We start from the raw sequence: 45,798 nt of genomic DNA on the forward strand, positions 1-45,798 counted from the left end.
TTCTCGAACGTGGCGTTGAGCTCGACTGTGTCCCCCTCGTCGAGGAGCACCGGGGCGACCGAGAAGCTCCTGAACTTCACCGGCCTCTCCTCCTGCCCGAGGCTCACCTTCGGCTCCGGGGGTTTGTAGGGACGGACGAGCGCCCAGTCCCAGACGGAGACGCAGTCCAGCGACCCGATATTCAGGGCCGGATATCCCGACCTGCCGCTCATGGCCTGGGTCTGCCACGCTCCGTCATTGAACCTCCCGACCACGTTTGTGCCATCGAAGTATATCTCCTCGACATACCAGGTTTCCTTCGCCCAATTCCTCCCGCGTGTGTACCAGGCGACCAGATCGTTCAGAAAGCTCATCTCATCGCGGTTGGTGAAATCATGCAGGACATAGTTGTAGCCCCTCCCGTCCGAGGTCTGGGTCCTGATTCCTAGACCAACCCTCTCATCGTCATGCGAGCCGGCGATGACCTTGAACCTCGCCCTCAAAATAAAGTTGTCCTCGGAGGGGGCACCGATGGCTATCAGCTTGGCGACCGTGTTGTAGACCGGTGAGACGGTCAGGAAGCCCCCCGAGAGGGTTGCGGAGCCCACGTTGACCTTTTGCCACTTTGATGTGTCTAGACTATCACTGTCGAAACTGTCGAAGAACCTGAACACCCCCTCCCCATTCGAGGCCGCGGGGGCGGAGGGGTTCCCGTAGTACATCCAGACCACTTTCGAGGTCTGGGCGGGGAGATTCGGGACCTTCAGCCAGATGTCTCCGTCGGGCTCGAGCCAGTAGCTAAGCTCCGTCGACCCGTCGGAGTCGACGAACCTGAGGTCCGCGCAGTCGCCCCTCAGCTTTCCGGCGGATATCAGGCTCTGGAGGCTCAGGTTCATGCGGACGGGGTAATTGCTCAGGGCCGCTGGGTTCTGGCTGTTGTCGAGCGTCAGGGGCGCCCTGAAGGCCCATGAATAGTTCCACCACGGGGGCAACACGGCTGCAGGCGCTGTGGCCGGTGGGGCTGTTGAGCCCGACCCACTTTTTCCGGAGGCAGAAGCGCTGGCCGTCTCATATGAGCTCTTAGACCAGTGGAAGGAAGCAGCCGGGTGGGCGCCCGATGCGGTCTGGAGGGCCGAACCACAGGGGCCGATCAATACGGAGCAGACCACTGCCAAAATAAACATCATTTTTAATCTTCCCGGTCTTGGTGCTACTCTTCCACAAGGCATGCCGAATCATCCCCAGAGTGAGTGGTAGAGGATATTCTTTCTTAATTAAATAGATTTCTTTCATTCATTCCCGGATTGTCTCCTTCCTCTTGAGCCTCCGGTGCGGCTTTTCCAGACAGCAGCAATTCCGATCGCGTCCGCAAGCCAAAGCGGTATGAAGGCCCGCCAGCGGAAGAAGAGACGCCGGTGGTGACCAGCTAAAATTTATATTCACGCCATTCCCTGGAGCACCGGGAAAGACCCCATGGGAGCCTCTGGTTGCGCGGGAAGTACTCGCAGACCATTAACGCCCATTGCTAGGTCTATTATCGTTGCTTTTGGAGCGCTCGTCACTCTCCTCGCCTCACTATTGCCGTCGCTCTCCAACCCCCCGGTGATTCCCACGGCCGTCGCTGCTGCCGCGCGCGGATCGGGTGGGGCAACCACTATCGTAATCAACGAGTTCCTTCCCGCGCCCCGGGAGCTGTACGACTGCGAGTGGGTCGAGCTCTACAATCCGGGGAGCGAGCCCTTGGACATCGGGGGCTGGGTCTTCGATGACATCGGAGCCGGAGGCTCGAGGCCGTTCACGATAGCCTTGGGCACCGTCGTGGCCCCCCGGGGCCATCTGCTCCTCAACAGCACCCTGACGGGCGTCCACCTGAACAACGAAGGCGACACTGTCCGCTTGCTAGACCCGACAGGAGCTATTGTCGACAGCTTCACCTACGCCACCGCCGAATACGACATCTCATTCGCAAGGGTCCCAGACGGGGGGGAGTGGAGGGCGGGGGTCCGGCCGACGCCCGGGTCCCCCAATGGAAATCCCCCATCAGCGGAGGGTGCGGGTCGATTGCTGATAACACAGGTCTATTACCACGCTTACTCCGGGAGAAGGGACGAGTACGTGGCCGTCACCAACCCCTCCCCGCACCTATCGGTAGACGTCAGTGGCTGGAGGCTCACGGATGGGGACTCCTACGCTCGCTTCCCCGACGGAACGGCGATTTCCCCCGGCGCAATGCTGTTCGTGACCGGCAGTGCGTCTGATTTCCTCCACGATACCGCCCTCCTCCCAGATTTTGAAACACTGAACACCACGCCCTCGGTTCCTGAGGCGACGAAATCGGGGAGCTGGCCGAGTCTGAGCAACAACGGTGGACGCATCGAGCTCTGGGATGCGATGGGTGGGCTCATCGACGTCTTTGTCTGGGGAAAGGAGTACCACGGCGCGGGCTGGACGGGAAAGCCTTCTCCGCTCACCGGCGCGGGGATGGTGGCCAGGAGGGCGCTGGACCCCGCGGGCCGCTGGCTCGACACCAACACATCGTTGGACTGGCCCGAATCGAGGGTGACCGTTGTCGGGCGCTCGGAGCTGTCCTGGGATATTTTCGAGGCGGAGGAAGTCGTCACCTTCGTCTCCCCCGACTGCTCTTTTGATGTGGTCTCTCGAGAAATCGCCGGGGCCCGCTCGAGGGTCCTTCTCGCCCTCTACCAGCTCGAGAGCCTGCGGCTGACGGAATCGCTGATTGACGCCCGGGCAAGGGGCGTCGGGGTGACCGTCCTTCTGGAGGGACAGCCCGTTGCCAGCCTCACGGCGCAGGAAAAGGCGCTGGCGGCGATGCTGCACGGAGCCGGGGCCACCCTTTTCTTCATGGCAGGGGACGCTCCCAGTGGTTCCGGCCGGAGATACGCATGCATGCACGCCAAGTACTGTGTCATAGATAACGAGACCAGCATCGTCACGTCTGAGAACTGGGTTCCCTCCGGAATTCCAGAAGACACGAGCTATGGGAACAGGGGCTGGGGAGCGGTCGTCAGGTCCCGTGGGCTAGCGAGCTACCTCACCAGCCTCTTTTTCCTCGACGCCCAGCCCATCATGAGGGACATCGTCCCCTACACGCCCAGCGACGCGAGGTTCGCCCCCGCGCCCGGCCTCCCTCCCAACTCGACAGTCCCGTCAGGCGGCTACAAAGCCACATTCGGGCCCGCGCGCTTCTCCGGCGTCCGGGTCTCGCCCGTGGTCTCCCCAGACACCTCGACGCTTCCCAACGCGTCTATACTCGCCCTCCTCGAGACCGCCGCCGACACCATACTCATCGAGCAGCTCTCGTGCTCGCCCAACTGGAGCCGCAATGGTGAGGACCGGCCCAATAAATACCTGGAGGCGGTCGTTGCGGCCGCCAGACGCGGCGTGAGGGTCAGGGTGCTGCTCGACGCGAGCTTTCCGCAGTCCTCCGGGGTGAACGAGGATGTTGCGAACGAGCTGAACTACCTCGCGCTGAGGGAGAATCTGGACCTCGAGGCCAGAGTCGCGCGCGTTCCGGGGATCCAATCTCTTCACAACAAGGGGCTCGTTGTGGACGGTGGGAGGGCGCTGGTATCCAGCCTGAACTGGGTCGGGAGCGCGGCGCTGGACAACAGGGAGCTCGGGCTGATAATCGAGGGGGAGGGCCCCGCCTCCTATTTCGAGGAGGTGTTCTGGCTCGACTGGAACCTGACCGGCGGGACCGGCGGGCGGGGGGGCCGAGGGGAGACCGCCCCAGTCTGGGGTCTGCCGTGCCCCGTGATTCTGATTGCAGGGGTGGCGGTGGCGGTCCTAGCGAGCGTCACCGTCGGTCTCCGGCGAAAGCACCGAAGGCGATAGGCGGCTCGAGGAGAGAGCTGTCGGCGTGCTGCGTCCTCACGCGCCCGAGGAAAGGGATTCCGGAGGTTGATGGTAGATTCCGCTGCGCCGGCGGTCTCTCTTCAGACGCCCATTGCGAGCCTGAGAGTGTCCCTGAGGCCGGGTGCGAGCCCAAGGATGAGAACAGCGGCGCGAATCAGGCCTCCGAGCGGCCTTTCTCTCTCCAGCTCCCGGCCGAACTCGACCTCGAAGATGTATAGGATGAGCAGGAGCGCCAGTGCCTTGAGCGGGAACATCATGAGAGCTGTGCCCGTAGCCTCGATGAGGAATTCGGGAAGGACGTGTTTCTCGCCGTAGCCGAAAAAGTCGAGGGCACGATAAGTGGCCGCGGCGTCGAGCATATGGCCCAGAATAATAATGAAGCTTGTCCCGGAGGCCATCGGGGCAATGCGCCTGAACCGCAGGGACAGTGTGTGGAGGCAGAGCCAGAGGCCAACGGCGGCGGTAAGGGCGAGCACGGGCACAACAATGAGCTCCCACGGTCTCGTCGCGGAGGGCCCGTCCCGGGGCCCCCACGAGCCGGGCAAGAGGAGCCAGAGGAGGGTGAGGGCCGTGGGAGCGGTCGCGCACTGGATGCCGAAATCGGTCAGCGCGCTGGGGAGGCCGGGGGGGCCCTCCCTACGCCGTATAGCACGTGCGCTCAGCAATGCGGTGACCAAAGCAACCGCGGCGGTGGCTAGTATGGGAGGGGTCGAGAGAGGGTCTCCGGCGAAGCCGGCCGTGAAAAACAGTGTGTGGACGGCGGCGAGGAGCCAGAGGGTGAGGACCCTTCGCTCCCCCGCGGCTGCGAGCCAATGGTGCGCCAGTGAGAGGCCCACAACCTCCAGCCCGATGAGAACGTATATCTGTGGCGCGATGAAAAAATAGGCCGTGGGCCTGGAGAAGTAGAACGAATCCTCAAGGGCGCGGGCGAGGGTCCCGTAGAGCACGAAAGGAGTCAGGGAGGCGATATACCCAAGGTCGATATCCACCCCTTGCTTTTTGAATGCCCGGAATATCAGGAAAAGGGCAGCGGCGAGGAGGACGGCGTAGGTCAACGTGCTAACGATATTATAGTCTTCGGTTATTCCGTCGATGGGGTGGCCCAGCGCGTCCGCTTCTGTGGGGCCCCAGAGGTAGGGCCACACGAAGTGCTCCCAAAAAAGGGAGGGCAGGAGGAGGCACCCGAGCCCGACCGAAACCAAGAAGAGCGCCACACCAGAGCCAACCACGAGCTCCGGAGAGAGGCTGGCTCGGACATTTTTTCTCTCGCGCCTGGATGTGACCGCCCGTTGCGACAATTTAACCGCAAGGCTAATAACCGGGGCTGGTTATTAAGGCTACTTACATGCCCGACTTCAAGAAAGCCAAGGCCATGGTCTTTCCGCGCAAGGTGGTCGCGGGCCACAACGTATTGGACCAGATCTCGGACATGGCCAGGGACTTCGGTCTCAAGGGGACCGCGCTCGTGGTCACCGGCCCCCAGACGTTCAGAATCGCGGGCAAGCCCATCGCGGACTATCTAAAGGACAGCGGATACGACGCCCATGTGCTCGAGACGGGGCCCGCCACGATGGAGAACGTGGAGAATGTCACAAAAGCGGCGGAGGAGGTGAAGGCCTCATTCATTGTGGGCGTGGGAGGGGGTAGCAAGATAGACCTGGCAAAGGCCTCCGCGCATAGGCTATACCTGCCCTTCATCAGCGTCCCGACCTCAGCCTCGCACGACGGCCTCGCATCTCCGAAGGCGTCAATCAAGGACCAGGGCTCGCCTACCTCAGTGGACGCCGTCATGCCAGTCGGAATTCTGGCGGATACGAACGTGATAGCCAAGGCACCCTATCGCTACCTAGCGTCGGGCTGCGCCGACATCATCGCCAACACCACCGCCCTGCTCGACTGGCAGCTCGCGGCGAGGCTCAGGGGCGAGGAGTTCTCGAGCACCGCCTACGCGATATCCAAAATGGGCGCGGAGACGATACTGGACTCGGTGGACATAATAAAAAAGAACCTCGTGGAGAGCGTCTGGATTGCGATCAAGCCGATGATATCCTCCGGCCTCTCCATGAGCATCGCTGGCTCGTCACGGCCGACGAGCGGCTCGGAGCACCTGTTCTCCCACGCGATAGATAGAATCGCGCCAGGGAGGGCGCTGCATGGGGAGCAGTGCGGCGTTGGCACCATCATGATGATGTACCTTCACGGGGGGGACTGGAAGCGGATCCGGAGCGCGCTGGCGGAGCTCGGGGCGCCGGTGACGGCGGCCCAGCTCAACCTCACTAGGGAGGAGCTGATTCAGGCGCTGACGACCGCCCACTCCATCCGCCCCGAGAGGTACACGATTCTGGGCGACAGGGGCCTCTTGCCAGAGGCCGCTGAGAAGGTGGCAACGCTGACGGGGGTGCTCTGACGCCGGAGAGGGAGGGATGGCATGGTCGCTGTCACGCTGATAGGAGAGAGGTTGGCGAGAGAGGGGAGCGTGTTCGTGTTCGTGGGGCCGCTGCCGGAGTGCAGAGAGTGCCGGCTGAAGACCGTGTGTTTCAACCTTGAGGAGGGGCGGAGTTACATCATCAAATCCGTCCGCAGCGTCAGGCATGATTGCAGGGTCCATGATGGAGGCGTGAGGGTGGTGGAGGTCGAGAGGGAGCCGATTCGCGCCGCCGTGCCGCCCCACCAGGCCCTCGAGGGCACAAGTCTGGTCTGGGAGGAGAGAGGCTGCGACAACCTGGGCTGTGGCTACCGAAGGCTTTGCTTCCCTAGGGCCGCGAGGGTGGGGGAAAGGTACAGGGTAGTCAGGGTCACGGGCTTCATCGAGTGCCCCGACGGCCGTCAGCTCAAGGAGGCCGCCCTGGAGACCTGAGCTGTTTTTAATTGGGGCTTATAAGGTTTCGGCAATGGGCGTCCGAGTTTTCCTGAAGACGAGAGTATTCAGGGCAGAGGAAGGAGCCAGACAAAGGCCAGAATCACGATCAGAATCGGTACCCCAATCAGTAGCCCATTCTTCGCCAAGAAGCCCTTCGGCACAAGGCCGGTGGCGTAGACCATAGCGGTTGAGGTGGTTCCGACGGGGGTTATGAATGCGAGGGAAGCGGTGAGACCGACGCCCATGACAAAGGGCACGGGGCTCATCGCGAGCGCGCGGGCGGTCTCGAAGGCGATCGGCGCCATTATTGCGGCCGTGGCGCTGTTGGAGATGAAGTTGGTCAGCAGGAGGGTCAGGAGCATCAGGAGCGCCAGAATCAGAATCTCGGGCAGAAAAGCCCTCGCCGCGGCCACCGCGGACGCGATTATCGATGCGCTGCCCGTGGCGAGCATCGCCTCGCCCAGGAGAATTCCGCCCCCGAGCAGGAATATCAGCTCCCACTGGACGGAGGTCACGTCCCTCAGGTTGAGGAGGCCCATCCCGAAGAGTACGAGCACCGAGAGAACGGAGACGATGGCGGAGCTCGATATCGATGGTGGGAGGCCCAGAAGGACCTCGGCCTCGCTCCCGAAGAACCAGAGGGCCACCGTGGCGCCGAAGACGCCGACGACCCTCTTCTGCTCCGGGCTCATGGGACCGCTGACGTCCTTCTGCCCGGCGACGGAGCTGATGTCGAGTGTCACCTTTGGCGATGGGTATCTGTACTTGAGGGTCACGAAGGTGATGGCGAGAGAGGCGAGGACGATGGGGGTGCCGTAGTAGGCCCAGTGGCTGAAGCCGAAGCCGACCGAGTGCTCGAGCTGGGCCGCCGCGATCATGTTCGGCGGGCTGCCGGTCAGCATCGCCATCCCTCCGAGAGAGGTGCATATGATGAGACTGAGCAGGAGCTTTCTCTTGAAGTTCTGGTAAACTTCGGGGATGGACGAGAGAATCGTCAGGAAGACCGGCAGCAGAACCGCCACGGCCACGGTGTTCGACATCCACATGCTGATGAAGCCCACGACCCCGACCGTCAGGAGGACGAGTGCATCAATTCTCCCGCCCGACCTGACGACCATCCAGTGAGCGATTCTCTTGTCGAGGCCGAACTTACTGACAGCGCGCCCCAGGACAAGACCGCCGAGGAGAAGGAAAATCACGGGGTGGGCGAAGGAGGAGAAGGCCCTCGGGGGCGTGAAAATACCAGTGAGCGAGACCGCCACAGGAATCATCAGGCCCGTGATGGCGATGGGGAAGACCTCGAGAATCCAGCATCCGGCGGCGAAGGCGAAGACCGCGAGCGTTCTGGCGACGAGTTCCGGCTGGCCGGACACCAATGTAATGAGGTATGCGGCGATTGCAGCGTCGAGGCAGATGAGGATGTTCCTTTTCGAGTAGAGGAATTCGTGCAGCCTCGCCGGAACTTCGACTGTCACCCACTCGAGCGGCCTGAGAAGGCGAGGGAGTTGCTCGTGGGACTGGCTCCCTCCGGGCCCCTTTTTCTGGTTCTCAATACTATCAGAGGAGCGGACCCGATCGGGATCGCCCATCGCTCGTGTGGCATGGCCACGCGGCCCAGCTCGACTGTCACCATCACCCATGGGCGGGGCATCGCTCTCGGGCTCATGAAGCTTTTCGGGGCCGACCGGATAGAAGGGCTGGCAGCTCGATTTGTTATATTTTTGGACCAGAGCGCACGCCTGCATGCTGGGGCTGAACGAGGGAATTCTCACCACAGTTCTGACACGTGAGAATTCCCCGAATCGGTCGATTCTGGATTGGGCTGCCGCATTTCGTACAGATGCGGCATCCCTGAAAGAATTCGGAATCATGAACGGTGGAGGTAGAGGAGGGTGGTTCTGCACGTCTGATAAGTCTATCTCATCTCCAGAGGCCCCCGAGCCTAGCAAACGCTCCATCAATCTCCTCTTAAACAGATGCCTGAATGTCCATGACCAGAGAGCGAGAGCGATTCTGTGGAGGTGTGTCCCCTCGGAGGGCGCGGGTCCAGAGAAGGAGACGAATCTCCGGAGCCCATCAATGTAGAGGCAGGGACGGAAGCAACTGAAGCTCTGGCAAGATATGACCCCCTCAAACGCCTCCTACGGACCGGACCGTGGAGCGAGCCTAGTGGCTTGGGCCTTCTGAGAAAGCTCTGAAGGGCTGTCTAGACTCAGTTCTTCCTCCCGCACTTCGGGGTTATCGGTGAATTTTCGAAGAGACGGCCGTCGCAATACCTGGAGGATCTCCGCGGAGTCCATGGTACCATCCAGACAGCTCAACCTATTGGGCCGGCGGACTCCGAGGGGTAATGCTCTAGCCATAGGGTGTCTTTCTTGCTCATGATAATTCTCCAAAATGTAGATAACAACCACTGCCGAAAGAACATAATCCAGGATTTTAATGAATCTGCTTGCTGTTTAGCATAATCAATATTTACCTAAAACCATTAAATAGGAAGGGGGGACCCTCGCGAGGCTTCGTTGGGTTGTGAATTTAAGTCTATTGGGAGCCGTCGCTCGCGCCCTCTTAAACACTCCCAGTCCCAAAAAAAAATTGGGTAGCGGGCCTGGGGGGATTTGAACCCACGACACTTCGGTTAAGAGCCGAACGCTCTACCTAGCTGAGCTACAGGCCCTCTCCGTCTCCCCGGAACCGGGGAGGCATTAGGGGCTGTCGAGACGCCCTCCCCTTCTGCCTCCCCGATATCGGCGGGGCTAGGCCGCAAAATAGCGCTTCCCGTTCATAAACATTGCCCTCTGCGGTCGGGACTGGATGGGACTGGATGGTGAGGATAAAATACACCTATTTTATTACACCCGCAGAGTGGTCACGTGAGGCTGGTCAGCAAAATCCGCTGGCTCTTCGTCGGCGGAAAGGTCAGGACCCTTAACCGGAGGGGGACGAAGCACTTCCACGCGGGCGAGTTGGAGGAGGCGGAGGAGGACCTTCGCGAGGCGGTCCGGATTTTCCCGGAGCACGAGGTCTCGCACTGCAACCTCGGTATGGTCCTCCATTCTCGGAGAAAGGCGCTCGAGGCCGAAAGGGAGTTCAAGGAGGCTATTCGGCTGAAGCCGGACTATGCCGATGCCCATAGGGAGCTCGGCTTCCTCTACCACAAATGGGGCAGGCTCAAGGAGGCGAAGAGGGAGTACGACGAGGCGATACGCCTCAACCCAAACAACGCCTCCGTCCATATAAACCTGGCCACCCTCCTCAGGGATTTGGGTGATTTTACTGGAGCGGACAGGGAGTACCGCGCCGCCCTGAGCTGCCCAGACCTGGACCCCTCTACACGAGAGCACCTCAGGGAGCTACTGGGCGAGTAACGCTGACCATGTCTGCGGGGCCGAGGCGCCTGAACCCCGGAAGCCCAGAGTAGCAATGAATAGGAATTATACTAAAGCTTATCCTTATATAGAGTCACCACTATACACAAAGGGCTCACAAAGAGCGGCTGCGCACAACGCTTTATCACGGGGGAAAGAGGATGGCGGTCTGTCCGAAGTGCGGGACTTATGTCAGAGCCGGTTTAGACACCTGCCAGAAGTGCGGGACGAAGATAGGAGGCAGGGGAAAGGCCGGTGGACTGGACTCCGGGGGCCTGATCGGGGACAGCGTTATTACGAGAAGGCGACCGGTCGCACCCAGCGGGCTAATCGGCGTCGGGCCCACCACCTATGGTGACCAGGTGAGCTTCGTGGGCGGCGCGGACGCCCTCCAGCAGGTCAAGAACATCAATGTGAGGGAGCTGACCGAGGACCAGTTCGCCTCGATCACGAATCAGCTCAACACCATGCTGACCCAGATGAACATCCCCACGACGCTGGACAAGGACACAAAGCTAAAGCTCACGAAGCACGACAGGGCGATGGTTGACCTAATCGGCCAGAAGCTGCATGAAGCGAAGGCGCACTATGGAAAATACGTGGGAAACCCGGAGGTCTACCTCCGCATGGGAAATGCACTCTACCTAACCCGCCGGGGGAGGGAGCAGGCCTCGGCCGCCGGCGAGGCCTTGCCCTACGAGCCAAAGGAGTATACATACGAGCAGGCACTCTTCTACTACGACGGCGCTGTGGCCCTTAGGCCCGACTACGAGGAGGCATGGAACAACAAGGGCAACTTGCTCGACTCCATGGGGAAGTTCGAGGAAGCGATTCAGTGCTTCGACAAGGCTATAGAGATTCGGCCGTACGGGGAGGAGGCCTGGAACAACAAGGGCAATGCCCTTGACGAGTTGGGGAGGTATGAGGAGGCCATCGCCTGCTATGACAAGGTCATCGAGCTCAAGCCCGACTACGAGGAGGCCTGGAACAACAAGGGGTTTGCGCTTGGCTGCTTGGGGAGGTACGAGGAGGCCATAGCCTGCTATGACAGGGCTATCGAGATAAACTTTGAGTACGAGGTTGCTTGGAACAATAAGGGATACGCCTTGGGCTGCCTGAAGCGCATAGACGAGGCGATAGAGTGCTACGACAAAGCCATTGAGATCAAGCCGGACTATGCCGAGGCTTGGAACAACAAGGGCAACGCGCTATATACGCTCGGTAAAGTGGAGGAGGCAATAAAGTGCTTTGACAGGGCGCTGGAAATCAACCCGCGGTACGAGAAGGCGTGGTACAACAAGGGCAGTGCGCTCGGGGCCCTAGGCCGGGCCGAGGAGGCGATTCGCTGCTACGACAAGGCTATCGAGGCAGCACCCGACTATGAGAAGGCCTGGAATAACAAGGGCAACGCCCTCTACAATCTGGGCCGGATGGAGGAGGCTCTAAAGTGCTACGACGAGGCCATCAGGCTTAGCCCGAACTTCGAGCAGGCTTGGAACAACAAGGGCAACGCTCTCTATACCCTCGGTAAAGTTGAGGAGGCCATCAAGTGCTACGACAAGGCAATAGAGCTCTCGCCCACCTATGAGAAGGCCTGGTTCAACAAAGGCAACGCCGTCCACAACTTGGGCAGGGTGGACGAGGCCATCGCCTGCTACGACAAAGTCATCGAGCTCAAGCCGAACTTCTACAAGGCTTGGAACAACAAGGGCTACGCTCTATCGAGCCAGGGGAGGCACGCCGAGGCCCTGAGGTGCTTCGACCAGACGATTCGAATCAATCCGAGCTTCGAGCAGGCCTGGAACAACAAGGGCAACGCCCTCTACAACCTGGGCAAACTGGCCGAGTCGATCACTTGCTTCGACAGGGCGATAGAGCTCAAGCCGGACTACGATGAGGCCTGGAACAACAAGGGCATGGCCCTCCACGACCTGGGGCGCTACGAGGAGTCGATTCAGTGCTTCAACAAGGCGCTGGAGGTGAGGGCGACCTTCGACAGTGCCTGGTTCAATAAAGGCTCCAGCCTGATGCAGCTCGGCAGGAGCGAAGAGGCGATAAAGTGCTTCGACAAGGTAATAGAGCTCGACCCGAAGCACGAGAACGCCTGGTACTCCAAGGGAAACGCCTTGAGGAAGCTCGGGAAGCACGAGGCATCCCTCAGGTGCTACGACCGTGTCCTCGAGCTGAACGCGGGCCACGAGAACGCCTGGTTCGGGAAGGGGATGGCTCTACTGGACCTCAACAGGGCGGAGAAGGCGCTGGAGTGCTTCAGCAGGGTCATCGAGCTCAGCCCTGCCTCCGAGGCCGCCTGGTTCAGCAAGGGCCTCGCTCTAGCGAAGCTAGGCCGGCTGAAACAGGCAGAGAAGTGCTACGACAAGGTCATAGAGCTCAAGCCCGAGCACGACCAGGCCTGGTTTGAGAAGGGCAGAATTCTCGACACACTCGGAAAAACCGAGGAAGCCATCGCCGCATACGACAAGGCGCTCAGCTTCAACAAGAAGCTCGGGGAGGCCTGGAAGCAAAAGGGAGACGCCCTCCAGGCCCTAGGGAGGACGAGGGAGGCGATGGCCTGCTACGACGAGGCCCTTGCGGTTTCGGGAGAGGACCCCGAGCTCTGGAACAGCCGGGGGCTGGCCGCAGACAGCGCGGGTGAGCTCGCCGAGGCAGTCCGCTGCTTCGACAGGGCCATTCAGAAGAACGTGGCCTACGAGCCCGCTTGGTTCAACAAGGGCCTCACGCTCTTCAAGCTGACTAAGTACGAGGAGGCCATAAAGTCCTTCGAACGCGCGATCGAGATAAAGCCCGACAACGATAGAGCATGGAACAAGAAGGGTGAGGCGCTCGCCGAGCTTGGCCGGCTCGAGGAGGCCGTTGCGGCGTTCGACAAGGCGATAGAGCTCAGGGGCGACTCCGACACCGCGTGGTACAATAAGGGTTTGGCGTACGAGAGACTTGGGAGGTACGAAGACGCGGTTAGGGCTTTCGACCGTGCGATTGCGATCAAAACGACGCACGACCTCGCCTGGAACAGCAAGGGCGAGACGCTGGTGAAGATGGGCAGGCTCGAGGAGGCGGTGATATGCTTCGACAAGGCGATAGAAATCTCACATGGGTTCGACGCCGCCTGGTTCAACCGGGGCGTAGCGCTGAAGATGATGAAGAACTACACCGACGCCCTTGCATCGTTCGATAAGGCCATAGAGATTCGGCGCGACCACGAGCCCGCATGGTTCGAGAAGGGCGCCACATTGGTCCTCATGGGACGTCTTCAGGATGCGATCAAATGCTACGACCGGGCGCTGGAGATAAGCCCCAGGTCCTTCAGGGCCTGGCTGAGCAAGGGAGAGGCATTGATGGGCGTCGGGGACCTCGGCGGTGCCGTGGGCTGCTTCGATAGAGCAATCGAGCTCGACGCCGGCCAGTTTGGCGTTTGGATGCTCAAGGGCGATGCACTTGTGGCGCTGAAGCAGACCGAACCCGCCCTGACGTGTTACGAGAGGGCGATCGCACTCAACGGCTCGAGCGAGGAGGCCTGGCTTAAGAGATCTGGCGTGCTCTTCCAGGCCGGTCGCCTCGACAAGGCGTTCGAGAGCTACATGAGGGCGATAGACATCAACCCCAAAAACGCCCAGACCTGGACCACCGTCGGCTCCGTTCTCGTGAAGATGGGCAAGCCCGACAAGGCCATAGAGTGCTACGACAAGGCCTTGTCCATAGACCCCAAGCTCTCCCCCGCTTGGCTGAACAAGGGGGCGGCCCTGAATCTGCTCGGCAGGCACGAGGAGGCTCTGCCCGCCTTCGCGCGCGCTACCGAGCTCGAGCCGAAGAGCGAGACCGCCTGGAACGAGCTGGGCCTTACCAACATGAGGCTCTCGAGGTTCAAGGACGCGGTCAGGTGCTTCGAAAAAGCGCTGGGTATAAAGAGCGACTTCGCCGAGGCGTGGTTCAACAAGGGGCGGGCCGAGGAGGCGCTCGGGAGGCACGAGGAGGCCCTGGCCTCATTCGATAGAGCAACCGGTGTCAAGGAAGACTACGACGAGGCTTGGTTCGAGAGGGGCAGGTGCCTTGTCCAGCTGAAAAGGCTCGAGGACGCCGTGGCGAGCTTCCAGAGGGCGACCAGGGTCAACCCCCAGCACCACCTCGCTTGGAGCGAAATGGGCTCGGCCCTGATGTCACTCGGGAGAATGGGAGAGGCTCTGAACGCCTTCGACACCGCAATAAGAGTCAAGAAAGACCTGCCCGAGCCATGGATGAGAAAGGGCCTCACACTACTTTCGATGGGGCGCAACGAGGAGGCCGTTTCGTCTTTCGACCAGGCCATCGCGCTGAAGAGCGACAACCCCGACGCGTGGAACGGGAGGGGTCTCGCCCTCGCGCGCCTGAAGCGCTATCCCGAGGCGCTCGTGGCCTATGGGAGGGCGATAGAGCTCCGGCCCGGCGACGCCGAGGTCTGGAACAACATGGGCGAGGCGCTCAAGGAGCTCGGGAAGACCGCCGAGGCGCTCGCTTGCTTTGAGAAGGCGATAGAGCTCAGGGGCGAGTTCGAGAAGGCCTGGCTGAACAGGGGCGCCTCCCTCGCCCTTCTGGGCAGGGACGAGGAGGCGGCGGGGGCCTTCGAGAAGGCGATCGCCCTGAACGCCAGAAGCGAGCTTGCCTGGACTGGGAGGGGCGCCGCCCTGCACAGGCTCGGGAGGCATCAGGACGCCCTCACGTGCTTTGACAGGGCGCTGGAGCTGAAGCCCGACCACTTGGAGGCGCTAAACGGCAAAGCCTCGGCGCTGGCGGCGCTCGGCAGGTTCGAAGAGGCGGGCGCGTGCTACGATAGGATGCTCGCGCTCAAGCCCAGTGTCGAGACCTTCAACAGACGCGGCCTGATGCTCTACAACCTGAAGCAGTACACCGAGGCGATCAAGTTCTACACCAAAGCCCTCGACATCACGACCAGCCACCCGGAGACCTGGCTCAACATGGGTAACGCGCTGAAGAGAATCGAGAAGCTGGCGGAGGCGGTGCAGTGCTACGACAGGGCGATCGAGTTCAGGACCGACTACGCCGAGGCGTGGTTCGAGAAGGGCGACACGCTCGAGTCGATGGAGAAGCCCGAGGAGGCTCTGAAGTGCTACAACAGGGCCATCGAGATTAACCCGGACAACGCGGAGGCGTGGTACAGAAAGGGCCTGGTTCTAGATAACCTCGAGCGGTTCGAGGACGCGGTTGCGGCCCTCGACAAGGCGATCGAGAAGAGAAAGGATTACGCGGATGCTTGGCAGAGGAAGGGGCTGGTGCTGCGCAAGCTCGGGAGGTTCGACGAGGCCGACGTGTGCCTCAACAAGGCAATTGAGCTCAACCCAGAGATGGGCGATGTGTGGTCCGAGAGGGGCTTCACGCTCTTCAAGCTCGGAAGGGTCGAAGAGGCCCTCCAGTGCTTCGAGAAAGTGGTCCAGATGAACCCTAGGGACGCCGATGGGTGGAGCAACCGCGGCCTGATACTGTACCAGCTCGGGCGCTTCGAGGAAGCTGCAAAGTCCCACGAGAAGGCGGTCCAGCTGAGACCGGACTTCGTGGTTGCGTATAATAACTGGGGCAAGGCCCTGTATAGTCTGGGAAGACTTGAGGAGGCGTTAGAAAAGTTCAACAGAGCCATCGAGCTCAACCCCGACTTCTTAGGAGCGTGGCAGAACAAGGAGGTGGCGCTGCTCGAGCTGGGCCGCTTCGAGGAGGCCCTGCCGGTTTTCGAAAAAGAGCTCGAGCTCAACCCCGACGACCCCCAGACGCACTTCAACAAGGGAGACGTGCTGAAGCAGCTGAGGAGGCTTCCGGAAGCGCTCAAGGCGTATGACGAGGCCATAAAGCTGGACCCGGGCTTCTGGGAAGCGTGGGCCCAGAAGGGCTACGTGCTCTATATCATGAACAACATCCAGGGAGCCATCCAGGCCTATGACAAGGTGATCGAGCTTAACCCACAGAACGAGGAGGCCTGGAACAACAAGGGGTCCGCCCTCTACGCCCTCAAGAAATACGAGGAGGCGGCGAAGTGCTACGACAGGGCACTTGAGCTCAAGCCCGACTTCGCCAGCGCCTGGAACAACAAGGCCTCTGCCCTCTACTCCCTGAAGAGGTACGAGGAGGCCGTAAAGTGCGCCGAGAGGGCGCTCGAGCACGACCCCGCTTTCCAGGACGCCTGGAACAACAAGGGTACGGCCCTAGCGTCCCTTAAGAGGTACGAGGAGGCGATTCGGAGCTATGACGAGGCTCTGAAGATAAATGATGAGAACGAGATAATCTGGATAAACAAGGGTAACGCCCTGAGGGAGCTGAAGAGATTCAAGGACGCGATCGCCTGCTACGACAGAGCGCTGGAGGTCAACCCGAACTCGACTAGGGCTCACAGCCAGAAGGGCAGTGCGCTGGGTGCTCTCGGACAGAACAAGCAGGCATTGGAGGAGTTCGACAGGGCTTTGAAAATCGACCCGAGCGACCACCAGACCTGGAACAACAAGGGCTTTGTCCTCAGCTCGCTCGGCAGGGTCCAGGAGGCCCTCGAGTGCTACGACAAGGCCATCAAGAACAAGGAGGACTACGAGGACGCCTGGAACAACAAGGGCAACGCTCTCTATACCCTCGGCAAGGCTGCGGAGGCGCTCGGGTGCTACGATAGGGCGATCGAGATAAAGCCGGACTACCCAGAGGCCTGGAACAGCAAAGGGACCGCCCTGAAGAAGCTCGGCAGGGACGAAGAGGCGATAAGGTGCTACGACCGCGCGATTGAGATCAAGCCCGAGTACGAGGCCGCCTGGAACAATAAAGGCACGGTCCTCCTTGGTCTCGAGAGGGCCGAGGAGGCCCTGAGGTGCTTCGAGGAGGTGATTCGCCTCAACCCTGATAACGACGAGGCCTGGACGAACAAGGGCAACGCCCTGAGGGCGCTGGGCAGGGTCGATGAGGCGCTGAAGAGCTTCGAGACGGCCCTGAAAATCAACGCCGACAATATAGAGGCAAGGAATGGCAAGAGCCTGATAGAGAAGATGAAGAAGTGAGGGTCCCCGCCGGGGTGTGGCGGATTGCTTTCCCAGAAGGTGCTCAGGGCCATCGGCCTCGAGCTGGAGGGCGAGGACGCTATTTTTCGAGAGAAGCTCGACCCCATAGATAGAATAGTCGACGACGCCGTCTCCCTCTCGAACTCGAGGGGGGGAGTGATTCTCATCGGCGTCCGGCGCTCGGCCTCGGGCAGGGGCGAGGTCGTGGGTGTGGACTCGGCCCCGGGTCCAAAAGGTGAGGAGGCCCGGAAGTACGACATCTCGCGCCTGAGCACTCTTGGAGAGCACGTCAGGCCCCGCATCCATCCCCGGGTCCGGGCCGAGTCGGACGAGTCGGGAAGGTGGATATATGTCGTCGAGGTGGACGAGGGCATGGAGAAGCCCTACTGCAACCGGAGCGGCATCTACCTCCGGTTAGAGGGGGGGCAGGAGGTTCCCATGTTCCCCGAAGAGCTCCACAGGCTCTTCATCGGCGACGCCCTTGAGGTTCACCCCGGTCTGGACGCGGACTGGGTGCGCAGGGGCGATGGGCTCTTCGCCAGCGGAGACGCTCCGGGGGCACTGAGGTGCTACGACAGCGCCACGCGCCTCAATCCCCGGAGCGCCGACGCGTGGACAAAAAAGGGCGTGGCACTCTCCGCCCTCGGGAGGCCGGAGGCGGCGCTGGTCTGCTACGACCGCGCGCTCGAGATCGCTCCCGACGGCGCGGCAGCGCTGGTCGGGAGGGCGCGGGTGCTGCGCTCAATGGGCAGAATTCAGGAGGCGCTGGGGAGCGTCGATAGGGCGCTCTCAATCAACCCCTCGAGCGAGGAGGCTTGGGTGGAGAGGGGCGAGGTCCTGAGGGGCGGGGGGAGGCTGGAGGAGGCGCTCGAGGCCTACGACAGGGCGCTCCGGGCAAAGGACACTCTCGCCACGGCCTGGAAGGGGAAGGGAGCGGCTCTCCAGCAGATGGGCAGGCACGCCGAGGCGGCAGTGGCCCTCGATAAGGCGCTGGGCGCGGCTCCATCCGACCCCGATGGCTGGGTCCTCAAGGGCAGGAGCATGGAGGCCCTGGGCTTCGCCGACAAGGCGCTGGAGTGCTTCAACCGCGCCATCCAGCTGAAAGAGAGCCATGAGGAGGCCTGGCTCTGCAGGGGGAGGGCATACGAGGCGCTGGCCAAGTTCGATCAGGCGATTCTCTCTTACCAGAAAGCGCTCGAGCTCAACCCTGGGAACGAATCCACCTGGACCGCAATCGGCGGGATGCTTCTGAAAATCGGGAAGCTCAAGGAGGCGGTTCAGTGCTTCGAGAGGGCCGCAGAGCTTAACCCCTCGTCGGACTCCGCCCACATCGGGGCGGGGAAGGCTCTGGAGATGCTGGGAAAGAGCGAGGAGGCGCTCGCCGCTCTCACGAGGGCGGTGGAGGCCCGACCCACAAATGAGAGGGCTTGGAACGAGAGGGGAGCTCTCCTGATGCGTATGGGTAGGTTCGAAGAGGCGGCGGAGAGCTTCGAAAAGGCCGCAGCGGTGAGGAAGGACTACCACGAGGCCTGGTACAACAGAGGGCGCGCCCTGCAGGCGCTCGGCAGAAGTGAGGAGGCCATCCGGTGCTACGACCGGGCGCTGGAGCTGAAGGAGGACGCCGAGGCCTGGAGCGCGAAAGGGCGGTTGCTGATGAGCCTAGGGAAGTACAGAGACTCCGTCGCCAGCCTCACACGGGCGGCGGACCTGGACTCGAGCAACAAGGAAACCTGGTTCGCGATGGGCGAGGCATACATGAAGCTCGAGGAGTACATCGAGGCCGTCAGGTGCTACGACAAGGTCATCGGCATAGAGCTCAGCAGTCCGGAGGCCTGGTTCAGGAAGGGCGAGGCCCTCCAGAGGCTCGAGAGGCTCGAGGAGGCGGTCAGGTGCTACGGGCGCGCGATTGAGCTTGACGCGAAGCACGCGGGAGCCTGGCTCAGCATGGGCTCGGCCTTGGAGGCACTGGGGAGGCTCAAAGAGGCAGTGGCGTGTCTCGACAAAGCGACCGAGCTCAGGCCGGACTACGCGGAGGCCTGGAGCCTCAAGGGCGGCCTGTTAAAGAAGATGGGGAGGCTCGAGGAGGCGGACGCGGCCTATGCAAGGGCCGCCTCCCTCGCCCCCGACCAGAGCAGCGTCTGGTCCCAGAGGGGACTGACGCTCTACAAAATGGGGAGGCCGGAGGAGGCCCTGGAGTGCTTCGACAAAGTTCTCGAGAGGAATCCGGGTGACTTCGAGGCATGGAGCAACAAGGGAATCATCCTCGGCGTGCTCGGAAGGTACGAGGAGGCCATGAGGGCGCACGAGCGCGCGATTCAGCTCAAGCCCGACTTCGAGCTTCTCTGGCTGAACAAGGGGAACGCATGCTATGAGCTCGGACGCTCGGAGGAGGCGCTGAGGGCCTACGAGAGGGCCGTGGAGCTCAACCCCAACTACCTCCTCGCCTGGAGGCACATGGGCCTCCTGCTGTCGGAGCTCGGCCGCCACGCCGAGGCGCTCAAGTGCTACGACGCGGAGCTCAGGCTCGACCCAAACGACCCGATGCCCCGGTACAACAAGGCGATATCCCTGAGGGCACTTGGCCGGCCGGAGGACGCCCTCGTCGAGCTCGACCGCGCCCTCGCGCTAGATTCAAGCCTTGCGGACGCGTGGGCGGAGAAAGGGGCGATTCTCTACTCACTCGGAAAAAGGGAGGAGGCGGTGGTATGCTACGACAGGGTCATCGGCCTGGACCCGAACAACGCCCAGGCCTGGAACAACAAGGGCTCGGCCCTCTACTCGATGAAGAGGTACGAGGAGGCCATCGCCTGCTACGACACCGCCATCAAACTCAAGCCCGACTTCGCGCACGCCTGGAACAACAGGGGCTCGGCGCTCTACAACCTGAAGAGATACGACGAGGCGGTCCGAAGCTTCGAAGAGGCCCTGAGGATCAGCCCCACATTTGACGAAGCCTGGAACAACAAGGGCAACGCACTGGTCCAGCTGAAGAGATACGATGACGCAATAAGCGCCTACGACGAGGCGCTTCGCAACAACCCCAACTCCGAGGTCACCTGGAACAACAGGGGCAACGCCCTGCGCGAGCAGGGAAAGCTGAAGGAGGCGCTCCAGTGCTACGACAGGGCCATTCAGATAAAGCCAGACTACGACAGCGCTTGGACAAACAAAGGCAATGCTCTCGGGCAGCAGGGAGACTACAAAGGAGCGGTGAAGTGCTACGAGCGCGCTCTAGAGTCAAACCCCCGGTACGCCCTCGCCTGGAACAATAAGGGCTACGCGCTGGCACAGCTCGGTATGCTGAACGAAGCCTTGGAGTGCTACGACAGGGCGATTCAAAACCGGGCGGACTATGAAGAGGCCTGGAACAACAAGGGAAACGCCCTCTACAGCCTCGGCAGGCTCGACGACGCCGTGAGGTGCTACGACCGAGCCATCGAGATAAGGCCTGCATACGCCGAGGCCTGGAACAACAAGGGCACCGCACTTCGGAAGAAGGGACGCGAGGAGGAGGCCCTGCGCTGCTATGACAGGGCCATCGAGATTCAGCCCGACTACAAAGAGGCCTGGATGAACAGGGGCAACACCCTGTTCAACCAGAAGCGCTTCGACGAGGCGCTCAGGTGCTACGACAGGGTCCTCGAGATATCCCCGGAGAGCGACGAGGCCTGGTCCAACAGGGGCAACGCGCTCAGGCTCCTCGGGAGAGCGGAGGAGGCGAGAGATTGCTACGAGCGCGCCCTGAAAATCAACCCAGCGAACGCGGACGCGAAGAACGGGAAGCTCGCGCTGGAAAAGCAGTAGCCCTTGCAGCCCCGACCCCGCGAGCCCCACTGCTTTGCCAGCCCCGCCCAAGAGCCGGGGGGCGGGGGGGTTCGGCCCCTGCCATTTGCCCCCTCACCGGCCAAGGGGCCGGGCCCGGCGGAGCGGCGCGCGCAATTGCTCTCTTCCGGCGCACAACCACTCGACCAGCTCCTCCCCCAGTCCCTCGAAGACCGCCTCTGCTCCCGCCTCCACCAGCTGTTCTCTATTTCCCGACCCGGTGAGAACCCCCGCGCACCTCGCCCCCGCCCTCATACCAGCCTCCATATCGAAGGGGTGGTCGCCGACGACGGCGCACTCTGCCGGCATCACACCCATCCTCTCCGCCAGAAACAGCACCGGCGCTGGGTCGGGCTTGTAGCGCGCGACGTCCTCGCGCGAGGCGAGAGCGTCGAACTGCGCGCCGAGCCGGGCGGCAGAGGCCTCGACGTACTTCCTGCAGGCGCGGGAGAGGATCGCTATCTTCAGGCCCCTGCGCGAGAGCGCTGCTAGTGTCTCCCTCGCACCCGGCAGCACCCTGCTCCTCGGGAGGGAGGCCAACTCGGCCCTCTCCATTAGCTCCCTCGCCGCCGCGCGGGCTCGCAGGATTTCCTTGGGCGGGACCCCCATCTCAAGAGCCCTTGCCAGAGCCCCATCAACGGCCTCGAGGATAGGACCGTGCAGCAACCGGCTGGAGGGAGGCAGGAGAGGGGACAGGAGAGCCTCGAGGCCGGCTCTGATGGTCTCGAAGTCGAGCTCCAGCGTTTGGAGCGTTCCGTCGAGGTCGAAGATGACTGCCCTCATCCCGCCGTCCAATGATGTCGCAGTATTTAAAGTCCTGGAGACTCGCGGGCTGGAGGAGCAGCGCAAATTTAAAACGGGCCACGGCGTTGGAGGTGCTGTGTTCAACGCGCGCCCGATTGCAGTCCGAGGTCTGGGAGACGCGGAGCGCCTGGTTCGAGCCATCGGATGCGACGAGGGCGGCGTGCCGATAATGGGCCCGAAGGCCCTCCACCACGTAATCAGACTGGAGGGTGTGGACAGCCGAGCGGCGCTGATAATTAAACAGGAGATGCTGGCGGCGGGTGGCGAGGCCGCGGTCTGCAGGGGCGTCATCGGCCTCTCGTCCAGAAAGACGGACGTGGTCGTGATGGGCACGCGCAGGCAGCTCACCATAGCGCTCGAAAAGCTGCGAAACCAGCCGTTCGGGGCATCTCGTGTGGCGGAGGAAGTGGACGGTGTTCTCAGGGCCTTAGACAGGGGCCGCAACTTCACCCTCGTCGCGGGCGGCAAGAGGCTGAAGCTGGGCGAGAAGACGCACGTAATGGGTGTCCTGAATGTCACCCCAGACTCCTTCTCCGACGGGGGCCTCTACCTCGACGCCAAGAAGGCTGTGGAGAGGGGTGTTCAGATGGTCGAGGAGGGGGCGGACATTATCGACGTCGGGGGTGAGTCCACGAGGCCGGGCGCCGCCCCGGTCCCGGCGTCGGAGGAGAGGCGGAGGGTGGTCCCGGTTATCAAAGCGCTGGCGGAGAGGGTCTCGGTGCCAATCTCCATCGACACCAAGAAGCCCGCGGTCGCGGCGGAGGCCCTAGATGCGGGCGCGAGCATAATCAACGACGTTTCCGGCCTCAGGCGTGGGGAGATGGTTAGCCTCGCGGCGAGGAGAGGGGCGCCCGTGGTGATAATGCACATGAGGGGAACGCCATCGACGATGCAGAGGAACCCCATCTACAGGGACGTGGTGGGGGAGATATGCCTCTTCTTGAGGCGGAGAATCGAGCGAGCGGTTATGAAGGGCGTGGACCCCGAGGCCATCATTATAGACCCCGGCATCGGCTTCGGGAAAACGGCGGAGCACAATCTCGAGATACTGGCCCGCCTGGGGGAGTTCCGGGGCCTCGGCAGACCGATTCTCGTTGGGGCATCGAGGAAGTCGTTCATAGGGAAGATTCTGGACCTCCCAGTCGAGGAGAGGCTCGAGGGCAGCCTCTCCGCGGCCGTGGTGGCGATTCTGAACGGCGCGGCGATAATAAGAGCCCACGATGTTGCGGCGAGCGTCAGGGCTGCGCGGGTTGCGGACGCAATCCTCCGGTCAGCCGGAGGGTGAGGGGGATGGCATGAGGGAAGGGAAGGACGCGGACGTCCAGAGCCGCAGGGTGCCCGGGAGCTACATGCTCAGCCGGGTCGGTGTCACAGGCATAAAAAAGCCCGTCAGGGTGCGGAGGCCGGGCCGGGTCGTGACGCTCCACCCGGTGATGTCCATATTCGTGGACCTCCCCGCTGGCCAGAGGGGCTCCCACATGTCCCGGAACCTAGAGGTGGTGGCGGAGGTCGTCGACGCCAGCGTTTCGAGGCCCTGTCCGGGTCTCGAGGACCTTGCGGCGGTGATGGTCCGGGACTTGCTCAGGAGGCACGATTACGCCACCTTCGCGGAGGTGGAGATGAAGGCGGACTACTTCCTCGAGCGCAGGAACCCCTCAGGGAAAAAGACCGTCGAGAGCTACGGGCTGATCGCCCGGGCCGTGGCCCACAGGGGACCGCGGCCCCTCGTGAGGAAGAGCATCGGCGTCAGGGTGACCGGAATGACCGCCTGCCCCTGCGCCCAGGAGACTGTGAGAAGGCTCTTCGAGCGGGGCGGCAGGGGACGCTGGAGAGCGCTAAAGGCCCCCCCGCTCCTAACCCACAACCAGAGGAATGTCACAACCCTCGTGATTGAAGTCCCCGAGAGTTTCTCGGTAGAGGCCGACGACCTTATCGACATCGTCGAGAGCTCCCAGAGCTCGCCGACCTACGAGATTCTGAAGCGCCCGGACGAGGGGAGGGTCGTGCTCAGCTCCCACCTCAACCCCAAGTTCGTCGAGGATGTGGTCAGGGAGATTCTGAGGAAGGTGGTCAACAAGTACAGGGAGCTCCCCGACGAGACCGCGGTCACCGTCCACACCGAGAGCCAGGAGAGCATCCACAAGCATGACGCCGTGGCAGAGCGCGTGACCACGCTCGGAGAGCTCAGGCGCTCGATGGCCGCGGAGGCCGGGCAGAGGAGGAGGGCGGGGAGAGGGGGGGTGCGAGCGCGGGGCAAGGAGGAGCGAGCGGGGGCTGGATAAGGGTAGCGCTCGAGGGAGCGGAGAGATTTGGAGGTGGCTGCGGGGCGCCATTTTGGGTTGGGTGAGCGGGGGTGTGGAGAGGAACGGTGCCGCCGGGCCGCTCCTGACGGTTATGCGCGGCGCCGGTGGTGAGCGGCTCCAGGCCCCGGGGATCATATTCTCGGGCGCCGCTTGGCGCTGTGCTCTTTCGCCATCTCCTCAGCCAGGGATTCGGCCATCTCGCGGGCGAGCTGCCTCGCCTCCTCCGCCTCACCGTCCGTGACGACTTCGGTAACGGTCAGCGAGAAGTCGGCGGCGCGGGCGGAGTGGGTGATGGCCCCGATGGATATCACGTCGGCACTCCTGGCGTAATCCCTGATGTTCCGGGCGTTGATTCCGCCGGAGACCTCGACCTCCACGTCCTTTCTCAGCCGCTTCAAGGCCCGATAGGCCCTCGCGGCGTCGCCCGGGGTGAAGTTGTCGAGCATCACGACGTCCGCGCCCGCCCTGACGGCCTCGAGCGCCATCTCCTGCGATGAGACTTCGACCTCGACCCTCCCCAGATAGCCCGAGTCCCTGACTTTTTTCACCGCTTTGGAGACCGAGGGCACGAGCTTCAGGTGGTTGTCCTTTATGAGGACCATGTCGTCGAGCCTGAACCTGTGAGTCAGGCCACCGCCTATCGCCACGGCCTTCTTCTCATAGTACCTGAAGCCCGGAGTGGTCTTCCGGGTGCAGGCGATTCTCACCTCTGGGTTCAGGCGCCGGCAGATTCTCACGAACTTCCTCGTCTCGGTCGCGATGCCGCTCATCTGCATTATAAAGTTCAGGGCGACCCGCTCGGTCGCCAGAATCGCCTTTGCGCTACCCTGAAGGGCCATCACCTGAGTGCCTGCGGATATCTCCTCCCCATCCAGAATCTTCCTAAGCACCTGGACCCCAGCCCCCCTGAAAAGCTCCTCGGCCTCGTCCAGGCCCGCGACCACGCACCCCTGATTGGCGGTGATCACGGCCTTCACCTCCGGGTCCCTGTCGCCGAGTAGGAGGTCCGTGGTGATGTCGCCCTTCCCCAAGTCCTCGCTCAGGTATTGGTGGAGCTCCGAGCCTCCAGCCATCAGGCGCTCCATTGGCTCCTGCGTTAATAAGACTTTGGCAGGGGCGCTCGTGGGAGGCCCGCCGTGCGAAAACCTATTTATTGGCGAGACCCGTAGAGGCGCGCGTGGCCCCCGAGAGCGACGCGCCGGCGATTCTGGTCGAGAGGCTGACCAAACGCTTCGGTTCGGTGACGGCCCTGACCGACGTCTCTTTCGAGGTCAGGCGGGGTGAGGTCTTCGGCCTCCTAGGCTCGAACGGCGCCGGCAAGACAACGACGCTGAAGATGGTTTGCGGGCTCCTGAGGCCGGACGAGGGGAGGGTGCTCGTCAGGGGAGTGGACGTAGCCCGCAGCCCGGTGGAGGCGAAAGCCCTTCTCGGCTATCTGCCCGAGGCTCCGGCGCTCTACGACCAGCTCACCGGCAGGGAGTTTCTGGAAATGGTGGGCACGCTCCGGGGGATGAGGCCTCCCCTGCTCCACGAGAGAATTCATGAGCTGCTCGAGGCGATGGAGCTCGAGGCCTTCCAATGGAACAACATAGGGACCTACTCACGGGGCATGAGGCAGAAGCTCGCCTTCTGCGCCGCGCTGATTCACGACCCCGCGATTCTCGTGCTCGACGAGCCCCTCTCGGGCCTCGACCCCCGCTTCGGGAAGCTCTTCAAGATGTGGATAAGGGAGAGGTCCGGGAATGGGGGTGCGGTCCTGATGTCCACGCACATAACCACGAACGCGGAGGAGCTCTGCGACAGGGTGGCTGTTCTGGACAGGGGCAGGGTGCTCGCGAGCGGGACGGTGTCCGAGGTCATGGAGGCCGCAGGGGCAAAGACTCTGGAGGACGCCTTCGTTGCCCTCGTGGGGGGAGGGAGATGGGCGCGGCTGCCGTCTTCTCAGCGGACTCGCTGACCGCGTGGAGGGCCACACTCAACAGAATTCGGCGGCACCCCCTGATGACCGGCTGGTTCCTCGTCCTGGTCCTCACGGGAACGTGGCTGGGGCTAAGGACGGCGGAGCTGCTCGCCCGCGGGAGCTTCGACACCGGAGACCTCCACCTCCGGCCCCACACGCTTTTGATGGTTTATTTCCTCATAATGATGGGCAAGTCCGTGGTCGACACGAACGCGCGCTGCACTCAGAATAGAGAGATGATAATGCTCCTCGCCCAACCCGTCCCGGTCCGGACTCTGCTCTGGGGCAAGCTCGCCTACATCACCCTCTCCAATCTCTCTGTCTTGGCGGCCTCTGCGGGAATCGCCACCGCCGTCCACGCCGTTTTCACTCCCGGGCTCTACGTCCCGCTCTGGCTCGTGGCGGAGCTCATCCCCCTCACGCTCCTCGCCTCCTCGATGGGCTTCTGCCTCTCGATAATCACCTCGCAGCCCCGCCTCCTCTCCCGTCTCGCCGGCGCCGCGCTCCTAGGCCAGCTCGCGGCCGCCCTCTACATCGCCCTCGAGAGCCTGAGCCCCTCCCCGGTCGCCCTGCTCGGCGCAGCGCTGGTGTTCTACGCAATCTCCCTCGGCGCGGCTGCCCTAGCGGGCAGGTTCTTCCTCGCCGCCTGGAACCACGAGGTCAGCGGGGCCGAGGGCTATGCCCAGAGGGCGACGAGGGCGGGCTCAGGAAGGCTGCTGCGTGCGCTCACCCGGCGCCTTCACCCCGAGACGAGGGAGCTGCTGAAGAAGGAGATTCTCATCAATATCTCAAGGAAGGAGGTCGGCGGAACGCTCTTCACAATTCTTGGGGTGGCCATCGTGCTGGTCTACATGCGGGGCAGGGCGACCTCGGCCTCCTCCGTTCCCGCGCCCTTCGTCCCCCTCGTCCCCCCACTCCTCGTGTGCATCGGCCTGTATGTTTCCGCGGTCCTGCTCTACGCGCTGCTCGGCCTCGGCAGCCTCGGGAAGGAGGGCCGGAACTTCTGGATTCTCAAGCACCTCCCCGTCGACAGCGGAAGGGTCTTCAGGGCCAAGGCCGGCGCCCTGCTCCTCTTCACGCCCGTTCTCGTCCTCTCCATCTCCCTCCCCCTCCCGCTCCTCTCGGGGATGGGCCCCCTATGGGCCCTCTTCTTCGTGATAGCTGCCGTGGCGCTCGCGCTCGCCTACACCGCCGTGGGTATCTGGTCCGGCACGGTCTTTCCCAACTTTGACGAGGGGACGAGGGGCACGCCCGATGTGATGACGATGTACCTGGTCATGATGGCGTGCCTTCTCCTCGGCGGGGTCATGGTTGGCCTGCCCGGTCTCGTGATGAGTCGGAGCGCGGCCCTAGGAATTCTGTGCATGCTCCTCTCGGCCGACTGGGGCGCCCTCTTTCTGGTCCACGCGATAGAGCGCAGCGCCCGAAACTATGACGCTATGGAGGCCGGCGTCTAGGCCCCCCATCTCTCTGACCCGCGTGTGGTCACAGCGCCTGAAAGGCCGTGAGCAGCGCGACGGTAGCTGATAGGGGTCAGCGTCGCCGGCCGGAGGACTTGCTCGATGCGGAGGGCGGATGGGAACCGGAGCGCGAGATTATTAATCCCTTAACGCCATAATCCGTGCGATGGCGGGGGACGAGGAGGTCAGCTACAACCGGCTCATTCACGTTTACCAGCAGGAGAAGAGGGGCGGGCCGCCCGCCCAGCTACCGGCCGATTTCTACGATAGCGTTCGGGAGTTCATCGGGGCGCTCAGGCGCGCCTGCGAGGCTGAGCGTTCTTCCGACCCGACCTCCATGAGGGCCCTCCAGCTCACCGACCAGCTCCAGAAGGCGCGCGCCCTGCAGATGGACATCGTCAACCTGAGGCTCAGGAAGATTCTGCTCCTCGCGCATCAGGCGCTGACTGGCGGCTCCGTCGATGTGAGGGCCCTGACGCCCGAAGAGAGATCCCTTTTCGATTCCCTCGTCGCCATCCTGAAGCAGGGCCGGATGAGTGTTCTGGGTGAGACCGCCGCCCCTCCCGGCGCGGCCGGGCCCCCCTCCCCCGCCCCGACCCCACCCGCCGATGCCACGGGCCGACGGAGCTCACCGACGGAGGGTCCCGCGCGCCAGGCGGTCGAGCCACTACCGTCGAGGGACGAGGCCCCGGCGGCGAGCCCTGCGCCAGCTACGAAAACTGCCCCCTCTGGCCCGCCGGAGGGCCGCTCCGCGGAGCCCGAGACCCGGCCGGCGAGGGCCGGCGGACTCGTCGTGCTCAGGGTCGTCGAGGAGGTCCCGGACTTTGCGTTTGGGGAGGGCGGTGGCTGGAGGCTGAGGCCGAAGGACATCGTAGCCCTTCCAAGTGAGATTGCCTCAGTGCTCGAGAGGCATGGGAAGGCGCGTGCGGTCAAGTGATTCCTCACCCCCGGCCGGCCTCAATGCCCAGCGAATTCCGCCCGTCTCAAGCGGTCATCATGACTCCCTCGAGCCCCACAGTCCCAGTGACTATCGAGGCCAGCCCCGCTGGGACCTGCCTCACGTCCGTCCCCACGCCAGTCACTCTAGTGAGCAGCGCCGGTAGGTTTCCGGAGAGCATGACTGGTTTCAGGGCCGGTCCAAGCTCCCCTCTCTTTATTCTGAAAAGCACCGGGGCCGTGACTGAGAAGTCTCCAGAGTGGGCGCTTGCGGTGTGGGCGCCGAGCAGCTCGTGGACCATGACCCCATCCCCGATCTGGGAGATTAGGGCCTCGGGGTGTCTCGCCCTTCCCTCAACTATCACATTTCTAGCGGCCGTCACCGGCGGCACCCGGTAGGATGGCCTGAGGCCGTTTCCGGTGGATTCTCCGCCGACCTCGGCCGCCGAGCGCAGGTCGAAGACGAAGCCCCTGAGCACCCCCCTGTCTATCAGTGCCCTCCTGCGGGATGGGACGCCTTCATCGTCCGCCCCCGAGCTCGCGAGACCCCCGGCGAGCAATCCATCGTCGATGATTGAGAGGGATTGCGCGGCCACGCGCTCCCCCACCCTCCCGGAATAGAAGCTCTCACCCCGCCTGACACTCTCCCCGTGCAGGGAAGGGATGGTGATGTGGCTCAGTAGAGAGGCCGCCGCCTCGGGCATCAGGAGAACTGTGGTTTTCCTCGTCTCTGCCCTGACGGGGTTGCGGCCTCGGAGCGCGAGCTCCGCCGCGAGCCTCCCGATTCTCCCGAAGTCAATATCCAGAGACCTCGAGCTCATGTACTCGAACCCGGTGCTCTCCACCGCTCCCCTGAGCGAGACCTGAAGTCCTCCCGAGACAAGAGTCCCCCTTTCCACTACAGCCACGCCCCGGGAGTTGACCACAGCGGAGAGCGACCAGAGGACGTCCACCCCTCCCCCCGTGACCCTGATGTCCCTGTGGACCCGGCGGGCCTCGCCCATCATCTCCGCGCAGAGCCTCACGACATCCTCTCCTGTCAGGACCGGAACGCGATCGTCCCAGATTCCCGGGGGTCTGGGCAGGGGGGCTGGGTCGGGGAAACGGATGGCGATGCGCCTCTCGATTCTCGCGATGTCCAGCGCCCTCTCAGCGGTCCGGCGCAGGAAGCGCTCCCGGGTGCAGTAGGCGAAGCCGGGCCTCCGGCCCTTCACGACCCTGAGCGCGATGCCCGACCCGCGGCTGGAGAACGGGTAGCGGACGAAGCCGCCCTCAATGTCGACGGAGATGCCTGCAGCGCGCGTGAGGAAGGCCTCCGCCTCCTCAGCGCCCGCCGCCACGGCAACCCTCACCGCCCTCTCGCCGATTGAAACGAGCTCCTCCGCGCTCTCCAATGCCCGCTCGACGGCGCTCCGGCCGGAATTCGAATTCCGGGCCAGCGCAACCCTGGTTCGAAAGCGCCCACTTCGCAGTGCCCGAAACCCCCTGCCCGCCCCCACCTCATCCACCCCCGACCGCCACGTTCCGAATTCTGATGTGCGGGCCGCCGTCGCCAACGGGGACGGTCTGGCCCTTGCCACAGTAGCCCGGCTCCTCTATCTTGAGGTCGCTCCCGAGGGCGTCAACGCTCTTCAGAGTCTCGAGAATGTTGCCGGAGAGGGCCAGACTCCGGAGCGGGCTGGTGATTTCCCCGTTTTCAATCAGAGAGGCCTCTCGGCAGCTGAACTGGAAGCTTCCCCGCGCGGTGTCGACCTGCCCCCCTCTCGTTCCCCTCGCGTATATGCCGTACCCGATGCCCTCGAATAGCTCCTCCCTCTGCCAGTCCCCGGGAAGTATGTAGGTGTTGCTCATCCTGACCAAAGGTCTGGCGGAGTAGGACTCCGCCCTCGCGCCCCCGTTGGGCTCGAGCCCAAGCCTCCAGGCGCACTCCCTGTCCAATATGTAGCCCCTCAGCACTCCATGGTCTATCAGTAGCTTCCGCCGAGCTCTGAGGCCCTCGTCGTCGAAGGGGAAGGAGCCGAAGGCGCCGGGAAGCTCCGGGTCGTCCACGATGCTCACGAGATCCGACGCCACCCTCCTCCCCATTTTCCCTTTCAGGCAGGAGTCGCCCGAGACCACCAGGTCCCCCTCGACCGCGTGCCCGAGGGCCTCATGAGCGAAAACCCCGGCCAGAACCGGGTCGGCCACTACCGTGAACCGGCCGCTCGGGGCCTTCCTGCCGGACAGGGTCCCCAGCGCTCGCCGGGCAGCCTCCTCCGCCATCGCCCCGAGGCTGTCGGCGTCGTGCAGCTCGAAGCCCGCCGCACCGCCGACTCGGGCCCTGTTGTCCAGAAGCCCCCTCTCCGTTCTAACCACCACTGTGACGTCGGCGAGCGTCCTAGTGACCTCGCTCACGACCTCCGCGCCCTCGGAGGAGAGGAAGGTGGTCCGGCGCGTGGCGTCGGCGTAGAATGCGGTGACCGTTTTCACGCCGCGCACCCCGGCGGCCCTCTTCCCGGCCTTCCTCAGTAGGGCGACCTTCTCTTCGAGGGGAACCTCACCGGGCGGGGCCTCCACCCTCCACACAGCCCTCGCCCTCTCGGGCCTGACGGGCGCGAGCTCCGAGCGCTCGGCCCTTGCGTCCCCGCGAGCCCCCGCGCGGGCGAGCGCGAGGGCCCGTCGGAGCGCCCCATGGAGCGCCTCTGTGGATAGGTCGTTCGTCGAGGCGAGGCCCCACCGCCCGCCCCAGAGCGCCCTGATGCAGGCGCCGCTCTCCTCGCCCTCGGTCGCCTCTCGCACCTTTCCGTCCTTCAGCTCGACGTGGCACACCCTCCTCTCCTCCACGCGGAGGTCGAGATAGGAAGCGCCGCGCGCCGCGGAGGTCTCGAGCAATCTAGCGAGCTCAGGACACATTGTTTCGAAGCACCTGAAGCGCACCCAGGTGTTAAACCTTGCTCTCTATGAGAGGCGCGCCGCCTGCACAAACCTTTTAAATAGAGGCATGGATGGGGGTAGTCAAACCGGGTGAGTCGGTGAAGGAGATGGAGTACACCCGCTTCGAGCGGGCCAGAATTATCGGCGCTCGCGCACTCCAAATAACGATGGGTGCACCCATACTGATAAATCTGCCCAAAACAGAGATAGACCCCATAAAAATAGCGACGCTCGAGTTTGAGCGGGGGGTCATTCCGATAACGGTGATGAGGGACGATAAAATCGTGAAGCCGGGGGAAGGGAAATGAGCCGAATTCAGAGCCTCTGGGCCAGAAAAATTCTGGACAGCAGGGGCAACCCCACGGTCGAGGTGGATATATGGACGGAAGATGGCTTCGGGAGCGCGGCCGCGCCGAGCGGCGCGAGCACGGGCGCCCACGAGGTCCAGGCCTTCCCCCCGCAGGGCGTTGACTTCGCGGTCAGGCAGTTCAAAGAAGAATTTGCGCCCGCCCTGAAGGGGATGAACGTTTTCCTGCAAAGGAGGTTCGACGTCGAGCTCAAGAGGCTCGATGGCACCTCCAACTTCAGAAGGATGGGCGGGAATGTCGCGGTGGCGGCCTCGCTCGCCCTCGCCAGGGCCGCCGCCAACACGCTGGGTGTCCCGCTCTACCAGTACCTAGGCGGCGCGTTCGCGGGCTACTGCATACCATATCCTTTGGCCAACGTGCTGGGCGGCGGCAGGCACGCCCGGGGCGGGACAGACATACAGGAGTTCCTAGTAATCTCCTTCGGCCCGACCGTGGCGGACTGTGTCTTCGCCAACGCGCTCATTCATAAAAAAGTTGGAGAGGCGCTGGGAAAGAAGCTCTCAGGCGCCGCGCTCGGCAAAGGCGACGAGGGAGCCTGGGTGGCCAGAATAGGCAACATCGAGGCGCTGGAGCTGGTATCGAAGTGCTGCGCGGAGGTCTCGAGGGAGCTGGGGTTCCAGATACAGCCCGCGCTCGACTTCGCCGCTTCCGAGCTCTACAGGAACGAGCGCTACTGCTATAAAGAAAAGAAGCTGACCCGGGAGAAGCAGCTCGACTTCGTCGAGAAGCTGGTGCGCGACTACAATCTCTACCTCGTCGAGGACCCGCTGGAGCAGGAGGACTTCCACGGGTACGTCGAGCTGACGGAGAGAATCGGCAGGGACTGTCTGGTCGTCGGCGACGACCTGTTCGTCACGAGCACGAAGAGAATCAAGAAGGGCATAGACCTGGGCGCCTGCAACGCGGTGCTCATCAAGCCCAACCAGGTCGGCACCCTCTCCGACACCTACGACGCCGTATGCCTCGCCGAGCAGAGCGGCTACAAGACGGTGATATCGCACCGCAGCGGGGAGACCGAGGACAATTGTTTGGCCCATCTGGGTGTGGCGTTCAGCTGCCACGCGATAAAGACCGGGGCCGTGGGGGGCGAGAGGTGCGCCAAGCTCAACGAGCTGATTCGAATTCAGGAGATAATCACGAAGGAGAAAGAGATAGTATCCGGTGGGGATTGAGATGCCGCAGACCGATGAGCTCATTTCCGTGGACCTCCGCTCGGAGTCCCAGGCGTCGGAGGGGCTGCTGGTGCAGGAGGAGGTCTACCTGACGGCCGGCGTCCACATAGGGACGCAGCAGAAGAGCGCGGACATGAAGCCATTCATCTTCAAGGTGAGGAACGACGGCCTCTATGTCCTAAACATAAAAAAGACGGACGAGAGGATAAGAACCGCGAGCAAATTCCTAGCCCGGTTCGAGCCGAGCGCGGTTCTCGCCGTCTCCGCTAGGCAGTACGGCCAGAAGCCCGTCAAGGTATTCGCGAAGGCCACAGGAATTCAAGAGCTTGCGGGCCGCTTCGTCCCGGGCTCCCTGACCAACCCCGCGCTCGACGGCTTCCTAGAGCCCGAGGTCCTGCTCGTCACGGACCCCGCCGCCGACGTCCAGGCCCTCCACGAGGCGGTGAACGTCGGAATTCCCGTGGTTGGGCTCTGCGACGCTAACAACGAGACCAAGTACGTCGACCTCATCATCCCGACGAACAACAAGGGACGGAGGGCGCTGGCGGTGGTCTATTGGCTCCTCGCGAGAGAGACGCTGAAGGCTCGCGGGGCCCTTGAGAGGGACGAGGACTACAAGCTGACCATAGAGGACTTCGAGGCGACGCTCTGAGGGGGGTTATGAGAGAGCCGGCAGTAGCGGGGATGTTCTACAGGCGTGGCAAGGAGCTTCTCACAGAGCAGGTCAGGGCCTGCTTCACCCACAGACTCGGCCCCGGCGGGCCACCGGAGCTCGCCTCGCCCGGGCCCCGGAGAATCAGAGGTGCGGTCTTTCCCCACGCGGGCTACGATTACTCCGGTCCCATCGCGGCCCACTCCGCCGCCGCCCTCGCGCGGGACGGCTTCCCTGAGAGCTTCATAATAATCGGTCCGAACCACAGGGGTTGGGGGGAGCCCATAGCGGTTGGCACGGAGGCCTTCTCGATGCCGATGGGCAAGGTGGAAATCGACCTCCCTTTGGCCAGAAAGCTGATTGGCGGACCCGTCGCCGAAGACCTCACGGCCCACATCGAGGAGCACTCCATAGAGGTCCAGCTCCCGTTCCTCCAGCTCTTCAGACCCGGCCTCAGATTCGTGCCCGTCTGCATGGGCGAGCAGGACTGGGAGGCGGCGAGACTCCTCGGAGAGAGAATAGCGGCCGCCTGCACAGGAAAGGACGTGGTGGTCATCGCCTCCACCGACTTCACCCACTGCGGCGCGGGCTACATGCACCCTCCTCCGAGGGGGATGAGCGCAGGCGACTTCGCCGCCCGCGAGGACAAGAAGGCGATTGACAGAATTCTGGCCCTGGACCCGCAGGGGCTGCTCGAGACCGTCAAGAAAAACAACATAACGATGTGCGGCTACGGCTGCGTCGCGGCAATGCTCGTCGCCGCGAAAAAGATGGGTGCGACGGAGGCCCGGCTCCTGAAGTACGCCACCTCCGCCGACGTCAGCGGCGACGAGGACATGGCGGTCGGCTACGGGGCGCTTGTGGTTCTGTAGATGCTCCCGCGAGGCCTCTCCCCCTCTTTCTCCTCATGGTCCTCATGGCGCGCCGCCCAGGCCAGGGAAGAGCCGCAATGACGAGGGATATGAACTAAGGAAGGGAGCATGCTCGGGTCCCAGTCCTCAACGGCAGAAGAGGAGTGGTGGAGTTTATTCCCGGGCGTTACTCTCGTTTTGCTGCCGAAAAAGAGAAGGGTGCCCCGATAGGGCCTGCACCGAGTATCGCCAATTCACTCCGCCCGAGCTTTTGCCGGGGGAGGGTCCCTCACAGCCCCGCCCTCATCATCAGCTCCGGGAGCTCCGAGGGCGTCGTCGCGACCCTGACGCCCGCCTGCGAGAGCGCCCTTATCTTGCTCTCCGCCGTTCCTCTCCCCCGCATCACGATCGCGCCTGCGTGCCCCATCCTCCTCCCGGGGGGAGCGGTCCTGCCGGCGATGTAGGCGAAGACCGGTTTCTTGAGACCGCTGCGGGCGATGTGCTCCGCGGCGAGCTCCTCCGCTGAGCCCCCTATCTCTCCGACCATGACGATGCTATCGGTCTCCGGGTCGCGGGCGAACATGTCTATGGCCTCGATGAAGCTCGTGCCCACGACTCGGTCACCGCCCAGCCCAATGCAGGTTGACTGGCCGTAGCCCGCCTGGGAAATGGCGCTGACGACCTCGTAGGTCAGCGTCCCGCTTCTAGACACCACACCGACCCTGCCGGGTCTGAACACCGACGCAGGCATGATTCCGACCTTGGCCCTCTCGCCCGGTGATATCACTCCGGGCGTGTTGGGGCCCACGACAATGACCTGTTTGTAGTCCGCGTAGGCCATTAGCTCCATCGCGTCGTGCACGGGGATGTGCTCCGTGATGACGACCACGACCTTTATACCATTCTCGATTGCCTCGTAGCATGAATCCTTGGCATAGGGCGCGGGTACGAAGATGATGGATGTGTTCGGCCTCGACTCGGGCGGGAGCCTTCTCATCGCCTCCGAGACCGAGTTGAACACGGGGACCCCCTCAACCGTCTGCCCGCCCTTCCCCGGCGTGACCCCCGCGACGACATTCGTTCCGTACTCCTTCATGGCCCTCGTGTGCTGGGTCCCCTGATGGCCCGTGATTCCGTGGACGATCACTCTGGTGTTCCTGTCGAGAATGACAGCCATCCTCAGCACCCCCTGCTGAGCTCAGAGGCCTTCCTGGCCCCCTCCTCCATCGTGGTTGCGGTGATCAGTCCCGCCTTGCTGAGAATCTCCCGGGCCCTCTCCTCGTACCAGCCCCTGATGCGCGCTACGACCGGCACATCGACCCCCTCGGTCCGGATAACCTCATTCACGCCCAGAGCCACCGTGTCGCACCTCGTGATTCCGCCGAAGATGTTCATGAAGATGACCGCAGGCCTCGCTTTCTTCAGAATTCTGAAGGCCTCCTTCACCTTCTCAGGATCATCCGTGCCGCCCAAGTCTAGGAATGTCCCTCCCCTCCCCCCGTGCAGCATCAGAGCGTCGAGCGTGGCCATCGTCAGCCCCGCGCCGTTGGCAATGACGCCGATGTTCCCGTCGAGCTGGACGAAAGAGATTCCCTGCTCCCTCGCCTCCCTCTCCAGGGGGGTCAGGTCCGGCTCCCCTTCCTTATACTCTGGGTGGCGGAAGAGGGCGTCGTCGTCAATTATCGCCTTTGCGTCGCCCGCCACAACCCTCCCCTCGGGCGTGATGGCGAGGGGGTTGATCTCGAGGAGCTCGGCGTCCTCGGCCTTGAATGCCGTGTAGAGCCTCCTCGCGACATCCGTGACCTGCCCGGCGAGGGATTTGTCGAGGCCGAGCGCGAGGGCCATGTCCCTGAGCTGGAAGGGCTGGAGCCCGATGAGGGGGCTGATGTGCGTTTTGAATATCTTCTCCTCCGGCACACTCTCGATTTCCATCCCGCCCTCGGAGCTGGCCATCAGCAGGGGCATCCCGGCCTCCCGGTCCACCATGATGCTCAGGTAGAGCTCCCTCGCGATGTTGATCTTCTCTGCGACGAGCACGCTCCTGACCCTAAAGCCCTTTATCTCCATCCCGAGAATTTCGGAGGCGCGCTGCCTAGCCTCCTCGAGGCTACGCGCGAATTTCACACCCCCGGCCTTACCCCTACCCCCCACGGGAACTAGGGCCTTGAGAACGACCTCGCCCGGTATCGCTGTTATCTCGTCTGGGCTGGAAACCGCCCTCCCGGAAGGGACGGGAACGCCGTGCCGGGCTAGTAGCTCCCTGCCGCGGTCCTCCATCAGCTTCATGATATCACGTATTCAGGAGCATGGAAAAAGAGTTATAAATAAATTTCAAAGGCGTGAGCGGGCGCGAACGCGGTTCGAACGGACAACGAGGGCGTGCCGTCGAGGAACGCAGGTCGGAATTCGGCACGGGCGGCAACCGACGGAAAGCGCGGCCCCCAATAACTCCACATCTACATACCTCAAAATCTTCATAATTTCATCTACTTTAAAAATTTGACTATTTATAAATATCGATACAATCTATAAGATTAAATATATTTTATGGTATATTCCTAATAAGCGACGTTGGTGATGATATGAGGGACATAAAACTGAATATAATGGCTGTCACGATAGGGCTTCTTTTGCCGCTATTGCCAATGACTGCCCCGCATAGCTCTGCCGATAACATACAAATCGTCGTAAACAAATTCAGCAACGGCCTCTCCGAGCTGAACGTCGACTTCACCTACGGCGGAACGAACACCAAAAACAGCCTCTCTCTCCAGACCGGCCTAATTCTGAACAGCGTCGAGCTCAAGGTCTCAACGGCGGCGATGCCCGGGGCGGAGAAGAGCTACCCGACCAACGTCGTCGTTGACTTTGGAGGCGACGATAAGCCCGAGTGGAGCTTCTCGGGGAAGGGCTATGGCCCTTTGGGCCGCCAGACCGTTTTCATAAATAACCTGCCCTACATGAACGCCAGCATACCGTTCGGCGGTGGCTACAACGACAGTGTCGCGATTCGCCTGCCCAAGAGCGCGCATGTGACGAAGGCGACGATGAACCTCAGTGCGGGCCAGAGAATCGGGGACCCGGGCAAGGTGCTGGTGATATGGGCGACCTACACCGGCTACGGCTGGGACTCCGACCTCCCCAAGAAGCTCAGGGCCTTTACCAGCGACTTCTCGACCGTGGACAGCTACGACGGCCGCTCCGGCACCCCCGACTGGGCCACGGTCTCAAAGTACGGCAATATCCTGGTCTGGAGCGATTGGTACTTCTGGTACGGCTTCCAGAACGGGGCCGAGCTCGGGGACCTGATGGCAAATTATGTAGACGCGGGTGGCTCACTCGTTCTGGCGACCTACGCGATGTATCAGTATGGTAATTTCTATCTGAGCGGCCGCTTCCTGTCTGAGAACTACTATGCCATCCAGCCGACCCAGTCCATCGTGTATCATAACCCCTCCATAGGCACCATTGACCAGCCCGGCCACCCGGTGATGGCCAATGTCAGCAACATCTACTTCCCGAGCGGCTACACCTACGGCATCTACCAGACCGGCGTCGCCGAGGGAGCCAAGGCGATATCGCACTGGAACAGCGGAATGATACTGGCCGCGGAGAAGAACATCGGCGGGACTGACAGGGTCGACATCAACCTGATGCCCGTGTCGTCGGACACATCCTACTACTACTCCTGCTACGCCGGAGACGGCGACGACCTCTTTAGGAACGCGCTCATATACGGCGGCAGGAAGCCCTTCACCGGGGCCGTGAATATCCTGAACGACTCCACGGAGGAGTTCAACAGGACCGCTTTCTCCGGCAACTACACATTCCCCGACTTCTCCGACATGCTGAACTCCTATCTGGCGAGCGCGAGTGTGAGCTACAGGGACGCCTATGGCAACGAGTTCGTGGACATCCCGATATACGTGAGCGGCCCCGCCGCCAGCCGCGTCAGGTTCGACAGTCTTGAGATTCTCTACGACTACACCAAGGACATTAAAGAGAATCCGTACGAGGGCGACCTGACCTCCTCGCTCAACGACATGATGTCCACCGTGCAGGGCCCGAATAATATAACAATCCCGATATACATCAGCAGCTCCAGCAGCGGCCGGGTCAGGCTCCACTCGCTCAGAATCACAGCAACGCCTCCCATCCACCCCCCGACAATCAAGCGCTTCTGGCCCGATGCAGAGACAGTGGTCGAGGAGAACACGGAGGTGGAGTTCGGGGTCGATGTGGTTGACATCTACGGAAACCCGGTGACCATCAAGTGGTTCCACAACGCTGATGAGCTCGTCGGACAGACCAGGGAGAGGGTGAAGATAATGTTCGACTATGATTCCGCCGGCCTCCACACTGTCACGGTCCGCATAGAGAATGGCCTCCGGCCGACGGAGCAGACATGGAACGTGACCGTGCTCGACGTGAATCGCGAGCCGGTGATAGACACATTCCTCCCGGTGAGCAACCCAACGGTCAGGGAGAACGAGACGGTTGAGTTCAGCGTGGGCGCGAGCGATCCTGACGGCGACCCCCTCTCGTACCGGTGGGCGCTGGACGGGAAGGTGCTGATGAAGGAGACCAGGAGTGCCTTCAACTACACCCCCGATTTCTTCAGCGCCGGGACCCACGCGGTCACGGTCACCGCCAGCGACCCCGGGGGTCTCACGGCGGCGAAGAAGTGGGACGTGACAGTCGAGAACGTGAACGTCAGGCCGGTGATATCCTCCTACTCTCCCAAGACGAACCCTAGGATAAAGGAAACCCAGAACTGGACTTTCTCGGCCAAGGGTTTCGACCAGGACGAGGGGACCCTCCTCACGATGACCTGGTACCTTGACGGGAACCAGGTCTACATAGGAGAATCATATACCTATAGGACCGATTTTAAGTCCGCAGGCCTGCGGAGTGTGAAGGTCGTGGTCTCCGATGGCGAGCTATCCGACTCCCACGAGTGGCTCGTCACGGTGGACAACTGGAATAGGCCACCGGAGCCTTACATCGACTCTCCGAGGGAGAAGCTGGAGTTCATGGAGGGCGACGTAATACAGTTCAGCGCGGCCTCGACCACCGACCCGGACGAGGAGGAGCTGAGCTTCGTCTGGAGGGAAGGGAGCACCGTTCTCTCAAACGATGTGGAGTTCCAGAGGGCGTTGCCCCGCGGCCTTCATACGGTGACGCTCGAGGTCAGGGACCCGTACGGCGCGACCAACTCGACCTCCGTCAGAATTCGGGTCAGGTACATCGAGCTTGCGGTCCTTCTAGGAGTTTCCAGACTCGACCCCCGCGCCGGGGACGCAATCGACGTTGTTGTCACATTCACAAATATAGGCGACGCCGAAGCCACAGATGTCGGCCTGACCGTCCTTGTGGACGGCCGGACCCTCGGTTCCGACACAATCAAGTCCCTCGCGCCGGGTGGGGTGGAGGTGAGGGTCTTCCAGTGGAAGGCGACGAGGGGAGACCACACCCTCTCGGCGAAGGTCGGGGGGAGCGAGTGGAGCAAGAGTGTGACGGTCGCGTCCGCCCCGCCTCCGGCGGCGGGCCCCGGAGTGGAGACCTACATGTGGCCAAGCCTTTTGATAGTGATTGCGGTCCTGCTGTTCGGATGGGGGGCGATGGTGCTGCGGAAGAGGTGAGCAACCCTCAACCGGCGGATTGAGGCCGAGGGAGCTAACTAGTAGGGCTGGGGGTGGGTCCACCGCCCGGCTCCACGCTGGGAATTCCAGCGGTCCTCCTCCCCCGACCGTTGCGGCCGTGCTTTGAGGAAGGTGGGGTATGAGCGCTACAGAGCTTCTCTACATGGCGGGCGTTGAGGGGAACTACATAAAGGAGTTCGAGGCCGTTGTCACGGAGAGGGGGCCCGGATGGGTCGCCCTCGACCGGACCGCTTTCTACCCCGAGGGCGGGGGCCAGCCGTCGGACACGGGCGAGCTGGTCTTCGAGGGCGGGCGGGCGCGCGTCACGGACGTCCAGAAGAGGGACACCGTCCGGCACTTCATCGACGGCGAGCTGCCGCAGCATGTGAAGTCCGTGAGGGGCATTCTCGATTGGGAGAGGCGATATGCCCACATGCGAATGCACACCGCCCAGCACGTTCTTTCCGGAGTGGTCTTTGACAGGTTCGGGGCCAGGACAGTCGGGAACCAAATATACTCGGACCGCTCGCGCATCGACTTCTTCCCCCTCGCCCTCGCCCCGGAGGACCTCGAGAGTCTGGAGGAGGCTTGCAACAGCATCTTTGCCAGAAACGTGCCGCTGGAAATATACGAAGAGGACAGGGCCGAGCTCGAGAAAAGGGTTAATGCGGGGAGGGTCAGTCTCGACCTACTTCCGAAGTCTGCTAGGAGGATCCGTATAGTTAAGATAGGCGAGTTCGACGTCTGCCCCTGCGCGGGGACCCACGTTCGAACCACGGCCGAAATCGGCAGGATGAAGATAATCAAGAAAGAGAGCAAGGGCAGGGACAGGGAGAGGTTGGTCTACACCCTTGTTTAAGCAGTGGGCAGGGGGAACGCCTGCTGGGGGAGGGGATGAGCGGCGGCGAGTGCCCCGGGGCTTCATAGCGCGCTCCAGCAACGGAGGGTTATTAAATTTTTTTATAGTAGGAAAATTTAAAATAGGCAATAATATTATGAGGCTTCAAATGGTGAACTATATGACCCGGCACGCAAGCATAATACTAGCTCTCGGACTAGTTGCCCCTTTGCTGGTGGTTTACGCGCCCCCGGCCTCGGCGGCGAATATAACGAAGACCATCGAGACCTTCGATGGAGTGAAATCCGAGATTAAGGCCGACTTCCAGTACGGCGGCACGGACAAGAGCAACGCCCTATCCATCCAGACGGGTCTGATTATCCAGAACGCTTCCCTTAAGACAACCACGGCCGAGCTCTCCCCCGACAGGAGCGACTACCCGACGAATGTGAGCGTCGACTTCGGCGGCGACCAGAAGCCGGAGTGGGCCTTCGTGGGCAAGGGCTACGGTAGCTGGGGCCTCCAAGACACTTTCCCTTCGGGAAGTAAAAACATTTCCCTTACGTGTGGCCTCAACGGCACCACATCGACCAGTGTCTACCTGCCCCAAAAGGCAGATGTAAAGAAAGCGAATATGACGATAAAGAGCGCACCTCTCGCGGAGCTGGTCGAGCTGACGGGCGGGACGAGCACCAACGTCTATCCCTTCGGCTCGGGGACTACGTGGAGGTTCCAGTGGCTCTACACAGCGGCGGAAATCAAGGGCTCCGGAATCATCGACAAAGTCGGCTGGAAGGTCCAGTCAGGCTATGGAATAGGAGGCTCAGGAACCCTCACTGGCTTCAAGATGCTCTTCTGCAACACACCCATTACTGGTCTGACCACCACCTTTGCCAACAATTACGGCGGCAACACTCCCCAGAAGGTCATTGACACCGCGAGCTACGACATAAAAGAATCCGGTGGCTGGCTCGAGATCGACCCGCCGGACGAGTTCTTCTATGACAACTCCAAAAACCTTCTGATTGAGATATCGTTTACTGGGAAGACGGGCACCAGCTTCGGCCTCGCCGCGGGGACCGTCTCTGACGGGACTGGCGCCCGGAGGGCCTGGTCCTCCAGCTCCGCAGACTCACCAACCGGCTCGGTTGATTCCAGCGCTTATAGATACGACGTTAGAATCTACATCAGCGGCAAGGCCTTCAACCTCTCCGTGGACATCTGCAACGACACAGTAATTGATTATCAGACCACCACGCCGCCCCTGAACGGGACGGAGGTGGTCTTCACGGAGGCCCTGAGGGACTTCATGACGACAGCCGAAGTCAATTTCACCGACCCCTACGGAAACGCCTTCGTGGCCTTTCCCATTATAATCAACATGCAGTGGGGCGGGAAGATAACTCTGCTCAACATGAGCATTGTCTACGAATCCACCGCCGAAATTCGGCTGAATCCATACGATGGCGATTTAGCGACCTCCCTCAACGAGCTTATGTCCACGAAGCAAGGGCCTGAGAACCTGACGATACCGATATACATATCGAGCACGACCCCGGGCAGGGTCTGGCTGCACTCGCTGAAGATAACCGCGGTTCCGCCTATCCACGCGCCGACAATAAAGCGCTTCTGGCCGGACGAGGAGACGCAGGTCGAGGAGAACACCGAGCTCGAGTTCGGAATCGATGTTGAGGACATCTACGGGAATCCCGTGAGCATCCAGTGGTACTACAACGAGGAGCCGATGGAGGGCGAGACTGGGAGCAGAATCAAGCTTTTCTTTGACTACGACTCTGCGGGCTTGCACACCGTTAAGGTGAGGGTGGAGAACGGGCTCCGCGCAGCGGAGCAGCGGTGGAACATCACGGTGGTGGATATCAACCGAGAGCCCGTGATAGAGAGTCATCTTCCTGTGACCAATCCCACGGTTAGGGAGAACGAGACCGTGGAGTTCAGCGTTGAGGCGAGCGACCCAGACGGGGACCCGCTGAGCTACCAGTGGTCGCTGGACAGGAAGGTGCAGATGAAGGAGAACGGGAGCAGGTACAGGTACACGCCCGACTTTTTCAGTGCGGGGACGCACACAGTGATGGTGACTGTGAGCGACCCAGGCGGGCTGACTGCGACGAAGAAGTGGGACGTGACTGTGGAGAATGTGAATGTGGCGCCCGTGATAGTTGCGTATTCTCCCAAGACGAACCCGAGGATAAGGGAGACGCAGAGCTGGACTTTCTCTGCGACTGGGGCTGACCAAGACGAGGGCACGCTTCTGACGATGACGTGGTATTTGGACGGGGCTCAGGTGTACATAGGGGAGAGCTACACCTACAAGACGAATTTCAAATCTGCGGGCCAGCACAAGGTGAAGGTTGTGGTGTCGGACGGGGAGCTGAGCGACTCGTACGAGTGGCTGGTGACTGTGGACAATTGGAATAGGGCTCCGGAGCCGGTGATAGACTCACCGAGGGAGAGGCTGGAGTACATAGAGGGGGAGCAGATACAGTTCAGTGCGGTATCGAGCAGCGACCCGGACGAGGAGGAGCTGACGTATGTTTGGAAGGAGGGGGATACCGTTCTCTCGAGCGAGGCGCAGTTCCAGACGGCGCTCCCGCGCGGCCTGCACACGATAGTGCTCGAGGTCACGGACGTGATGGGTGCGAAGAACAGCACGTCGGTGAGGGTGCGGGTGAGGTATGTCGAGATTGCGGTGATCATGGGTCTGTCGCGGATGGACATCCGCGCTGGGGACAGGGTGGAGGTCATAGTGACAGTGACGAACATCGGCGACGCGCCCGCGGCCGAGCTGAGTGTCGAGCTTCTTGTGGACGGTCGCAGTCTTGGGACTGAGAGCATCCCTGCGCTGGGTGCTGGGGAGACGGTGAGGCAGTTCTTCCAATGGAAGGCGGTGAAGGGAGAGCACACCTTCACGGCCAAGATTGGCGAGAGCAGCTGGGAGAAGGTAGCGGTTGTGGAGCCGGCGCCGCCGGTGGAGGCGGGTGCGGGCGTCGAAGCATACCTCTGGCCCCTGCTCATCATCGTTCTAATAGTTCTTCTCATCGCTTGGGGAGCGGTGGTCATGCGTAAAAAGTAGCGGGTGTGGTTGAAAGGAAAGAGCGGGGTTACGGACCGCTCGGCAAACGCAGCCACCGCTCGGGAGAGGATTCTGTCGAGACTGGAGCCCTCCGGGGGCCCGGGATTTTGAGACCCGCACTACAAATAATATATAGCCATAGAGAGGGTAGGGGAAGTTGCTAGTACGGGGGGTGCTTTATGGTGCTCAGAGCTTTTGCGGCGCTGCTTGCGGCGTGTCTCCTGCTACCGCTCTGTCTCCCGGGCGCGCCGGGGGCCCCGGCGGGGAACATCGAAATAGTCATCGAGACTTTCGGCGACGGGCAGAAGGAGCTCAACGTCGACTTCCCCTATGGCGGGACGAACACGAAGAACAGCCTCTCCGTCCAGATCGGCCTCATCCTGAGCAACATCTCGCTAAAGGTTTCCTCAGCGTCAATGCCCGGCTCGGGAAAGGACTACCCAAGCAATGTGGTGATCGACTTCTGGGGCGACGGAAAGCCCGAGTGGGCCTTCACTGGAAAGGGCTATGGACCGCTCGGCAGACAGACCGTTTTCATAAATGATCTCCCCATAATGAACGCCAGCGCCTTCAAGACGGGCGCATTCAACAACACAACGATGATTCGCCTGCCAAAGAGCGCCAGGGTGGTCTCGGCGCAGATGAACATCACCAACCCGCGCGGCGGCGGGGGTGGGATGGTAGCGGTCGAGGCCGCGCTGAGCAGCAGGGCGAGGGACACCCCGGGCAACGACCCGGTCTACTCCATCCAGTCCCTCTGCGAGGAGAACGGCTGGGTCGCCAACATCGTTTCCGGCACGGACATCGACACATTGGAGGAGCTCTCACAGTACTCTGTGGTGATCACGGGCGACGCGGGGTACAACGACGACGACCACGCCACGTTCGAGAAAGCGCTGGACACATGGGTCCAGAACGGCGGGGGATTCATCGGGATGGGCTGGATAGTCTACTCGACCAATGCGGGCACGGGAATAGCGAATGTTCTGCCGGTGATCTGTCCCGGCTACAGCTACGACTCATCGGGCACCATCACGATAACCAACAAGAACCACGAGCTGACCCAGAACGTCAACGACTTCTCGGTCCAGCAGTACTGCGAGTACCCGTCCAGCGGAATCAAGAGCGGAGCGATCGCAGTGGCTAAGTCCCCCAGCGGGCGCGACTGCATCGCGTGCTGGGACTACGGCGGCGGGAAGAGCGTCTACATCGGCCCGATCGCGTTCGGATGCTTCCAGTCCTACCCGAGCGCCAAGAACTACTACAGCGACACAAACTTCAAGAACCTCCTGATGAACGCAATCGTCTACACGGCGGGCCAGAGAGCGGTCAACTGCACCGTGGACATTCTCGATGACGGAATCATCGACTACAGGAACGAGGAGCTGAACGGCTCCGAGAGGCTCCCCGACTTCACCCAGATGCTCAACAACTATCTCGCAACGGCTCCCGTCAGCCACAGGGACGCCTATGGGAACGAGTTCGTGGACGTTCCAATCAATGTGACGATGTACGGCAAATACGGGGGCCGCGTCGGCTTCACGAACCTGAGCATCGTCTACGAGTACACGACCAACATCCGTGAGAACCCCTTCGAGGGCGACCTCCTCTCCTCGCTCAATGACCTGATGTCGACGGTTCAGGGCCCGAACAACCTAACAATTCCGATATACATCAGCAGCTCCAGCGCCGGCAGGGTCAGGCTCCACTCGCTTAGAATCACTGCCATCCCCCCAATCCACGCGCCGACGATAAAGCGCTTCTGGCCGGACGAGGAGACGCAGGTCGAGGAGAACACCGAGCTCGAGTTCGGAATCGATGTTGAGGACATCTACGGGAATCCCGTGAGCATCCAGTGGTACTACA

At 62.2% G+C, this 45,798-nt stretch carries 28 protein-coding genes and 1 tRNA gene; 19 read left to right on the plus strand and 10 right to left on the minus strand.

Annotated features, from left to right (window positions below; all coding sequences use genetic code 11):
- The coding region (locus QW379_07630) for a DUF2341 domain-containing protein (GenBank protein ID MEM2870270.1) at nucleotides 1-1,166 on the minus strand (1,166 nt) is incomplete at its 3' end.
- Nucleotides 1,167-1,452: 286 nt separating this feature from the next.
- Between QW379_07630 and QW379_07635 the strand changes: the two genes are divergently transcribed.
- On the plus strand, nucleotides 1,453-3,834 hold the full coding sequence (locus tag QW379_07635) for a phospholipase D-like domain-containing protein (GenBank protein ID MEM2870271.1): 2,382 nt from the start codon (nucleotides 1,453-1,455) through the stop codon (nucleotides 3,832-3,834).
- Between the two features lie 101 nt (nucleotides 3,835-3,935).
- On the opposite strand, the gene QW379_07640 is transcribed toward QW379_07635, so the two are convergent.
- Nucleotides 3,936-5,084 carry a DUF63 family protein gene (locus QW379_07640; protein ID MEM2870272.1) on the minus strand — a complete coding sequence of 383 codons (1,149 nt, stop codon included), beginning with the start codon at nucleotides 5,082-5,084 and terminating at the stop codon, nucleotides 3,936-3,938.
- A 116-nt stretch (nucleotides 5,085-5,200) separates the two neighbouring features.
- Between QW379_07640 and QW379_07645 the strand changes: the two genes are divergently transcribed.
- Both QW379_07645 and QW379_07650 read left to right on the plus strand, forming a co-directional pair.
- Complete coding sequence (locus QW379_07645) at nucleotides 5,201-6,262, plus strand: NAD(P)-dependent glycerol-1-phosphate dehydrogenase (protein ID MEM2870273.1); 1,062 nt, start codon at nucleotides 5,201-5,203, stop codon at nucleotides 6,260-6,262.
- Nucleotides 6,263-6,283: 21 nt separating this feature from the next.
- Complete coding sequence (locus QW379_07650; GenBank protein ID MEM2870274.1) at nucleotides 6,284-6,712, plus strand: UPF0179 family protein; 429 nt, start codon at nucleotides 6,284-6,286, stop codon at nucleotides 6,710-6,712.
- Nucleotides 6,713-6,780: 68 nt separating this feature from the next.
- On the opposite strand, the gene QW379_07655 is transcribed toward QW379_07650, so the two are convergent.
- Both QW379_07655 and QW379_07660 read right to left on the minus strand, forming a co-directional pair.
- Nucleotides 6,781-8,673 carry a DASS family sodium-coupled anion symporter gene (locus tag QW379_07655; protein MEM2870275.1) on the minus strand — a complete coding sequence of 631 codons (1,893 nt, stop codon included), beginning with the start codon at nucleotides 8,671-8,673 and terminating at the stop codon, nucleotides 6,781-6,783.
- A 645-nt stretch (nucleotides 8,674-9,318) separates the two neighbouring features.
- Nucleotides 9,319-9,392: transfer RNA gene (locus QW379_07660), tRNA-Lys, on the minus strand.
- A gap of 196 nt (nucleotides 9,393-9,588) precedes the next feature.
- Between QW379_07660 and QW379_07665 the strand changes: the two genes are divergently transcribed.
- The 3 genes from QW379_07665 to QW379_07675 all read left to right on the plus strand — a co-directional run bounded on the left by QW379_07665 (nucleotide 9,589) and on the right by QW379_07675 (nucleotide 20,924).
- Entirely contained in the window at nucleotides 9,589-10,083 is a 495-nt protein-coding gene (locus QW379_07665; protein MEM2870276.1) for a tetratricopeptide repeat protein, read from the plus strand.
- A gap of 161 nt (nucleotides 10,084-10,244) precedes the next feature.
- Complete coding sequence (locus QW379_07670; protein MEM2870277.1) at nucleotides 10,245-17,120, plus strand: tetratricopeptide repeat protein; 6,876 nt, start codon at nucleotides 10,245-10,247, stop codon at nucleotides 17,118-17,120.
- Nucleotides 17,121-17,144: 24 nt separating this feature from the next.
- Entirely contained in the window at nucleotides 17,145-20,924 is a 3,780-nt protein-coding gene (locus tag QW379_07675) for a tetratricopeptide repeat protein (GenBank protein ID MEM2870278.1), read from the plus strand.
- Between the two features lie 93 nt (nucleotides 20,925-21,017).
- Here the strand turns inward: QW379_07675 and QW379_07680 are convergent, their stop codons facing one another.
- A complete protein-coding gene (locus QW379_07680) occupies nucleotides 21,018-21,725 on the minus strand; it encodes an HAD family hydrolase (protein MEM2870279.1) in 708 nt (235 codons plus the stop codon).
- Between QW379_07680 and folP the strand changes: the two genes are divergently transcribed.
- Nucleotides 21,712-23,031 carry a dihydropteroate synthase gene (gene folP / locus QW379_07685; GenBank protein MEM2870280.1) on the plus strand — a complete coding sequence of 440 codons (1,320 nt, stop codon included), beginning with the start codon at nucleotides 21,712-21,714 and terminating at the stop codon, nucleotides 23,029-23,031. The two genes, QW379_07680 and folP, sit on opposite strands and share 14 nt — an antisense overlap.
- Before the next feature lie 10 nt (nucleotides 23,032-23,041).
- Entirely contained in the window at nucleotides 23,042-24,028 is a 987-nt protein-coding gene (mptA, locus tag QW379_07690; protein MEM2870281.1) for a GTP cyclohydrolase MptA, read from the plus strand.
- A 152-nt stretch (nucleotides 24,029-24,180) separates the two neighbouring features.
- Here the strand turns inward: mptA and nadC are convergent, their stop codons facing one another.
- Nucleotides 24,181-25,122, minus strand: coding sequence for a carboxylating nicotinate-nucleotide diphosphorylase (gene nadC / locus QW379_07695; protein MEM2870282.1), 942 nt, complete (start codon nucleotides 25,120-25,122; stop codon nucleotides 24,181-24,183).
- Between the two features lie 104 nt (nucleotides 25,123-25,226).
- On the opposite strand from nadC, the gene QW379_07700 reads away from it, so the two are divergent.
- The 3 genes from QW379_07700 to QW379_07710 all read left to right on the plus strand — a co-directional run bounded on the left by QW379_07700 (nucleotide 25,227) and on the right by QW379_07710 (nucleotide 28,406).
- On the plus strand, nucleotides 25,227-26,006 hold the full coding sequence (locus QW379_07700) for an ABC transporter ATP-binding protein (protein MEM2870283.1): 780 nt from the start codon (nucleotides 25,227-25,229) through the stop codon (nucleotides 26,004-26,006).
- On the plus strand, nucleotides 25,970-27,466 hold the full coding sequence (locus tag QW379_07705) for a hypothetical protein (protein MEM2870284.1): 1,497 nt from the start codon (nucleotides 25,970-25,972) through the stop codon (nucleotides 27,464-27,466). Before QW379_07700 ends, QW379_07705 begins: the two co-directional genes overlap by 37 nt.
- Nucleotides 27,467-27,635: 169 nt before the next feature.
- A complete protein-coding gene (locus QW379_07710) occupies nucleotides 27,636-28,406 on the plus strand; it encodes a hypothetical protein (GenBank protein MEM2870285.1) in 771 nt (256 codons plus the stop codon).
- A gap of 46 nt (nucleotides 28,407-28,452) precedes the next feature.
- On the opposite strand, the gene QW379_07715 is transcribed toward QW379_07710, so the two are convergent.
- Complete coding sequence (locus QW379_07715) at nucleotides 28,453-29,904, minus strand: TldD/PmbA family protein (GenBank protein ID MEM2870286.1); 1,452 nt, start codon at nucleotides 29,902-29,904, stop codon at nucleotides 28,453-28,455.
- A gap of 1 nt (nucleotide 29,905) precedes the next feature.
- Nucleotides 29,906-31,297 carry a TldD/PmbA family protein gene (locus QW379_07720; GenBank protein ID MEM2870287.1) on the minus strand — a complete coding sequence of 464 codons (1,392 nt, stop codon included), beginning with the start codon at nucleotides 31,295-31,297 and terminating at the stop codon, nucleotides 29,906-29,908.
- Between the two features lie 92 nt (nucleotides 31,298-31,389).
- Here QW379_07720 and QW379_07725 point away from each other — a divergent pair, with 92 nt between their 5' ends.
- Genes QW379_07725 through amrB form a run of 4 tightly spaced genes read left to right on the plus strand, consistent with a single transcriptional unit; the run spans nucleotide 31,390 to nucleotide 34,382 of the window.
- Nucleotides 31,390-31,626, plus strand: a complete 237-nt coding sequence (locus tag QW379_07725; protein MEM2870288.1) for a DNA-directed RNA polymerase subunit K — start codon at nucleotides 31,390-31,392, stop codon at nucleotides 31,624-31,626.
- The gene (locus tag QW379_07730) at nucleotides 31,623-32,858 is read left to right on the plus strand and encodes an enolase C-terminal domain-like protein (GenBank protein MEM2870289.1); all 1,236 of its coding nucleotides are present in this window, start codon (nucleotides 31,623-31,625) and stop codon (nucleotides 32,856-32,858) included. The genes QW379_07725 and QW379_07730 overlap by 4 nt, the downstream gene beginning before the upstream one ends.
- A gap of 1 nt (nucleotide 32,859) precedes the next feature.
- On the plus strand, nucleotides 32,860-33,510 hold the full coding sequence (gene rpsB / locus QW379_07735; protein ID MEM2870290.1) for a 30S ribosomal protein S2: 651 nt from the start codon (nucleotides 32,860-32,862) through the stop codon (nucleotides 33,508-33,510).
- 8 nt (nucleotides 33,511-33,518) lie between these two features.
- Complete coding sequence (gene amrB / locus QW379_07740; GenBank protein MEM2870291.1) at nucleotides 33,519-34,382, plus strand: AmmeMemoRadiSam system protein B; 864 nt, start codon at nucleotides 33,519-33,521, stop codon at nucleotides 34,380-34,382.
- A 268-nt stretch (nucleotides 34,383-34,650) separates the two neighbouring features.
- On the opposite strand, the gene sucD is transcribed toward amrB, so the two are convergent.
- Nucleotides 34,651-35,538: a succinate--CoA ligase subunit alpha gene (gene sucD, locus QW379_07745; GenBank protein MEM2870292.1), complete on the minus strand. Its 888-nt coding sequence runs from the start codon at nucleotides 35,536-35,538 to the stop codon at nucleotides 34,651-34,653.
- Nucleotides 35,539-35,540: 2 nt separating this feature from the next.
- Nucleotides 35,541-36,647 carry an ADP-forming succinate--CoA ligase subunit beta gene (sucC, locus tag QW379_07750; GenBank protein MEM2870293.1) on the minus strand — a complete coding sequence of 369 codons (1,107 nt, stop codon included), beginning with the start codon at nucleotides 36,645-36,647 and terminating at the stop codon, nucleotides 35,541-35,543.
- A gap of 296 nt (nucleotides 36,648-36,943) precedes the next feature.
- Here sucC and QW379_07755 point away from each other — a divergent pair, with 296 nt between their 5' ends.
- The 4 genes from QW379_07755 to QW379_07770 form a co-directional block, all read left to right on the plus strand.
- Entirely contained in the window at nucleotides 36,944-40,003 is a 3,060-nt protein-coding gene (locus QW379_07755; protein MEM2870294.1) for a PKD domain-containing protein, read from the plus strand.
- A gap of 139 nt (nucleotides 40,004-40,142) precedes the next feature.
- Entirely contained in the window at nucleotides 40,143-40,862 is a 720-nt protein-coding gene (locus tag QW379_07760) for an alanyl-tRNA editing protein (protein ID MEM2870295.1), read from the plus strand.
- Nucleotides 40,863-41,010: 148 nt separating this feature from the next.
- Entirely contained in the window at nucleotides 41,011-43,932 is a 2,922-nt protein-coding gene (locus QW379_07765) for a PKD domain-containing protein (protein MEM2870296.1), read from the plus strand.
- A 179-nt stretch (nucleotides 43,933-44,111) separates the two neighbouring features.
- Nucleotides 44,112-45,798 (plus strand): hypothetical protein (locus tag QW379_07770; GenBank protein MEM2870297.1); only part of this gene is annotated, 1,687 nt, incomplete at its 3' end.

Source organism: Thermoplasmata archaeon (assembly GCA_038851035.1).
Lineage (GTDB): Archaea > Thermoplasmatota > DTKX01 > VGTL01 > VGTL01 > JAWCLH01.

Excerpts from the sequence above, each read along its gene's own strand:
- QW379_07725 (MEM2870288.1), top strand. The coding sequence starts at position 31,390 with ATGGGGGTAGTCAAACCGGGTGAGTCGGTGAAGGAGATGGAGTACACC.
- QW379_07655 (MEM2870275.1), bottom strand. The coding sequence starts at position 8,673 with ATGGAGCGTTTGCTAGGCTCGGGGGCCTCTGGAGATGAGATAGACTTA.
- QW379_07705 (MEM2870284.1), top strand. The coding sequence starts at position 25,970 with ATGGGCGCGGCTGCCGTCTTCTCAGCGGACTCGCTGACCGCGTGGAGG.
- sucD (MEM2870292.1), bottom strand. The coding sequence starts at position 35,538 with ATGGCTGTCATTCTCGACAGGAACACCAGAGTGATCGTCCACGGAATC.
- QW379_07635 (MEM2870271.1), top strand. The coding sequence starts at position 1,453 with ATGGGAGCCTCTGGTTGCGCGGGAAGTACTCGCAGACCATTAACGCCC.
- QW379_07680 (MEM2870279.1), bottom strand. The coding sequence starts at position 21,725 with ATGAGGGCAGTCATCTTCGACCTCGACGGAACGCTCCAAACGCTGGAG.
- sucC (MEM2870293.1), bottom strand. The coding sequence starts at position 36,647 with ATGAAGCTGATGGAGGACCGCGGCAGGGAGCTACTAGCCCGGCACGGC.
- QW379_07730 (MEM2870289.1), top strand. The coding sequence starts at position 31,623 with ATGAGCCGAATTCAGAGCCTCTGGGCCAGAAAAATTCTGGACAGCAGG.
- QW379_07720 (MEM2870287.1), bottom strand. The coding sequence starts at position 31,297 with ATGTGTCCTGAGCTCGCTAGATTGCTCGAGACCTCCGCGGCGCGCGGC.
- rpsB (MEM2870290.1), top strand. The coding sequence starts at position 32,860 with ATGCCGCAGACCGATGAGCTCATTTCCGTGGACCTCCGCTCGGAGTCC.
- mptA (MEM2870281.1), top strand. The coding sequence starts at position 23,042 with ATGAGGGAAGGGAAGGACGCGGACGTCCAGAGCCGCAGGGTGCCCGGG.
- QW379_07710 (MEM2870285.1), top strand. The coding sequence starts at position 27,636 with ATGGCGGGGGACGAGGAGGTCAGCTACAACCGGCTCATTCACGTTTAC.
- QW379_07760 (MEM2870295.1), top strand. The coding sequence starts at position 40,143 with ATGAGCGCTACAGAGCTTCTCTACATGGCGGGCGTTGAGGGGAACTAC.
- QW379_07650 (MEM2870274.1), top strand. The coding sequence starts at position 6,284 with ATGGTCGCTGTCACGCTGATAGGAGAGAGGTTGGCGAGAGAGGGGAGC.
- folP (MEM2870280.1), top strand. The coding sequence starts at position 21,712 with ATGACTGCCCTCATCCCGCCGTCCAATGATGTCGCAGTATTTAAAGTC.
- QW379_07645 (MEM2870273.1), top strand. The coding sequence starts at position 5,201 with ATGCCCGACTTCAAGAAAGCCAAGGCCATGGTCTTTCCGCGCAAGGTG.
- amrB (MEM2870291.1), top strand. The coding sequence starts at position 33,519 with ATGAGAGAGCCGGCAGTAGCGGGGATGTTCTACAGGCGTGGCAAGGAG.
- QW379_07765 (MEM2870296.1), top strand. The coding sequence starts at position 41,011 with ATGGTGAACTATATGACCCGGCACGCAAGCATAATACTAGCTCTCGGA.
- QW379_07670 (MEM2870277.1), top strand. The coding sequence starts at position 10,245 with ATGGCGGTCTGTCCGAAGTGCGGGACTTATGTCAGAGCCGGTTTAGAC.
- QW379_07755 (MEM2870294.1), top strand. The coding sequence starts at position 36,944 with ATGAGGGACATAAAACTGAATATAATGGCTGTCACGATAGGGCTTCTT.
- nadC (MEM2870282.1), bottom strand. The coding sequence starts at position 25,122 with ATGGCTGGAGGCTCGGAGCTCCACCAATACCTGAGCGAGGACTTGGGG.